Consider the following 52672-nt stretch of genomic DNA (forward strand, 5'->3'; position numbering starts at 1 on the left):
GTTGGAGGAGTGTCCAACTTTTGGGGTGCAGTTCAGTAACAGCGGGGGTTTCGGTTATTGCCTTAGGGTTGCTACGCAAAGCTGGCTGACTAATCCAGCACCGTCACCTCACCAGCGATAGCTCACTTTGGCACTGATTTCACGGCCTGGATTGTAGTAGTCAGCGGTACTGGAACCGACCACATGCTGCTCGTCGAGTAAGTTGCTAACATTGACGGCCAGATCGGCGTCTTGGGTTAATTGGTAGCTGAAGGCCGCGTCAAACAGCGTTGCTGCACTGCTCTTGGACGTATTGGCGACATCAAAGTAGTAAGAGCCAACGTAGCGGGCGCCGAGACCAACACTCATATCCTGGCTTGGCAAGGTATAGTAGCCCCACAGCGAAGCCGTATGTTTGGGTGCAGCAGTAAACTCATTGCCCTCTCTGGCGGCGTTGCTGTCGCGCACCACTTCTGACTCCATATAAGAGTAACCACCGGCCAAGCTGAAGCTATCGGTCAACTCAGCCTTCGCTTCCAGATCAAGGCCCCGCACCCGGGATTCACCCACGGTTTCCCGTTCGATAACGCCATTGTCCTGCACAACCGCGATAGTGACGTCATCCCGAGTCAGGTCATAGATAGCCGCCGAGAACAGCGCATTGGTACCAAAGGGGGCGTATTTCGCACCAATTTCGTACTGTTCGCCCCGTTCTGGCTCAACGCCAATCGTAGGCGGTGCGACCGACTCTACCATGCTGATATAGGTCGAAATTTCGTCGGTAACGCGATAGGTCAATGCACCGCGGAGGGAGTTCTCAGAGAAGTCATCGGAATCGGTGACGCCGGCCATGTTGGTGCTGGATACGTCCATCGAGTCGTTGCGCACGCCCGCGGTCACAATGAATCGATCATAGAAGGACAAATTCTGGGTCAGGAAGACCGACTCGGTGGTGAAGTCCTGCTCGTTGCTGCTATAGACGTTGAGGCTACTCGGCGCACCGCTATAGACGGGATTTGCGATATCAATTGAGGTCGCATCCCCGTAAAACGAACTGTCTTCGGTGGAAGCATCTCGATACTCGACACCCACGAGCGTGCTGCTATCAACCCAGTCAAAACGGGCGTCGTACTGCAGGATCGCGTTGCCGATCAGCTCCTGGGCTTCGTTGTCGGTGCCAAAGTAATCGCGATCCACCACGCTGCCTACTCGCGCTGCAGAGTCAGTGATATAGACGTAGCCGAAGTCGTCGGTCAGATCGCTGTAACGCAGGTTACCGCGCAACGTCAGGCCGTTATTGAAATCATGGGTAAGCTGCCCGGTGAGGCTGGTGCGCTCAACGTCGTGATAGTTGAAACCAGGCTCACCAAAGAAGTCGCTGCGATCATACTCCCGGTCGAGTGGGTAACCACCGCTATTGGGGGTATCGTCACGCTTCAGATAGTCGAAAATAACACTCGCTGAGGTGTACTCAGTTGGCTCCCAGGCTAGACCGCCCATCAAGAAGCCATTGTTGTCTTTGGAGTGATCGTATTCGCGATCGCTGTCACGGATAGTACCGGTGAACCGGTAGGCCACTGTCTCATCAGCGTTCAGCGTGTCACCCACATCAACACCGGCCTCTTTTGCGTCGAATGAACCGTAGGAGAGATAGCCCTCTCCAAAACGCTCAAACCTTGGTCGTTTGCTCACAAAGTTGACTGCGCCACCCGGATCCGCCGGGCCAAACAGAGTGGAGTTGGCGCCTCGCAACACCTCAACGCGCTCATAGGCGTAGGGCTCCTCACGGACACCGCGCATTGAGCCTAGCGTCAGCCCGTCACGGTAGGTGGTGGCCTCGAAACCGCGGATTTTGAAATAGTCGTTCCGGTCATCGGTGCCGTAATAATCGGTGAGAATCCCTGGGGTATATTGCAGCACTTCCTCGGTGGTGGAGGCGTTGCGCTGCTCAATCTCTTTCTCTGTGATCACCGACACGGAAGCAGGTGTATCGAGGATACTGGTGGCGACCTTGCCGCCCACCCACAGTTCTTGGGCAACTACCGAGTTAGCATCATCATCAGCGTAGGCCTGGGCGTTGACGATAATGGGGGCGAGGCGATATCCCTCATTGTCGTCACTGCCGTCGCCGGTTTCCTGTGCGTTCCCGAGCATGGGAACAGTCACCAGCGTCGTGCCGCACAGAATGGCGGTAGTGGTCTGCTGCCACCGTACCCGACTTGCGTTGCGCCGGACTGTGCTATTGCTATCAGTCATGTTGAAGATCCCTAGAAATGAATAAACCCAACCTGCCCGCCTTGTGATTTTCTTTTGAAAGGCCGGGAGAGTATCCGAAGCTAGCATCCCCGAGTCAAGAGTGATAATGTCAATCACAATCATTTAGTTAAACTTTTGGCAAGAATTGCAGTACACCATGCGCCATCCAGCCTACTCGTCATATATCCAGACACTGCATGCTTACTTAGCGGTGAGGATTGCTCGTTATCAACGTCTTTAGCTTTTGGAGAACGCTATGGCACTGTTCCATAGAAGTCTGGGCGTTTGTGTAGCGCTTATCGCTGCCTGCAGCCTCAGCGCGGCACCGGTCGGCGCGCAACAATATCCCCTTGAGATCGAGCACGCCCTGGGCATTACCGTGCTGCCCAAAAAGCCCGAACGGATCGCCACCGTGGCCTGGGCCAATCACGAAGTGCCGCTGGCGCTAGGCGTGGTGCCGGTGGGCTTTGCCGCCGCCAACTTTGGCGACGACAATGGCAACGGGCTACTGCCCTGGGTGGAAGCCCGGCTTGAAGAGCTTGGTGCTGCGCCTCCTGCCCTATTCGATGAAGGCGACGGAATCGATTTTGAGGCCGTGGCAGAACGTCAGCCCGACGTGATTCTTGCTGCCTATTCAGGGATTAGCCAGTCTGACTATGACACCTTGAGCCAGATTGCCCCGGTGGTCGCCTACACCGAAGGCCCTTGGGCAACCGGCTGGCGCGATATGATTCGAATTAACAGTGAAGGCATGGGCATGGCCGCAGAGGGCCAGGCGCTTATTGAACGACTTGAAGCGAAGATTGCAGACACCGCTGCAAACCACTCTGACCTTGCGGGTAAGACGGCTATGTTCGTCACCCACCTTGATCCCACCAACCTGGGGCGCATTTCGTTCTATACCGACAACGACGCACGGGTGCGGTTTTTCCATGACCTGGGGCTGACCTCACCCGAGGTAGTAAAACAGAACTCTACGCCCGGTAAATTTGCCGGCGAGATAAGTTCTGAACTGATCGATGAACTCGATGATGTGGATATTCTCGTCACCTACGGTGGCCAGCCGCTAATTGATCAGCTTTCAGCCCACCCGCTCACCTCCCGCCTGCCGGTGGTAGAAAACGGCGCCGTTGTTCTGCTCGGCAACAGCCCGTTGGGCACGGCGGCCAACCCTACCCCCATGTCGATTTCTTGGTTGCTGGACGATTATGCAGACCTGCTCTCCGAAGCCGCACGTAAGTCAGAGTAATAGCGTCACCGAGAATGAACTTAGCATCAGCAAGCTACGTAAAACATTGGCTCCTCGCTTTGCAGGCGGCTTACTACTGTTGGTTTTGCTTACCCTTGCGTTAATGCTTTCTGTCGCGTTCGGCACCCGCGAAGTAGGCTGGCCGGAAATAGCCGCCGCGCTAAGCGGCCAGGTTGAAACCATTGGGGATGCCGCCGTGGCTAGCCGCCTACCACGCACCCTGCTTGCCATTCTCGCCGGGGCCGCGCTCGGCATTTCCGGCGGCGTCATGCAGGGCCTGACCCGCAATCCCCTCGCTGATCCCGGTCTTTTAGGCGTCAACGCTGGGGCGGCGCTGGCGGTGGTGATTGGCATTGCCTGGTTCGGCATCGAAGAGACGACCCACTACATCTGGGCAGCGCTTTTTGGGGCCGGGTTTACCGCCGTCGCGGTTTACGCAATTGCCAACCTAGCTCGGGGCGGGGCCACTCCACTGAGGCTGGCGCTTGCAGGTGCTGCCACCACCGCAGCGCTAAGCTCGCTTGTCACCGCCGTGATCCTCCCACGCGGTGATATCGCCGGGCTGGTGCAATCCTGGCTAGTGGGCGGTGTAGGCGGCGCCACCTATGACCAAATCCTGCCCGTACTACCCTTTCTGCTTGCCGGGTTTGTTATCACGCTATTGGCGGCGCGTAAGCTCAACCTGCTAGCGCTAGGTGACGATACCGCTGCCGGGCTGGGTGAAAAGGTGGCTTTGGCCAGAGCTATGTCGGCGCTGGGGGCGGTACTGCTATGCGGGCCGATCACTGCAGTGTGCGGCCCGATTGGTTTCGTGGGGCTGGTGGTACCGCATGCCTGCCGCCTGCTGGTAGGTGGCGACTATCGCTGGCTGCTGCCCTTCTCCGCCCTGGGCGGCGCGGCACTGCTGACGTTTTCAGACGTTGCAGGGCGGCTGGTGGCCCATCCATCCGAGCTGGACGTGGGCATCGTGACAGCTTTTATCGGCGCGCCGGTGTTTATCTGGATTGTGCGCAACCGCAAAGTAGGTTCGCTATGAACCCGCCGCCCCTCAACGCGATCAGCCACTTTGGCCAAATACGCAGGGCGAATGCAAAGCGCCGCTTTCGTATGCTCACAGTACTAACCGCCTGCCTGCTCGCGGGCGTGACGTTAACCCTGATGCTGGGGCAGTCCTTTACGCCACTTTCCACAGTGCTACGGATACTTGGCGGCGCAGATGTACCGGGCGCTAGTTTTACTGTGCGTGAACTTCGCCTACCACGGGCAGTGGTTTCGGTGCTAGTGGGCGCATGCTTTGGTCTGGGCGGCATCGCCTTTCAAACCATGCTGCGCAACCCGCTGGCAAGCCCAGATATCATTGGCATTAGCACTGGCGCCAGCTCCGGCGCGGTATTTGCCATTGTGGTGCTCTCGCTAAGCGGCCCGGCGGTTTCAGTGGTGGCCATCGGCTCAGGGCTGGGCGTCGCCCTGCTGATCTACGCGCTCTCCTGGCGCCAGGGGGTAACTGGCGGGCGGCTGATTCTGATCGGCATCGGCATGGCCGCAATGCTGCAAAGCGTTACCGCCTACCTACTAATGCGCGCGCCCAGCTGGACGCTGCAAGAAGCTCTGCGCTGGATAACGGGTAGCGTCAACGGCGTTCAGTTAGGTCAGGCGCTGCCGCTGTTAGTCGCCCTCCTGCTATTCGGTGGGCTGCTGTTAAGCCGCCAGCGCGATCTTGAGACCCTGCGTATGGGCGACGATCTTGCCGCGGGGCTTGGTGTTCGCTTGGCCGTTACGCGAATCATCGTGGTGATCTCTGCAGTGGCCCTGGTGGCATTTGCGACGGCGGTTTCAGGCCCGGTGGCGTTCGTAGCGTTTCTTTCCGGCCCCATTGCCGCACGGCTGATGGGGCGTAACGGCTCGCTACTCATTCCCTCGGCGCTGGTGGGCGCCCTGCTCGTTCTACTGGGCGATTATGCGGGCCAGTTTTTGTTACCCGCCCGCTACCCGGTAGGCATCGTGACCGGCGTGCTGGGAGCACCCTATCTGATTTATCTGATTATTCGCGAAAATAAAAGCAGAGGCTCCCTATGAACGCTTCCTCGCTTCTCGCCCAAGGCCTGGTGGCAAGCTACGGGGATCGAACAGTCCTCAATGACGTTAACCTGACAGTCTCAGCGGGACATACCACCGCCATCGTTGGCGCCAACGCCTGTGGAAAATCGACACTGCTACGCGTGCTTTCGAGGCTGCTCGCGCCGGAGCAAGGAGAGGTGTTGCTGGACGGCAACGCCATTCACCGACTCAACACCCGACGCCTGGCGCAACAATTGGGTTTTCTTCCCCAATCGCCCATCGCGCCGGAAGGTATTAGCGTGCTTGAACTGGTTAGCCGCGGCCGTCACCCTCATCAAGGGTTGTTTAAACGCTGGAGCACCGCCGACGAAGCAGCCGTCGCCGAAGCACTGACCGCCACGCATATGACGGAACTGGCCGAGTGCGCGGTAGAAGAACTCTCCGGCGGGCAGCGCCAGCGCGCCTGGATCGCCATGGCCCTTACCCAGCAAACCAATGTGCTGCTGCTTGATGAGCCCACCACTTTTCTGGATATCAACCATCAGATTGAGGTGCTCGATCTTCTCACCGACCTCAACCGGCAGCGCGGAACCACGATAGTAATGGTGCTTCACGAACTCAACCTGGCCGCCCGCTACGCCGACCAACTGGTCGCCATGGCCAACGGCAAGGTTTACGCGGTAGGCCCGCCGGAAAACATTCTGACCGAACAGATGGTGCGCGACGTATTTGGCCTGGAAAGCCGCGTCATCAAAGACCCCGTCACCGGCAAGCCGATGATGATACCGCTAGGGCGGCATGGAGGGCCTAACTCAGCGAGCCCCGACAGCGGCACGTCCTTTGATGATTGAGCGGGCAAGCATCAGGTACGCCACCGAACCGCAGGCAGCCATGGCCAGGATAACCGCTCCTAGCGTATGCGGCAGCAAGGCAGACAGTGCACTCAAAACCCCGGCGATACCGAACTGGGCAGCGCCCAGAAGTGCTGCGGCAGTTCCACTGCTGGTGGGAAAGAACTCTAAAAAGCAGGCCTGTATATTCGGCGAGATCGCCCCTATCGAGCCGATGGTCAGCATCATGGCAAGCAGGAAAGCGTACAGCGGCCACTCCATGAAGGCAGCCATCACCAACAAGACGATGCCCACTGCCTGACAGCCCGTCGCCAACTGCAGGATGCGCAGCGACGACAACCTGGAAAGCAGGATTCGATTGAGAATATTGAAGATCAGCATCGCGACGATGTTTGCAGCAAACAGCAGCGAAAAGCTAGAAGGCGACTGACCGAAGTGCCCCTGATAGATAAAGGAGGCGTAGGTGATGAACATCATCAGGGTAGAAAAAGAAGCGGCCTGCCAAACGATGAACGGCAGGGCTGGCTTTGTCGACAGCACCAGTTTGTAACGCGCCAGCAGGCTCATCTGAGGGCTTTTCGTTCGCGACACCTTGCCCGTGCCGGTAAAGAGCACCCGCACCAGCAATGGCACCAGCAGCAGCGCGTATGCCGCCAAGGCAAAGAAAATAGTGTGCCAGGAACCCAGCAACAGAATCGCGCTACCTACGCTCGGCGCAATGCCTGGCGCCAACACCATGATAAAGCCCATCATTGAGAACAGTTTCGCAGCGTCGCGGCCCGCCACCCGGTCGCGCACTAATGCCGGTACTGATACCAGCGTCAAACCGGCACCAATGGCCTGAATTGCCCGCCCACCGAGTAGGGAGTTCAGGGAATCCGACATTCCAATGGCAATGCTTGAGAACGCAAAAATCACCAGCCCGCTCATCAGAACCCGCTGCCGTCCGTAGCGATCTGAAAGCGCACCGCCAATTAACTGACCCAACGCCAGCGCAAAGACATACACCGACACACTCAACGATACCGACTGCTGAGAAATCCCCAGCGATTCGCCGATGACCGGAAAGGCCGGTAGGTACGTATCCATGGAAAACGGGCCCAGCATCATGGTCAATGCCAAGCTTAGCACCACAATAAACGGCGTTTTAGATTGGGTCATAGAAGCTCGCGGTAACAGGACATAATGATGGACAACATCATTGATATGATAACGACGATACTCGCTGATTGAGTGGCGCTCTTAATCAACGTTTTTCAGTTACTCTCCGGCAACGTGATAGCACCTTTAAGATAAGGCGCCACGCGGCCTTTGATAATCACGCGCTCGCCTTCCAAGATGCAGCTAAGCGTGCCTTTGCGGGCACCGCCCTGGCGTGCGGTTAACGTTTGCTTGCCTAAACGTCTAGCCCAATACGGCGCAAGCGAGGTATGGGCCGAACCTGTAACGGGGTCTTCTTCCACGCCCACCTTAGGGCCAAACCAACGGGAAACGAAGTCCACATCATAGCCTTTAGCGGTGACTACCACACCCCGCCCCGGCAGCTGTTTAAGCTGCTGCATATCCGGCGCTAACGATTCGATCAACGACACATCATTGATCACCACCACGATATCGTCAGAGATTAGCATCTCCTCAATTTCAATGCCGCCGAGCGCTGCCGCTACCTCAGCGCGTATTGCCAAGGGTTCAAGCGTTTTAGCGGGGAAATCCATCGCCAGTTCGTCATCCTTACGCTTTACTAATAGCGGCCCGCTGCGGGTCTGAAATTGCAGTATTTCTGAGCTATCGCCTAATACATTAAAAATTACCCATGCTGCCGCCAACGTGGCATGACCACATAAATCCACTTCCACCGCAGGGGTAAACCAGCGCAGGTGGTAGCCTGTTTCAGTCGGCACAAAAAAGGCCGTTTCGGACAGGTTGTTCTCCGTGGCAATGGCCTGTAACAGCGCATCATCCAGCCACACTTCCAGCGGGCAAACTGCTGCAGGATTGCCTTCAAAGGGCTTAGAGGCAAATGCATCTACTTGGTAAAGATCAATGTTCATCACAGATAGCCTTTCTAACGTCAGAGGTCACTTCGGGCGCGGCGTTCAACACATCAACTGCCACAATTAACTTTCCTTCAGCAGTATAAAATGCTCAATCAACCGTATCATTAGCGTTTTCTGATCAGGCAAGCTTTCAGCCACTAACAACGCTAGCGCCACCAGGGTATTGTCGTTGATCAGTTGCTCGACGGGCCGGGCCAGCAAGGCCGCATTGCGGCGCAGGTACCATAGAAATAGAAACGAACCACAGCGCTTATTTCCATCGGCCAGTGGATGGTTTTTGATTACGAAGTAAAGCAAGTGCGCCGCACGGGTGGCCACGTTGGGGTAAAACAGCTCGTCGCCAAAGCCTTGCTCGATGGTGGCTAAAGCCGACGTCAAACCGTCGCCTCGCACCTGCCCAAACAGTTCGGTTGCCTCACCTTTGGCGATTAAGGTTTGCTTTAACTCACCAATAGCCTTCAAGGCTTCTTCCAACTCTAGCGAGTGCATACCGGGCTGCTTAATGTTTAGCTCAGCTAATTGCTGCTCATCGTAGCCTTGCAGCAAGCTCCAGGAACGAGCGTAATCGCTAATCACACGCGCTACGGCCTCGCCTTCTGTTGAAACCAAGCCTTGATTGGTCAAGGTACGGCTGAGCAAATTCACCGCCTGCTCAAACTCTATGCCACGCTCGGTTAAGCGCCGCTGGTTCAAGGTATAGCCGTGAACCAAGTGGTCTTTTAACACCTGAGTGGCCCACTTGCGGAATTGGGTGGCACGCTTGGAGCTAACTCGATAACCAACGGAAATAATAGCATCGAGGTTGTAGTGTTTGATGCGGCGTCGAACCTGGCGCTTGCCCTCTTGGCGAACTACTAAGAAATCCTTAGCAGTTGCCTGCTCGCTCAGCTCTTCATCTTTAAAAATATTCTGCAAGTGCATAAGAACGTTTTCGGATGTTGTCGCGAACAAGCTCCCCATCTGCGCTTGGCTCAACCAAGCGGTCTCCTGCTCCAGCGTCACCTCTAGGTGTGCTTGCCCATCTTCACTGGTAAATATCTGTATTTGCTGGTCATTCATAAGTGTTGCCTCCAGATTTACATCAAGCCTTATGCATCCCTAAAGCAAGCATCACTTAATGCAGCAACATGCACCTTCACCTACCAGAGCAAATACTCAAGCGCGCTTATCATTAGAGATTAAGTAAACCTTAGCACAAAAACTGTTTATTTATACAGATAAGACTTAATACCCCATCCCATTACACATGGGCCCCTTGAAGAGGACGTGGCTCTTAGTTCTGGGACATCTTGGACTCAACGCATAAATAGGAAAGCACCATCTCGACCGCATGGGCACGCCGCTCAAGAAGCCAGCCCGGATCAGCCAGATCCTGCTCGAAGATGATGGATAGCGTATCGCGTTGATTGATGTGGGTGATGGATAGCGACAAAATCGAAATGTAGAGCTGGGTGGGATCCACTGCCGGGCGGAACATCCCTGCCGCCTCACCCCGCTCGAGAGTGTCCCGGATCATGCCTACGAGCGGCGTCGTTTGCTGGACGACCTTGCTCGATTTACGCAGCATGCGCCCACCGAGCAGGTTTTCATTGCGTACCAGGCTGGTGAACTCGGGATGCTCGGCCATGTGATCAAACGTAAATTCCACCAACGCGCGCATACCCGCAACAGGCTCAAGATTGCCTAGGTTGAGTTCCTGTTCCTTGGCGCGCAACTCCTCATAAACCCGTTCGAGAACAGCCAGATAAAGACCTTCCTTGTCATTGAAGTAGTGATAAGCCATGCGCACATTACAATCGGCTGCACGCACGATACGCTCCATGCGAGCGCCATCGTAGCCGCGTTCGCAAAACTCTTGAGTCGCCGCTTGAAACAAGCGCTCGCGTGTTTCATGCGCATTACGGCGGTTTTTGCTCCCGGTACGGGCATTTTTTTTCACATCAAGCGCTTCGCTTTTCATCATGTACACATCCTTGTTCCTTTCGGTGCTATAGCCCTAATGCAATACCATCGCTGCGGGGGTCATGGGCCGCGTAAAAGCCTTTCGCCGGATCGATAACGACCGCGCCGGGGTGGCCTGCCAGGGCACTCTGTGCGGGTAGCGGGCTCACCTGATGGCCACGCCGGGTTAACTCAGTAAACACGGCCTTTCCCGCATCTTGCTCCAGCTTTAACGTGTCACGACCATCGGAAAAGGTACGCCCCAGTAGAAAGCGCGGTGCTTTCAGCGCACTGAGTGGATCCATGCCATAGTCTATCAAGCGGGTCAGCACGGCAGCGAGGGTTTGCGGTTGTCCATCAGCGCCTTGCGTACCGTAAAGTAAACGCGGCTTACCATCGACACGATACATACCCGGATTCAGGGTATGAAAAGGTCGCTTTCCGGGGGCAAGCGCATTCGGATGAGCAGGATCAAGGCTGAACGCCGCACCGCGGTTATGCCACAAAATCCCCGTATCACCGACGTTGACGCCGCTGCCCCAGTCGTAATAAATCGTCTGCAGCATCGAAACGGCATTACCGAAACGATCAGCCGCCGCCAGATAAACCGTATCACCATGCTGGTAAGTAAAGGGCCAATCCAGGGCGTTCCCCGCGTCTATCTTGGCCGCCTCCGCGTCGAGATGCGCTGGAGACAGCAACCTGCCAAAAGGTATTGATGCAAAGTCGGGGTCGGCCAGGTAGGTATTGCGATCCAGAAAAGCGCGTTTTACCGCTTCGACCAATAGGTGGTAATAGTCAGCGCTGCCCTCCTCGATGTTGGAGAGATCGAAACGCGCCAGAATGCCCATGATTTCCAGCGTGGTCATCCCCTGGGTGGGCGGCCGATGGGCCAGCAGCTCGCCACCCCGGTAGGGCACCGACAGCGGCGTTTCTATTCGTGCTCGGGTAGCCGCCAAATCAGTGGCCGTGAGTGGAGACCCTGCCGCTGCCAGCCCGGCGGCAATTTTCGCCCCTAACTGCCCTTCATAGAAATCCCGGTAGCTGCGGGTCGCAATGGACTGCAGTGAAGCAGCCAGCTGTGGCTGGCACAGTTTTTCGCCCTCATGAAGCATCTTCCCGCCTGGCATGAAGAGCTCTCGCACGCCCGGCATCATTGTTATTTCATCGCGACGAAAATCAAGCCAGAAGCGCTGCGATGGCGTCACCGGGAAGCCCTCTCGCGCTAGCTGTATCGCAGGCTCCAACAGCGCTGCCCAGCCCATTTGGCCGCCACAGCTCTGACGGGAAATCTCATGCGCCTGCCCCCAGGTATCGACCGTGGCAGCCGTGGTTAACATGGAACCAGGCCCCCGCGCGGGCAATTGGCCAGACACTTCCAACTTGGCCTGTGGCGCCTGGCCAATGCCTGACAGGGTTTGCACACCCCCCTTTGCATCCGCAATGATCATGAAGGCATCTCCGCCAAGGCCGGTGAAATGCGGATAGGTCACCGACAGGCAGGCCCCCATGGTGATCGCCGCTTCAACCGCGTTGCCCCCTTGACGAAGTACCTTAAGACCCGCTTCTGTTGCCAGCGTATGGGGACTGGTCACCACCCCTTCATGGGAATGCGCCAACGCTGATGACGTTATGCTAATAGCCATTGCTACCCTCCTTATTTGGGCTGTTTAGCCGCCATACACCATATTGGGTAACCACATACTGATCGCAGGAATATAGGTCAGCAGTATCAAGGCAAACAGAGCAATGCCAATAAAGGGCAAGGCACCACGTACCGCCTGGACGTAATCGACGCCGCTGATAGTGCCTGCCACAAATAAGTTGAGACCAAACGGCGGCGTGAACATGCCAATCGCCCCGTTCACGGTCAGCACTGCTCCCAGATGGACAGGGTCAATACCAACGCGCAGGCCCACCGTGTAAAACAGGGGAGCAAGAATCACCATAATGGAGGAAGCATCAAGGAACATGCCGGCAATCAGTACCGTCACATTGATCAGCAGGAAGATATGGTACGGATTTTCGGATAACGACAGGATAGCGTTGGCCAACATCGCCGCTAACCCATTACTGGAAAGAAACCACGCCAGCACCGAGGCAGCAGCGAGAATAATCATTACCTGAGCCGTTGTGGTCGCCGCCTCAATCATGCTTTGGAATAACTCTGCAAAGCTCTTCTCACGATAAATCAGGGCTGAGACCAACAAGGCATATATCACTGATACCGCAGCGGCTTCAGTGGGCGTAAAGATACCCAGGTAAATCCCGCCCAAAACGACGAGAGGAACCCCTAACCCCCACGAAGCATCTTTGAATCCCAGCAACACTTCGCCCCAACTTGGCGGCTTCATGGGGGTGACACCGTCTTTCTTGGCGCGGTACCAACAGTAAGGCAACAAACAGGCGGCGTATAATAAACCGGCTCCCACTCCCGCCATAAACAGCGCACCCACTGATACCCCAGTGACAGCCGCGTAGACGATCATTACGACCGAAGGCGGAATGATGATGCCCAGTGAACCGGCAGACACCAGCACGCCAATCGAAAATTGACCGGAATACCCCTCCTTGCGCATGGCCGGATAGAGCAATGAGCCCACCGACACCACCGTGGCCGGGCTCGATCCGGAAATAGCACCAAAAAACATACTTGCTGATACCGCCGTCATGCCCATGCCACCGGTAAAACGCCCCACCAACAAGTTAGCCAAGCGGATGATCCGCTGCGATAGCCCACCCGCACTCATCAAACTACCGGTGAGAATAAAAAAGGGAATCGCCATCAATGGAAACTTATCCAACCCGGCAAACAAGCGCTCTGCCACGATGGCCAAAGGAATATGGCTAAAACTCCCCATCGCCACCGTGACGGAACCCGCCAATGCAATAAAGATGGGCGTTCCCACTAACATCAACACAGCTAATAGAACCAGAAATGTAATAACCATGCTTTTATCCAACTTGATCAAGGTGGGCAGAGGCTTGCTCTCGACCCAGCAACGTCCGGAAGAAATGCTGGGTAAATCGAATGCCCATTAAGAGAGCGCCCACTGGAATGGCCAACTGAACGATCCACATGGGCGCTTGCAGAGCAGAGCTCACCTGACCAAACCGATGGGTTTGCTCCGTTAACTGGAAACCGTAAAACACCAGGAAGAGGCAAAAAGCGATAGAAACCGCATGAACGAGCAACGCTATCCATTTCGCCAACAGTGGAGGGCTAAACCTGTGCAGAATATCGATGCCAATATGGATCCCTTGCCGCGCAGCAACACTAGCGCCAAGCAGCACCATCCATACAATTTGGTAACGAACCAACTCCTCCGCCCATGAAAAGCCATCGTTGAACACATAGCGTGCAATGACGTTGGCGAAAAGAATGAAAGAGGCAGATAAAATCAGCAGGCCAATCAAAACCTCCTCGGCACGCGATATTAAGCGATCAAGTTTGCGCATAGCGGACTCCACCAGCGATAAAAACAAGGGAGAAAAAAGGGCCAAAGGGATAACCGATCAGCCCTTTAATGGGTGACGCGCGACTATTGGATATCAGCGATAGCTTGTTCAAACTCCGCCATTAGCTCTGTGCCAATGTCACTGGCAAACGCCTCGTGTACCGGCGCCGTTGCTTCTCTGAAAGCGCTCAGTCGGGCATCATCCAATGTGCTGACGTTAGTGCCACTGGCTTCGATAGTGGCAATGTAATCTGCCTCACGGCGGGCGGTTTCTTCACGCTGGAATGCGGTGGTTTCACGGGCAACCTCCGTCAATAGCGCTTGGTTTTCAGGGCTTAGGCTATCGAACCAACGCTGGCTAAACAGGAATGCATAGGCCAGATAAGCGTGGTTGCTGATGATCACATCGGACTGCACTTCATAAAATTTCATTTGTGTAATCGATACCAGCGGATTTTCCTGGCAGTCGACAATGCGTTGTTGCAGCGCGTTGTAGGTTTCGCCGAAGGCAATCGGCACTGGGTTAGCGCCCATCGCCTTAAACTGCTCCATGATGATAGGGCTTTGCATCACGCGTACCTTTTGGCCCGCGAAATCCTCCGGGCCATTAACGGGTTGGTCACAGGTAAATTGCTTAAAACCACTTTCCCAGAACGTCACCCCCTTCAGTCCCACCTGCTCTACCGTTGCCAATAGATCATCACCGGCCTGCCCGTCGAGAACGGTGTGGGCGACCTCGGGAGAAGGGAACAAGAAAGGCAGGTCGACGATCTGCATAGCCGGAACAAAGCCCGATAGCTTGGCGGTCGGAATAATGGCGGCTTCCACAGCCCCCATCTGCAACTGCTGGGTGACTTCGACATCATCACCGAGGGTGTTGTTGGGGAAAATTTCGACTGAAATCTCACCGCCGCTTCGCTCCGCCACAATGTCCCTGAAGCGCTCAGCCGCCAGGTGTTGTGCACTATCTTCAGGCAAATCATGGTGAAACTTGATATTAATATCGGCGCTTGCCATACCAGTATGTGCCAAAGCGCCCAACGCGAAACTACACGCGAGAGCCTTCAACTTCATGTTCTTAAATTGCTTTTTCATGGTGTGATCCTTGCCATTGCGCCCACTAAGAAAGTGCTTCTTCATGGAGCGAATTAAGTAACTGTTTACTTACTTAATTCACTAAGCAATTATCGTGCCATGTCAAAAAATCAGTGATTCTGCCGCTTACAGAGCGTCTCTAGGCATCAATTCGCACCAAATGTGTGCCAAAAGACTCAATATGGTGCGAATTGATCTAGTGCCATTACAGCGACGGACAGCGATTGGTAAGAACGTGCAGGCATACCCAGGGACTCTTCGTCGCTCAATCACCCGTATTCAATCGCTGACCTCGCCTCTTCTTAGCAGCGATCACGGCCAATATCGCGACGCAGATGCCAACTGCAACGCTAACAAGCGCAAAATGAGGAAGGTTGCTCAGTCGTGCAAAAAGCGCCTCTATCGTCTGCCCGAAAACGTAACCCAGCGTGACCCATACCGTCGCCCAGACCAACGCCGAAACGGCATTGAGCAAGATGAATCGCGGCCAAGGAAAGTCGGTCGTGCCGATGGTGACCGCGCTGGCAATGCGCAGGCCATAGATGAATCGAAATGAGAACACGAAAACGTTCGGGTGAGCGTTGAACGTCGTCAGTACATGCCCTCCCGCTACGCTACTATGGATCGAACGGACGTAAGCGCTGTTGCGCCACCAATGACCAAGCAGGAAGAACACTTGATCCGCGAGGAAGGAGCCCAAAGCGAGAGAACCTACAGCGGACCAAAAGCCGACCAGATGCTGATGCGCGATGATACCGCCAAGCATCGCGATGGCTTCGCCCTCCAGGCTTGCACCCAAGAACAGGCCGAAGCTTCCATAATCTGCCACGAGATGTTCAAACGTCATCGGCGTTCATCCATAAAGTTGCGCTCTGCCATAAAGCAGCTCAGAGTGTGGGCGCTACAGTGACCGCGACCTGCCACTCATTTACTGGTCAGCACTAACCAACGTCAACGCTTATATAAGTAGTTCGACGTGGGTTTCGCCATCACTCTGCCCTGTTGACCGCGGTCGAGCACAGCCAGCTTTCAGACAGAGCTGTGTGACTCTCCGGGCCTGTTGATTCGCTACCGGCAGGCATTTAGATGCCTGAGGCTCCCTTCGCTGTTCGCACCTACTCGACATGCGCCTCTTTAGAAGGAACGAGGTGCAGCACCCCCACCACCACCGAACCCACCACAAAGCCAATCACCGCAGAGCACAGCGTATTGAAGCTCCAACCCAGTATGCCGCCCAAGGCACCGGTCGCCTCGCTAATGCCATGTTCAATATGGTGTACCCAATCATAGGGCGCGTTGTACCAACCCGTCCCATCGGCACCCAGATTGGCCATCAGGATATGCCCACCCACCCAAAGCATGGCGATGGTGCCCACGACCGAGATGGTCGCTAGTACCTTGGGCATGGCCGTCACCAGGCCACGGCCCAGTGCCTGTATTGCCGAGTTATCTCGCTGGGCAAGCGTCAGGCCGATATCGTCCATTTTGACCAACAGCGCTACCACGCCATACACCAAAATTGTGATAACCAACGCCACCACCACCAGGCTCGCCAACTGTGACCAGAATCCTTGATGGGAGACCGTGGCAAGTGCGATCACCATGATTTCGGCAGACAGAATCAGGTCAGTTCGAACGGCGCCACTCACGATCTTTTTCTCGGCTTCCGGCCCCTTCTCTACCGCTGGCTTTTCGTCATCATGCCCGCCGGAGAGCTTATGCCAGACCTTCTCTGCGCCCTCAAAGGCCAGATAGGTACCGCCCACCATTAATATGATCGGCAAGAGAGAAGGCAAAAAGTGATTCAGCAGCAGCGCCACCGGCAGGATAAAAATCAGCTTGTTGCGGATCGACCCCAGCGCGATCTTTTTCACAATCGCCAGTTCACGCTCCGCTGTTACCCCCTGCAAATATTGCGGCGTCACCGCCGTATCATCGACCACCACCCCGGCCGCCTTCGCCGTCGCCCGCCCAGCGGCGGCACTGATATCATCCAGTGATGCTGCGGACAACTTCGCCAATGCGGCAATGTCATCCAGTAATCCTATCAAGCCGCCTATGGCCATGGTTGCTTCCTCCGTGAATAACAGGTGCAGATAGTAGAGCACAAAGAGGCTGGGTAAGAGCACCAATAAGAGTAGTTATCGGGCACGATAGCCCAGCAATGCTGCTTCGATATTGGCAACTATCGATATGCTCTAGAAGCATTGTGATGGTAGGTAAGACTCCAACCGATAAAGTGCAGGTAAGTTTATGAATACGTCTTTTCATCTCAACCTCGACCACGAGCATTTAAAGTGCCCTATGGGTTCTTTAAGGTTTATAAATGATTTATCAGCTTGGCACATTACCAAAGCTCGCTCATAATGAGCAGTTAAAAGCTCACAGAGATCCTTAAGGGTCTTAAAGTACTCAAAAAATGGTGCGGCAATGAAACGGGCACGCAGCTACTCTCGCGTCACAAAACAGGCGCTCTCGATCCTCGGCAAGCTGATCAAGGCTGGCCGTTTGGAGCGCAAACTTACGGCTACCGAACTGTCGGAACGCGCAGGCATCACCCGAAGAACCCTCCGCAATATCGAAAATGGCGAAGCCGGTTCTGAGATCGGCACCGTCTTCGAGGTTGCCGCACTCGTCGGCGTCCGTTTGTTCGATGTTGACAAACGGACACTCGCGATGAACAACGCCCATCTAGAAGAAAAACTAACGCTGCTACCTAAGAGCGTCCGCCATAGTAAGCAGGAGGTCGATGATGATTTCTAAGCTTACTGACCACAAAGAGGCCTATGTCTGGATTTGGCTGCCTGGAGAAACGCACCCCGTCGTGGCCGGCCGCATCACACAGAACGGGAACAACTATGGCTTCAACTATGGCTTCAACTATGGCGCCAGCTATTTGGAGCGTGATGCCGCGATACCCATCTATGACTCAGAGCTTCCGCTCCGCCGCGGCCTGATCGAACCGGCCGCTGGCTTGGCAATGGCCAGTTGCCTTCGTGATGGCTCGCCAGATGCTTGGGGCCGCAGGGTTATCATCAACCGTCTGATGGGTGCCAAGGCAACCGAGACCGAAACCAGCGATATTAACGAACTCACCTACTTGCTTGAGTCGGGATCGGATCGAATCGGTGCACTCGATTTTCAGCATTCCGCCACGGAATACGTTCCCCGCCTCAAGGCAGAAGCGTCCTATGAGGAATTGCTGGAAGCGGCCGAACGGATCGAGCAAGGCGCCCCACTGACACCCGCGCTCGATCAGGCGTTGAACCACGGCACATCGATCGGCGGCGCCCGCCCCAAAGCCCTGATCGATAACGGCAAGCACAAAACAATCGCCAAGTTCTCTTCAAGCACGGACATTTACAGCGTCGTGAAGGCGGAATTTATCGCCATGAAGCTCGCGGCTTTGTGTAACCTCAATGTTGCCCCTGTCTCGATGATCTCGGCGGCTGGCAAAGACGTGCTGCTCATAGAACGCTTTGACCGCCTCAAATCAGAGGCCGGCTGGCAGCGCAGAGCAATGGTGTCGACTCTGACGATGCTTGGCCTTGACGAAATGATGGCGCGCTATGCGTCTTATGAAGATCTTGCCGAGATCATCCGTCACCGCTTCACCAAGCCAAAGGAAACGCTGAAAGAGCTGTACGGACGGATCGTTTTTAATATCCTATGCGGCAATACGGACGACCATGCTCGCAACCATGCCGCATTCTGGGACGGCGAGATGCTTACCTTGACCCCTGCCTATGATATCTGCCCACAAGGGAGAACCGGCAACGAGGCGACACAGGCAATGCTGATCAAGGGTGAAAACCGTATGAGTACGCTGCATAGCTGTCTCATGGCCGCGCCTGATTTCTTGCTCAATGAAAAAGAAGCCAAGAGCATCATCGATAACCAACTCGCAACGATTGCCAGTGAATGGAAGGAGCTCTGCGAGGAAGCCAAGCTAACCGAGACCGACCGGAAGCTCTTTGTCGGTCGGCAGTTTTTGAACAGCTATTGCATTGAAGGCCTGGGGGCCGAACATAGCGCGCTACGTGAAGGCTTTGAGTCTGCGCGGGCACAGTTGCTCTGTTAAAAAAGTTGCTCGGTTAAAAAGGCAACCAGTTGCGCTGTTCCGAAATACAGATGAGCCGATTGCCTATCTATTCAAATCATATTATGAGCCGATTAAGATTTTTATTCGGCTCATAGGCCAGTGAGGTGGATTCTTAGAATAGAGAGGGCAGTCACTTAGACTGCCCTTTCGTTTCATGCGTGAAGCGGGAATACGGAAATGAAATCAGTGTCAGCGCTTACCTTCAATGCGTAGCGTCGCCACTTCATCTAGCGCCAAGCCTGCCGCTTCAACGATGGCCAGAGCATCGAAGATGGCGAAACTCCAGCAACCCAGATTCAATGCCCAACAACCTGGGTTTCTCCATTTCGGCGGCCCGGTTTGAAAGCATGTGAACTAGCCGCGCAAGCGATGATAAAGGCGGCGCCAAGCAAGACCACCAGAGCCCAGGGGAAAGCACCGACACCCCATGAATTAAGAAGCATACCGCCAGCTACTCCACCGCCAGCAATCGCAGCGTTCCATGTCACCACATTCATGGAAAGCGCCACATCGGCGCCACTTCCAGCAGTATCGGCCAACGCGGTTTGCAGCAGTGTGGCAGCACCGCCGAAGGTGACGCCCCAAACCGCAACGCCGGTGTAGACGACAACAGGATTTTGAGTATTCAAACCAAAGATGAAGGCGGTTATCGCGAAGGCGGCAAGGCTTGCGAGTACCGTGACCCGCAAATGTCTGTCCACGAGTTTTCCCGCAATCCAGATACCGACAAGCGACGCTGCACCAAAGGTTAATAGCACCAGATCAATCCGTTCGCCGAGTCCCGCCGCCCCCACAAACGGCGCAATATAGGTGTAGAGAATATTGTGGGCCAACATCCACGTTAAGACCACGGCAAGCACTGGCCGCACGCCAGGGGTGGTAAAGACTTTTCGCAATGGCATACCCTCGCTGGCGGACTGTCCGGGATAGTCTGGAACCTTGGCAATGACCCATACAATCAACATAAGCGTCAAAGCGGACATGACCCAGAAAGCGGTACGCCAGCCTGCGACCGACCCCATGTAAGTTCCAAGAGGCACCCCTAGCGATAACGCAATGGGGATTCCGACCATCGCTACGGCCATTGCACGCCCTTGTTGATGCGGAGCAACCATACGTCTCGCATAACCAGCGAGAAGACTCCAAGCCAACCCGGCGGCAACACCCGCAAAGAAGCGGGCAACTAACGTTAGGCCATAGGTACTGGATAGCGCCGTGACCGAGTTAAAAACGAAGAACCCGATAATGGTGAGTAGCAAGACGTTACGTCGCCGCCAACCACGCGTAGCAATCGTCAACGGAATCGCCGCTAACAACGACCCCAGCGCATACGCCGTCACCATTTGACCTGCCAACGCTTGGCTGATCCCGAGACCTTCACTGATTTGAGGTAACAAGCCCGCAGGCAGCGTTTCTGTCACGATGCAAATAAAGCCCGTCATGGCCAAGGCCAACAGTGCGGACATGGGAAGCTTATCGGTCGCAGCCGATTCCGCCTGAATAGATGAGTAGTCCACAAAAAATACCCTTTCGAAGATAAAGTTTAGCGCTGGGCAGCAGGCACCCAGAGCATTGCGCGAAACATATGTATCGATCGGTATAAATATGCGACGCCAGACAGATTATTGTCAATAAGTTTTGTATCGAGTAGTATATAAGTCACATGTATTTAGTGACGTAATGGAGTAATAAATGGCACAGATGGGGCGTCCCAGAGCGTTTGATCGGCAGCAAGCCATCGAGCAAGCGATGCACCTTTTCTGGGAACAGGGTTATGAGACAACGTCGCTAAGCCAGCTCAAAACTCAGATCGGCGGCGGCATCTCTGCACCAAGCTTTTATGCGGCTTTCGGATCCAAGGAAGCCTTGTTCAAAGAGGCTGTTCAATGCTACCTGGAGAGCTATGCCCGCGTGACAGACGCCCTATGGGACGATGAAATAGCTCCCAGAGAAGCGGTCGAACTTACGCTACGTCGTTCGACGAAAATGCAGTGCGAATCGGGACACCCAAAAGGCTGCATGGTGGCCTTAGGAACCATGAGTGCGCCAAAACATGAGCATGCGCATGTCACAAAGCCGTTGGCCGTTTCACGTGCGCGTACTCATGCCGGGTTTGTACGATGCGTTGAGCGTGGCATTGCTATGGGCGAGCTCGCCGAGAAAGCCGATGCTCAGGCCATGGGGACGGCATTCAGTAGTTTTCTGCTGGGTGTGTCGATATCAGCGAGAGACGGCGTCAAGATATCGGTCTTCAATGCATCTATTACCGAGCTCATGAAATTGTGGGACGCCGCAAGCAATGAGCGGTAGGGATTTTCTCAAATAAAACGTCTCCCGCCCTTTAGCAATTCCCCAAGACACCCAGCCGCTATTCGATCATCGCCGCCATTCGGCGATGATACTGAGAATGGTGAGAAGTAGCTGATTGATTCACGACGCAGGAACGCGCGTCACTCCCGCAACAGATCAATAAAGGCCCGCAGGCTGGGCGGTACATGCCGGTTGTTAGGATAGTAAAGATATAGGCCGGGTATATGGGAGCACCAATCCTCAAGCACCGTCACTAGCCTCCCCTCGCGAATGAACGCGTGAGCATAGGGTTCCGGCACATAGGCAATACCCAACCCATCCGCTGCCGCCTCTACCATTAACTGGCTGCTATCCATTGTCATAACGCCGGGTACGTCAACCGACACATCCTGACCATGCTGGTGGAATTCCCAGCGGTAACGTTTCCCGCTGGGCAAGCGCTGCTTTATGCATTGATGCATGGCGAGTTGGTCAGGTGTTTCGGGGATCGGTTTACCATTTAAATAATCAGGAGAGGCAACGGCGAGGAAGCGCATTTCATCCCCGACGGGAATAGCGATCATATCTTTGGGGACGGCTTCTCTTAGCCTCACCCCCGCATCGAAACCCTGCTCAACAATATCGACCAACCGCCCCTCCGCCACCAGATCAAGCTCAACGCCGTCGTAAAGCGTTAGAAATCGCGGCACAACACGCTGCAGCAACAGGCGAATTGCCCCTTCGCTACCGTTAATGCGTAATCTGCCGGTTATCTTGCCTTCCAGTCTCGAGGCCTCTTCCAGAATGCTATCCAGCTCGCCCAGTAGCGGCCCCAAACGCTGAAGTAACCGCTCACCACTTTCGGTCAACGAGACACTGCGCGTGGTGCGGTGTAAAAGACGCGTGCCGAGTCGGCGCTCAAGGGTTCGCAGAGTATGGCTCAGCGACGAACGGCTGACGCCCATCAAGTCCGCCGCACGGCGAAAGCTGCGATGTTCGGCCACCGCTTTAAAGGCATTAAGATCAGTTAACGTTGGTTTGCTCATTGGTGAATAGCTTTCACTACTTCATCTCAATTGTTGAGTATTCAGTTAACAGTATTACTGGCCTAACGTATCTCCTGCAACGCCCAATCAACCCACAGGAGATAAAGCATGGCTAACACCTGGCTAATTACAGGCACCTCTACCGGCCTTGGCCGCCTGCTCACCGAACGCCTGCTAGAACGCGGCGACCGCGTGGTGGCTACGCTACGCCGTCACGGTGCGCTGGATGACCTGCTGGCCCAGCACGGAGAGCGCCTTTACGTGGTGAACTTCGACGTGACCGATACGCAGGCAATGAGACAGGGCGTAGCGCACGCCTTTGCCGCTTTCGGCCGCATCGATGTGGTAGTCAGCAACGCAGGCTACGGCGTGTTCGGCGCCGCCGAAGAAGCCACAGACGAACAGATTGAACGACAGATCGCGACCAATCTCACCGGTTCGATTCAATTGATTCGGGCGGCGCTACCCCACCTGCGCGAGCAAGGTGGTGGGCGTATCGTGCAGGTGTCGTCGGAGGGCGGCCAGATCGCCTACCCCTGCTTTAGCCTTTACCACGCCAGCAAATGGGGTATCGAGGGGTTTGTCGAGTCGGTCGCTCAGGAAGTAGCGCCCTGGGGTATCGATTTCATTATTGCCGAACCCGGCCCCACTGCCACCCAGTTTGCGGATGCACTGGATCGCACACAGCCGATGCCCCTATATGAAGAGACGCCAGCGGGCGAGCTTCGTCGTGGATTAGCCTCTGGCGCTTTCACTATCAAAGGCGATGCGGCAAAAACCGTTAACCTCATCATCGAAACAGCTGATATGCCCACTCCCCCGCTGCGCCTGGCATTAGGCAGCACGGCCTACCACTCCATTCATAATGCGCTCATGCAGCGGATGAGCGAACTTGAGGCAAACAAGCAGTTAACACTGGCGGCCGATAGCGACGCGTTCATCGAATAACCTGTCCAAGCCCAAAAGATACCAATGAGCCGATTACGGCGCCCTTTCGGCTCAGATGATGAGCTGAATAAGATTCGTATTCGGCTCACATAGGGGGCGTTCGGTTGAGTATATGAATCTTGCGGAGATAAGCGATGAGTCAACTAGCGGGTGGATCAGCGACTGAGAGCGCAGTATTAATACTATTAAAATAAAGACTCTCAATGTAATTACTTAGGCCAAAGCCGCGTCAACACTTGCTCTAAATGAAGCCTATCTGCCCGGCGCTTATCCTCAGAACGCCGAGCCAAATTCTGCAACTTGCGTTTAACACCCGGCAGGTTGCGAGCCTGAGACAGCCCAATCAGATCAAAGTCCGGCTGCTCATCTTCAACGGAAAGCAGAAACTCTCGCGAAGGCTCGTCCATCCACCCACCAAGACGTACCAATAGCCGTTCCCGAATCGAGGGAGGCCGTACTAGAACAGGTTAATCGCCGTTCCGCCCTTCAATGCAAAACGTGGCTCCAGTGACAGTATCGGGAGAATATCTACCAGCAGTTGTACACGATCGGTGTAGCGTTTATCCCAAGTGCTCATCCAAGTCCCTCGGTAGCGTGATCTGATAAGTCGGGTGTAAACGACCACCGGGCATCAGAACGCGTTTACCGCTGCCGAGATCCACCCCATCTAGCGATATTCGTTTGAACCATGCATGCTGGTACCGATCCGCCAAGGCAAGAAATAATCGCTTCGCTTTGATGCTATTGCAGTGGCGTAACAACCCCGTCACGCGCCTTGGGCTCAGTGTTGCCAAACTCTGCATAAGCGTATCGGCTTCGTAGGCCAGCACCGCGCTGGCGGGGCCATCGCAAAGTTCCAGTATCGCGCGCTCTGGTGTAGAACAAACGATGGTTCCCGCCCCAGAAAGCACCTCTTGCCGCTTAAGGCCCTGCTCAAGTAGCTGATCCTTCTGCGTATCCGCAGTGAAATCCGGCAACGGGCAGTCAAAGGGAGGCTTGCCGCAGAACTCAAATCGATCAGGCATAGCCAACTGGCTAAGCCAACCAGACGGTCGAGTAGACCCGTAAAGCGTTATCGTGGCAGCTTCGCCGAGCCGCAGGTAGTGTTCATACCCTTGCATTGCCAACGCGAAGCGCCCGCCAACATATAACGCCAAGCTCTCCCGCTCTTGTAGGCTTCGCACTACGCCCTGCCACTGCAGCCGCCCGCCCTTTCTCAGATAGACACCACGCGCCGGAGACACCAGCCAACCGCTGGCGACATAGCGCGCCACAAGGCTTCTCGAATAGCCATGCGCCTGCAGCCAGCGGCTGGAGACTAAATCAGAGTCTCCCAGGCTGGCTAGCAAGTGGTTTAATTTTGATGTTTTTTGTTCACTTATAGTGAACATAATACGGCTTTCAAAAACCTTGTCCAGTGAATTCAAGGTTTACCAAAAAGCTTTTATGATCACTATGGGTGAGCCTATTGGCTATATCCTGAACTCGCCCCCAAGAGTTGCTTACCCAAGGGATTAAGAGGCTGCCGTTTAGGCCAAAAGGCAATCAGGTTCCGGCCACACCAGCTTGTTTGAAGCGCGCATTAATGATTCACGTCAAACAGCTGTTCACTACTGAATATGAACCATTGCATCAAGTTCTTTCATGGCATGGGAAATGTCTGCCATCATCAGCGCCCAAAAACAGAAAGGGCAGCCACTCGGACTGCCCTTTCATTCTATGTGCGAATCGGGAATACGGGAGTAAAAGCAGATCAGCGCTTACCTTCAATGCGCAGCTTAGCCACTTCATCCAGCGTCAGGCCTGTCGCTTCAGCAATCTGCTCGTCACTAAGCACCTTCAGCTTGAGCAGATTACGGGCTGTTTTCTCAACACCCAGCTTCTCGCCTTTCTCAATACCTAGCTTTTCGCCTTCTTGAATGCCCACTTGACGCTCTTGCTGTGCCCAATTTTCCAAATTTTCTGCCAACATGTCTTTATCCTCCACCAAACTGTTGAGCTGATTGAGGTCGACCTCAGCCCCGAGCCGCTGCAAGTGGCGTTTAAGCCAGCGGGTAATAATCTTGTCGATACGTTCTTTATCGGGATCGGCCTGAATAATCGCCACAATCCGATCAACGGCTTGCTGCAGCCCCTGGCGGTTTGTGGAGGCCTTCTCAATACTGAACACCCCGCTTAGCGGCGACTGTACCAAGCCTAACTGTTCATCAGTATAGCGCCCTTCATCGACCAAATAATAACGCATCCGTGGCTGGTAGACCTGTAGGAGACCCGGCGGTTCCGGGGTGATCATGTCATAGAGGTCTAACGATGCCGTCCAACGCTCCGAGCCGTTATACAGCACCACCGGAAACACCGGCGGCAAGCCCTGGCTGGGCGTGATGACCTTCTGCTTGAATAACTCACTGTAGAAGCAAGCGGCGTAGTGCAACAGCCGAACCGGCATGGTGCGGTCAACCGAAGACTGAAACTCCAACAAGATGTACAGGTACACCTCTTGAGTTACACCCTGCCAATTGATGTTGACTGACCACACCACGTCCTCAATTTTTTCTTCGAACAGCGGCGTAATGTAGTTGCCTCTATGGCTTTTCAAGGTAGAAAAATCCATTAACTGGGCAATCTCAGCAGGCGCAAAGCCTTCGATAAGTTGCTGAACAAACTCAGGATAGCTGAATAGCTCTTTGTATCCGGTATCGTGATGGTTATTGACCATGGAGACCTCTGCCAATCGTTACGAGACAGATTACCATGCTCATCTTCCCGTAATACATCTACAAGATATGATTAAGAGTCCGTTACGCTTTGCACTCACTTAGTAATTGCTGACCAACCGGATTAAGCGCCTGTCGTTTAGGCCAAAAGGCAATCAAGTTCCGGTCACGTCGAGGAGATAACGGCAGCGTCACCACGTTAGCCGTTGGCTTATTGCTTAACGCCAAGGTAGGCACCAAGCTCACACCGACATCGCCAGCGACCATCTGCAATAGCGTTCGCGTATCGCGTACCCAGAAATCCACCTGGAAGGTATCGACCTCTTCCAACGAGTGGGCAAATATCTGCTGGATAAGCGCTTCACAACCGCCTGACGACATAATAAGCGGGTGCTCAGCCAGTTCCGCCACCGTCACGCTGGCTTGTTTGCTGAGGGGATGGCTTGCGGGCAATACAGCAACAATCTCATCCTTCTTTAATAGCTGCCAATCAAAGTGCTCACGCCAGTAAGTGAGATTCAGCTGGGAGACATCGGTTGTGATCCCCATATTGACCACGCCGCTTTCCACCCACTCCTTTATCTCTTCCTCCATGCCTTCCAGAACCAGGCTGATGGCATCCGGGTAGCGGTTCGCAAAGCTCGCAAGCAGAGGCGATAACCAGCCAGATAAAGCACTAGGAATAACGCCTATCTTCAGCGCTTCATCCGCCTCGTTATGAAACTGCCCTACCTGCTGGCTTAATACCTGTAGCTCACCTACCACCTTTCTGGCGCTAGTAAGTACTAACTCTCCCAGCAGAGTGGGCACCAGCCCTTCTGGGCTTTTTATGATCAGCGGGCCACCTGCCAGCTGCTCCAGTGCCTGCATGGAATGACTCACCCCCGACTGGCTAACGCCAAGGCGCTCCGCCGCGCGGGTATAAGACTGCGCTTCCGCCACGGCAAGCAGCGCGCGAAGTTGGGCAATAGAGATATCCGCCCCTCTGATCATCACAACTCCTCATGGCGACCATGACCTAATCGAGTTTCTAGCCGCAGGTTAGCGGCTTCTATGCTGGCCCCTCTCTTATCATCAAGACCAGGAGCCCGCATGTCTATCGCCCTTGCCCTAAGCGCCATGGTGCTGCTCGGCAGTACACACTTTATCAATGGCGTGCTCGCCCGTTTTTACCCGCCGCTCAATATTACGTGTTACACCCACCTGGGCGGCGCGCTTGTCGGTTTTGCAGGCGCTCTGCTCTTTTCTCACTGGGAGCCAACCGTATGGATATGGGGCGCGCTGACGGGCATCGGCTCCGCTCTTGGGGCCTGGCTACTTTATCAAGGGTTAGCGCGAGCGCCCTTCGCCATCGTGGTGCCTGCAAGTGCACCACACTAGTCCACGTGACACCATAAAGCGCACTACGTCTCGGCGTGCAGGGGCGCTCACCACTTTTTTCTCAGCGCCTCGCGAGTGACCTCCATCTCCAGTAGCGACTCAGCGAGCAGCTTTTTCAAGCGTCCATTTTCGGCTTCGAGCTCTTTGGGTCGCTTGGCATCGGGCACGCTCATGCCGCCAAACTTGCTGCGCCATAGATAATAACTAGCTTCTGAGAAACCGTGCCGACGGCATAGCTCCTTGATGGGCAGCCCCGCTTCTGCTTCGCCCAGGAAGCCAATGATCTGTTCTTCACTGAAACGCTTCTTCATGTCCAATCTCCTTACGCATAGGATCGGACTCTAAAGTGTAGCGCTACTCAAGAAGGGGGTGACGTCGAGTTTCACGAGCTGCTGCGGCAACATTTATGCGATCAGCGAGTGCTAACGCATCTTGACGGTAGGCATCGGAGTAACGGGTATAGGATTTTTCTTCATCGATATCGTTGATCTTACCATGGCCACCTCATCGTAGCGTATTACATTCTAGAGGTGTCCACTATTAATGGGCGGGATCAGAAATGTTTAGGCACAAAAACACGCCACCTCAAGTGAGTAGAACTAAAACATTAGCAAACATTTTTTCTCACCTCATACACTTCACTGAGAAGAAGGCAATGCAAGCAGTGCAAAACCAAATCCAATTAACACAATTCCTGTCGTCCTTTCCATCCACTCTAAAGCTTTTGGCTTAGCCAATATCTTTTTTGCCTTCCGAGCCAGCCCAGAATACATATGCAGCGTAGCAATTGATATGCATATAAAAATCCCAGTCAACACAGTAAACTGAGGAAACACAGGCTGATCAAAATTTATAAACTGTGGGAATAATGCTCCAAAAAAAAGTATAGGCTTAGGGTTAATTATAGCCAGCAGAAAAGCCTCCCGAAAATATTCCCAATATGACCTCTCTAGATTCTCTTCATATTCTGAGAAAGCCTTACCAGCCTTACTTTTTCCTCTATTCTGCAATAAATACCGTCCCCCTAGATAGATCAAATAGATTGCTCCGGCCACCTTTGTTACAGAAAACAACATAGATGAACTTGCCAAAATGGCGCTCAGTCCCATTATAGATGCGGAGGAAAGAATCAGTAGAGCTAGTGCATTTCCCAATATACCAAACGATGCGCACACATAGTTGCTAGTTATACCATTCTTTATTGCCAGAACAATTGCAGGCCCCGGACTGGCTATAGACATGGCTGAAACAACTGAAAATGCAGCTATTACACTACCATCCATCTTCATCTCCAAATAGAAAACAACCTCGTTACATATAATGAATTATTGATGGACTGGTTACATTCCAACAATTTCTCTTTTTACCTCAAGCAAACAGCTCTCTAGGTGATCTGTATTCGAGTTCAAAGGAGGCATGACCTTTATGACGCGAGGATCTCCTCCACATGCCTCAACAAGAATTTTTTTCCTGAATAGGAAATTTCGCACGGCGTCTGACGATTCCCTATCGGCCATATGAACTCCGCATATCATACCTCTCCCCGTCACTGCAAGCCCTTCGGAACGTAAACAATCAGAAAAATCACTCATAACATTTTCATTATTATTCTTTATTTCTTTAAATTCTTTTGATGAAAAGAGATCCAGCATAAAGCATGCTGACTTAACTGCTAGTGTGTTCCCACGGAAGGTTCCACTGTTCTCTCCAGGATCCAAAACATCTAGTTCTTTTTTTACCAAAACAAGAGACATTGGTATGCCAAACCCTGAAAGGCTTTTAGCCAAACAAATAACATCTGGATATTTATCTGATAAATTGGAAAAACTAAAGAACCCTCCTGCTCTACCGCAACCTACTTGTATATCGTCGACGATTGAGACCACTCCCAACTCTTCACACATTCCAATAACATCGTTATACCATGACGAAGAACAACAGTTCATACCTCCTTCGGCCTGTATCGTTTCTAACACAAGAGCAGCCGGGATAGAATACCCGCCACTGCAGTCATTAATAATCTTATTATAAATATTTATATATTTTTCATTCGCAACATCATCATAATACCCCTCATATGGAAGGCGCATTACTGATTGCAAGTCAACGTAGGAGCCATTTCTTTTGTATCTATTCCCAGTAATAGATAAAGAGTTATAGCTTAGCCCATGAAAGGAGTTAGTAAAACATGCAACCTCCCTTCTACCAGTATATTTTCTTGCATATTTAATTGCTGCCTCTATTGCCAGAGTTCCCGAAGGAGGAGAGAAATAGTACCTATACTTCCCTCTGATCTCTCGAGGTAGGATATAAGATTCGAACTTTTCAATGAATTCTAATTTTGCTTGTGTATAAAAATCCAACGAATGGACAGCACCATTATCATTGATATACTCCATTATTCGACTTTTCATAAAATCATTATTATGCCCAAAGTTTGACACTCCCGCAGACGAGAACATATCAAAATACTTACACCCATTTGAATCAATAAAATACTCATCTTTAGCGTGGGCCACGGTTATATTGAACTGCGAACCATATGAGTTAACTAACGACTCCATATCTACATCCCCCCCTATTTCTGTACAAGCCTATTATACAAGTCTCCAATGGCAGAACGCTGTCGAGAGCCACTATAAAATAATCCATAGCTATAGTTGGATGAATACGTACCATCAACTTCACTTAGGCTTCTATCTGCAATTTTGCTATATTTCCAATGCAGTCTCGGATATTTGTGATGGAGAAGGTGATACGAATCTGTTAGCGGACTAACTAACATTCGAACAAAATAACCTGCCACAGGAGCATATAGAGTTCTCTGAGTTACTACAGAATCGTGAACAGATTTGCTATTCCCTGCATCGTAATCAATAAACCATCTATGCTCGGCCAGCAAAGACCACCATGAAAACAGTGGGTATATAAACACCAAAGAAATAGTATAAATAAAAACCCCTCCCACTCCACCTAAATAATATACAAGAGAGACAACAAGAATGTTAACAATAAGTCTTTCGGCGGCCTGTATTTTTCCTCCACCAAAGAATGCGCTCCACATTATAGAAGCTGTTTCAATTATCCCCTTAAAGGAAAAAGAGTGAAATACAATATGTAAGAATTTTCTCATTGATATTCCATGTGAAAGGCCCACACTTCTCAACCGCGGAACATTAGGGTCACTATCTGTATTTGCATTAGGGTGGTGCTCCACACAGTGACTTATGAACCTTCTATTCGAGTCAGACTTAAAAATCAAATAATTCCCTAACACATCTGCCATTTTATATTGTATGTATTTATTTCTTCCGAAGCCCATATGAATAGCAGTATGGCCAATTTCTTGCAATGCCCGAAACCGTCCTCCTACAAAAATAGCGACAACGGCTCCTACAACGTAATAATCAAAATTATTATATAAAGTTATTAGAATTAGTATTTCAGACCAAACAGCTAAAAAGGATGCTAACTCAAACCAATAGTCACTATCTCTCACACAATTGGGGCGTTTTCTAGCCTGTATCATCTCGTATACTAGTTTATGGTCTCGATATCTAAGAGATTCAGATATTCGACAAATTAGCCAAATCGCGACTAAGTATTTCATGCGGTCACCTCATCATCCAGCGTCTTCAAAAGGCGATTAACTCCTTTCATATTTCTGCTCATTGAGTCTGAACTTTTGGAAAAGCTTACAGACAAGTCATGCTTGCTAAAAACACTCTCATACATACCAAAGTCGTGCTTCAAAAAACTATCCTTTGCTGCCATTATTGATTCTTTTAGGAACACACGCTCATCATCACTTCCGTATCTTATGAGGTCTCTAACTGCTTCAATAAATATCAAAGAGTGCACAGCTTCATCTTTATTATGCTTGTCAACAAGAGTTCTATTGCAGACCCTAATTTCTAATGACCTTGAGAGAACTTCAAGAAAAGCGTTTATACTCACCTCTGCAACAGCAGCATAAGCTACCGTCACAATATTTCGTTTCCATTCCTCTGTTTCTCCTGATAACTTTTCCTTCATTTCTCGAACAGTAACTGAAGGTATGCTGTCAATTTCTTTATTATATCTTTCTTTAGCTTCATTCACAGCTAAAGTGTGACAATAAGTATGGAACTTTTCATCTACTGACGTTTGCAGAAGGCCCTCTTTTACTTCTTTCCTGATATACGGAAAATCACATAATATACTAATAGCGGGTACCGCAATCTGTTCTTCAGCCTGGATTGTCCTCCAGTTATAGTGGATCCAAAGCCCAGTAGCTATAGAGCGCTTTTCTCTTTCATACCCCTCATTATCATCTACTTCAAACTCAGGAAGTGAGGACAAAGGATAATCGTATAAACAAGGATCTTCCTCAAAACATGGAAACCAGCTGCGTACGGAGGCATTGTTTGCCCAATTATCCGTTACTTTATCAAGCTTACTCACAATGAGTACTCCTTAATTATGGAGAGAAATTCATCAACAGAAACAGGATTTCTGGGAGAAGGAGGGAAGACATTTGCTTTACATAAGCCGATTAATTTAGTAATACAGTCTTCAATCAGAAGATTATTGTATTTATCTTTAACGTCTGAGCGGTCTATTGTCGCTGTAGGGGGAAAGAAAATAGATTCCTTCTCTGCCTTTACAACAGCGTCCCATATATTCAGGGACTGCCCCCCTAAAAAGGCCCTTCCAGAAAATATTGAGTACGGTACTACATTTTTTTTAACTGCAATCTCTGTCAACACACTATTTGCTATCTCTGTCAGCCTTTCAAGAATTACAAACCTTGCTCCAAGATTGGCTGCCACATCTAAAACATTTTCTAGTTCTTTTATTTCCTCAACAGACCCCCCGTATACTCTATTATCGTTTTTCTGCGGGGTATATCCTATATGGACGGCCCAATATTTTGGAGATATATCAATTTCCTTCAAAGGCCATAAATCGGATATCGTTTCCGCCTCTATCTTTATGATATCAGCGCCATTTTTCAAATATTCATTTACGATCTTCAATAGCTCACTACTACTTATACCATCAGGTATGTCGGCCATTAGAAGTGGAGGAGAGACGTTTTCTATTTCATTACTATCAATTGCAACTCTGACTTCCTTTATCAAGGATGGCAAAATATTAATCGCTTCATTAGTCAATTCTTTATTCAATCTTGTGGATGGCAGACCCATGTGTGTCATAAAATATGAGTCCCCTACCATTACTGACTCTATATTTTCTATAGAATTTTTTCTCAATGACGAAGCGAGTGAGATGTACTCATAGTCATAGTACAAATTAATTTTCATCCCTGGGTTATTAGGAAACTTCTTTCTTTTCTCCAAAATTTCATTTACCCTATCATTCATAAAACATATCCTTTTAAGTCATTAGGCCAATTAAATTTCTATAACAAGAAGCCAACCTATCTGGGCTTTCAGATGTAAAACAAAGCCTTGCAAAATCATTGTAACCACTGCCAAAAAGTTCGCCACTCACCATACCTATACCATGTTCAAGCAACACGCTTTTATCAATATCTTTTGGTATTTTGATAAATGCAAAGAACCCTCCTTCTGGTAGAACACAAATTTCATTAAGACACTCTCTTGTTATCATTAGATTTTCATAAAAAAGCTTTCTCCTAGCATTAATTAATTCATTATTCCTGAGGTAGTGATACACTATCGATTGAGAAAAGCTATTTGGTGCATAATTCGTTCCTCGATATTGCTCTTCTATTTTTTCCGCCCTATATTCTGATGACTGAACAAACCCGATTCTAGCACCAGGGATTCCCATCAATTTACTGAATGTAAAAACATTGTATATATTGTCATCTTGTAATTCATATGGGATTTTAGGTATTTCTTTACACAAATGGTGCTCTATCGAAAATGAATAATATGCATGATCTACCACTAGGGGAATTTTATAAAACCGACATACTTCATTCAATTCAGATAAAAAACTTAATGAGAAACAATTCCCCACTGGATTGGCTGGGTTCGCTACATATACTAGCCCTGACTTATCGCTCAAACTGATTCTTATCGATTCCAATATCTCCTTCTCTGATATCAAGTTCCCACTTTGATCTAGAGAAGAATGCTCCTTAATGACTCCTTTAGCGGAAGAAACAACGCAAGGAAGGTATAGCCAATAAGGGGATATTACATGTACATTCCGTCTCTCTGAGCAGATGCTACTTTGCAACACCAAACTCAAACCATTAGTTCCACCATTACAGATAGATATTTCATTAAACCTAATTTCTTTGCCAAGAAAGGCTTCAGAAATTTTCTTTCTTAGACTTAGCTGCCCTCCTTTATCAGAGTGAATCTCAGGCTCAATTAAAATCTCGTCTATATCCGAGATTACCTCTCTGAGCTTGGGATTTACATATAACTTTCCCTGATGAACAGAATAACTATCACTTGATCTTGATAGAGCTTCCCTTAAATCAGAAAAAACATCCATAACATAATCCTTTCTTCGATTTATTTTTTAATGCTAGTAGATTGTTGTTTTTTTAAAAGCTAAAAAACTACTCGGCTTGTATTCTAAATTCAACCAATAACTGCAGCGACTGCAGTTTTAGGGCTCGGAGTTCGTCAACGTAGTTTTTGCGTAGACCCTTCATTATTAATTCGAAGTCTTCCCCATAGAGGTATAATACTCTGATCATGCATCTTGCTTAACAAGGTGAGCGACTTCATGGAGCATTCATGAAACTACTATAATAATATAAAACGATTCGTATCGTTTCATTAAATCTTAGTATTCAAATTGATGTAAATCAATACAAATTTTAAAAAAATTATAAGTTAAACTATCTGCATGAATTTATTTAATTTTTCGGATGAGATGGCTTGGTCATGTATTCAATAAAATCGAGAGTTGACGTGTAACAGCCGCCATCAGGTACGAGGTTTTGGTACAATGACGAGCAGGGGCGCATGCTGTTCGGTAAATTAATTCTCACTCAGCCCAATGGAATGCTGATGGATGAGCCGACCAACCACCTGGATATGGAATCTATCGAGGCGTTGAACCTGGCCCTGGAGAATTACCCCGGTACGTTGCTGTTTGTGAGCCACGACCGCGAGTACGTCTCGTCAATTAGCCACGCGTATTATTGATATGCAGCCGGAAGGCATTTTCGATGTCAGCGGCAGCTATGATGACTATTTACGCAGCCAGGGCGTCGTGTAAATGGCTAGAGCCACTTTGCGATAATCCCCTGCAATGCTGGGGATTACTCAGTTCTCAGTGTTGGTTTTCTTAACCCTCGGGCGACCGCAATTTTTCTTACGCCCGGGCCTTCAGGTAGGGGCTCAGTACCTCTTCCACGAGCTTATCGATAAAGGATTCATCTATTTCGCTGAATGACACAGTCAAATGATAATAAACGGCACCGTATATGAGATCCAAGGTGAGTTCTGGATCGATTTCTGGCAGGAGCTCACCTCGTGCGATAGCCCCTTCGATAGCCTCACGCCCCATACGGCGCCTGGGCATAATCCAGCGCTCCACGAAAGCTTCACGCAGGTCTGGGTCAGCCTGTGCAGCCCCCAGCAACTCCCGAAGTAACTGCCCACGCGGACCTTTTAACGCTACCACCAATGCCCCGGCGCTGTGGCAAAAATTTTCGTCGATGGGCAGTCGAACGTCATAAGCGATCGTCGGCCCTACTTCCTCGAAAAACGCATCCATAACAATTGCAGCAGCATTCGGCCAGCGCCGATATATGGTTGATTTGGCCACCCCAGACACAGTAGAAATACGCTCGACGGTAGCATGCTGAATACCACCTTCGAATGCTAGATCTAGTGCTGCTCGCATGACCTTGGGAGCAGCCGAAGTGCTCCGTGGCCGACCTGGCCGTGGAGAAGAAACAGAAACCATGGATGGCACCCTTGCCGAAACCTACTCAATAGGATTAGGATAAATACCAATACGGATCGGTTCGTATCAGTAAGTGCTTCTAAGTTTTTAATTATAACATGACGCGCGTTGCAGCAGCCATTACACGCTTTAACTTGGCGAACAACGTTAATCGTTACCCCAGAGACCGCTTACCATGCAGTGCTACGATGTCGTTATCATTGGAGCTGGCCCCGCAGGCTTAGCTGCCGCGCAGAGGCTTTCTTACCAAGGGCGCCGAATCATTCTTATTGATCAAGGCAACGAAATCGCCGAGCGAATAAGAGCAGTAGAAAAGGAGTTAACGCAAGGCCATGGAGGGGCTGGGCTATATTCGGATGGAAAGTTTTCATTTTTCCCTGCCGCGAGTCATCTATGGCGTTTACCCAAGCGTGAAGCGTTACATGATGCTTATGCCTGGACATGTAAGCTGCTCAACAATCATGGCCTGGACACTCCATCCTTCCCGGCAGTTACCAATACGTATTCTTCAGATGTCGGTGACTGGGTACTCAAGAGTTACCCTTCAGACTACCTTTCACTACAAGCGCGTATGGAACTGGTGTTTGGCTTAGTCAGCAGCTTAGATGCTGATATTGCCTCCCAGACGCGTATGACGAACTGCCGCTATGATGAGTCAACAAAACGGCATCATCTAGAGCTGAAAAATACACAGAGGTGTTACGAAATCACTGCCAAAACGCTGATTTGGGCGACTGGTCGTTTTGGCGCGCTTGATATCAAAGAAGACATTAAGAAAACCTTTCGCCGACTAGAGGTAGGATTTCGTATCGAACAACCCAGCGAACTTGCATTCTTTCAGTCCCTTTCCAACCTGGATCCTAAGCTAACATTACGTGTTGCTTCTGACCCCACCGAGTGGAGGACTTTCTGCGCTTGTCGCAACGGCAGAACCGTTCTCACTCAGACTCAAGGATTGTGGACGGTATCCGGACATTCCGATGGCCCGCCCTCGCAGCGTTCTAATGTCGGCTTCAACACTCGCATCTTTGACGAAACCTTAGCAAAACGAACCATTGATACAATTAAAGCAGCACTGCGTGAGCAGGGCACTTATTTCGAGATTCCGCTTATGGCATGGCTTGAAAGAGAACAGGCCACTACCTCAAGAATGGATGCTATTTACGGAAAAGAAGTCGCCAATGCCATGTTACTAGGTTTAAGAAAACTCATTAACCGTTTTCCTTCCATTGAACATAATGAAACGAGACTGATCGGCCCTACCCTGGAGGGAATAGGCTGGTATCCAGAGGTCGATGGTACATTACGCCTCCCCAATCGACCCACTTGGGTCGTCGGCGATGCCTGTGGTTTATTCCGTGGTATCGTGGCGGCATTTATCAGTGGCCACTACGCAGCTAGCGCCGTACTTGCAACGCTTGAGGAATATGCCTGATGTCTGATTCAAATTCGTCCCGCGTCGGTGTCGGCGTCATTATTACCCGTGCTGATGGTGATATGCTGTTTGGCTATCGTATCAAGGCTGGAGAAACACCCAGTTGGTGCCTGCCTGGCGGGCATGTCGAGCCAGGAGAAACCTTCGAGGTTGCAGCATTGCGGGAACTTCAGGAAGAAACGGGCATCATCACTCAACAGCGCGCCAGTATCTTTGCGATTATGCAACAACTGACGGCTAACCGAACAGCCGTCACTGCTGCAGCTAGGGTTTCTCTTGCTGATAATCTCGCGGTCGCACAGGTGACCGAACCGGATGTTTTCTTAGAATGGGCTTGGTTTCCACCTTCAGAACTTCCAACTCCTCTATTCCCTGCAAGCGAAGCGATGATCAGCTTATGGAAGGGTAGTCAATGCCCAGATGGGTGGTGCGCTTACACTGTTGATATGGAGATTTGACTGATCAAGAATAGCCCTATCGCTGGATTCCTTCTCATTGAGTATAGATCAAGAGTACTAGCCGGTAATCGTCAGTTAACATGTATACCTCTAATTTGCACTAACAAGACACAACAATATGACACTACCATCAGAGTTCGATAGTTTAAGTAGCGCAGCAGCCGGCATCTATCGACAAAATGCATTTTACATTCGGATGTCGAGTCTTTTTGATTTGGATCCACAAGAGAATGACCCACTGCCAGCCGCAGTAGCAATGCATGCTCACGAATACGTCCACTTCCTGCACAACGCGTCGACTACAGCCGGGCAAGCATACTTACATTCCAATCTTATACTATTAAGAGTAATGGCCGGTGGTTGCAATGAACAAGGCCATTTTCTTGGCCTCGACACAATGTCAGAAGATGGGCGTAATTCTCTGTGCTACGTAGCCACTATAATGAACGCTCAGCTTGGAACAACATCAGCTAAATCTCTAAGCGGTTGCAAAGAAATTTTGCAATGGGAATATGATTTCCCAAGAATATTAACGAGTCAGAATGTATCCAAAGCCATTTCTACTTTCAAGACACATGAGGAAAATGGCGACATAACAAGCCAAGACATCACGATTGGCCTAAGCTTTATTACTGAGGGAGTTGCCTATGAAGTTGAGCGCGAAATGCGACGCCTTAGCGGAATTCCAGATAATGATTTGGATCTTCATGTTCCTATTTTCCCTTACCTCGCTTATCGCAAAGCCATACGAAACTGGTCAGGGAGAGACTTGCAGGCACACGATCTCATAGCAATTGGCATCACTGCACTCTCTCATATATTCTCCGGATTCTGGCTGTACACTATTTGTGTCTCGCTAAGAAACACAAATGAATCGGTGACTAGTGTTCTTGAAAAAGCAAGGGCTAGCTGCAGCAATGACTCGGAACATGTCCTTTTCGCGCTTCGCGAACAGCGAGATGATCTAAGCAAAGGAGACGTGATATGGACGGCTATCGGGGAATACATGAAAATGGCAGAATTGGGAGTGTAGTTACGTCAACAAAATTGGGCTCCTGAATTTTCATTAATTTCCAAACCCCTGACACCTCAAGAATTCAGAGGATTCATTGGTAATATGCTTGATTGTCTTGTTATTCAAGTCAAGCCGAATGAAGCGCTAGATATGTATTGGATAGGCCCAGGACTAATTGCGAGAGATGATAACATTGCCAGTTGCCTTGGCGCCCTTCAATCGGCACTGCACTTTAATCAACTGCACCTGAAAATCGACGCCTCTGCTGTTTCGACTAAAGAGTTAAAAAGTAAACCAACACCATGCCCTTTCTCCGGTGGATGCCAGCAAGAGCGTAATGATCAATACCCTGAAGCTTGCAAATCGACTCCGTGGATGCGCTTTTCTACCTCAAGTCCAGGTGAACAAGTCTGTTGGTATGCTGCAGGTGTCAAAGCGCTCAGTAATCCGGCAAACAGAAACATTTAGCCTACTAGCGTTCTCAACAACGAGCACGATCCGTGGTGAAATCTAAGGTTACACAGCGCCTTTATAGTTTACAATCGCAGACCTGCAGGGCTTAAGAACCTAACGTCAGAGGCAGCATAAATATAGTCATAGACGACAACTTACTTGACGATTACCGATCCCCAGCAAAGGAAAAATCACCAACATCTCGGGCACGGTCAGCCTCAGAAAGCGGAGGTGGAGCGGGGAAAGTGCCGTTGTCCAGTGCCCACTGGTTGGTGGTTTTCGCCAGGGCCAGTAACCTCGCTTCCAGGTAGCGCACGTTGGCTTTATTCAAGCCTTCGTTGGTGCTGGTAAACGCCACTGTCCGCGTCCAAAACTCCTTACTCGATACATGCTGCTTGATATGATCTCCAAGCGCACCAGCCTCACCAAAATAAAATTTAGTCGTGCCATCCACCGTTAACCAGGTAAGACATAGACAACTGGCTGTGCCATTTCGCTTCTTCCCTGCACACGCTCAAGCTGAGAGCAGTTAACCACCCTGCCCTAGCCGTCCAATTGAATATCTCCACGATCCGCCAGCCCTCGGTTATGCCATCGGCGAGAAAATAAGAATGGAGGAAGGGCGGGCTTAGATGTCATTTTGACTACCTAGTTACTAAAAAATTAGCTATAAAAATTCAAAGATACCTTTTCAATAGCTAAATCTTATCTAAAAAACAGATGAAAAACAACTCATTAAAATTAAAACCAGCATTAAAATATAAAATATATCATTAATCTTCAGGATCAATTCTTGTGGATAAATATGAAACCAAGCTCAATATATTCAAACAGTCTAGTTCCGAGAACGTACTGGGGCAAACGCTGTCAATTGGGGCATGATTAATGGGATTCCTAAAGCCTTGCATTAGCCCTCTAGTTAAATGCATTTGCCCCATTTGAATATTTCTGCCAGTATCAGTAGTTAAATCTGCAACTTCAATCTGCGAATTATCTACATTAAAAACATTAGCCAAGTTCGAGCCATCTTCACTAGACCCACTTTTTTCTCTTACGATTTCCGCATATATTTTGACTCCTTGATCAGCAGCAAAAGCATACTGCTCATTGGCGTAATAAGTTTTAATCCTATCTTTTACCTTAGGGTGCAAATGCCTCCAATGCAACATAGGGTATTCCGGAACTAAAGAATGAAGACTCTGCATTACGACACCAAAATTATCCGAAATACCTTCTTCGTCTTCTAAAGTTTTAACTATTTTATCGACCTTTTTTCTGACTTCTTTAGGCAAAGTAGCAAGCCATTTCTCTCTATCAACACCCGTTTTCTCTTTAATAGAGTTATCTTTCTTATCACGCCTCTTTTTCCTCCAATCATTTCCAACAAATGATACAGCTGTGGAAAGCACATCTCTAAAATGAATCATCTCCTCATTATCCCAGTTTAAATACTGTCGATTTGTCGAAATAACGTCCTCTGGAAGGAGATCAATAAAATCTGCAATTATCCACCCCGTCAAATATTGATAAAAATGACTTGACGTACTTGATGAAAAGAAATCAGGTAAGTTAACCAATTTTCCTCGTGAAAATATTGTTACTCCTCTAAGACCAGAATTAGGGGGAATAGGTGTTTTAGAGGTAAGAAGCTTACCACTAATTTTATCCTTATAAACACTATCGCTTGGTAAAACATCATTCAAGTCCCACTGAAATTCTACATCAAAATTCTGATAACGCCTTTCATTTGAAACTACAACCGACTTACCATTGGTAGTTTTTAAAATGATCTTAAAATTCTCGTCTACGATAAATATTTTAGACAGGCTATCAGCTATTGCTTCTATATTAAAAGGGGTTTTTCTTTTAAGGCGCTCTAACTTAATAAATGTGCCGCTTTCTTTCAAATCGGAAAACTCATCTACCTTTTCTGTAACTGGATTATATGTACCTTCAGCAGAAAGTAGGTCATTCCAATTTAAGGAAAATCGGTTTCTTAAATTATTCTTAGTTGTATCAACTGTTACACGCTCTGCAAGACCAAATAAAGCCAATTTACCTAAACCCTTCTTACCTGTAGGCAATCGCTTATATGTAGGAGAGGGCTTGTCTCCATCAGATTGGCGTCTATTTCTACCTATTACTAGAAATTTATTTTGAATATCGTCCGAAGTCATCCCATAACCATTATCGATAACAGTTATGGATTTTTCTCTAGCACCTCGCTCATGAAATTGTATTATAATCTTACTCGCATCAGCATCATAAGCATTAGAAATAAGCTCAGCAAGCGCAGGAGGAAGCGTTGAATACATTCTAACGCCTAAGTGCTCTATTGTTTTTGGATCAAACTTAAGCTCAAAACTATTCGGCATAACCTTTCTCCTTGCTCGCAATAAGGTGATTAAAAAAATTAACTGCATGACACTTAATAAATGTAGGAGGTAAAGCATTGCCTATCATTAAAGCTACAGCCTCTTTTCCTTTATTTAAATCAAACTTGTATTTCCGAGGAAACGTCTGCAACAATGCAGCTTCTCTAAGGGTAATAGCTCTATCTTCAGCAGGGTGTAAAAATCTACCTTTTGATGGATTATGACATCCCCCTGTTATTGTAGGTGAAACCTTATCCCACGACATTCTTCCATATACATCCCTGTATGAATTTGGGCGATTCACATGGCATGGCAACCAATATTCTTTAGGTATATCAGCCCTTGACCCTCCATCTTTGGGTATCATTCTTATTATATTTAAGGTTTTTTCTGATCTAACCTCTCCTAAATCATGCAATGGATCACCACTACTACCAGCAGCTGGAAGAAAACCGATAGCTTGCTTTACGGTTTTCCTTTTCTTTACTGGTTTAGCATCGTCAATAAAGCCCAGCCTAGACACCTGTAATATCAACCTTTTTCTTCTTTGTGGAACTCCAAAATCGGCAGCATCTTCTATCTTTAACGAGTGTTCAGAAAACAAATATCCTAATCTTTTCAATTCCTTAACAAACAGTGTCAATCTGTTGTCTTTCATTAAGCCTGGAACATTCTCAAGCATAATAGACTTTGGGTTAAAAGCTTTAACATAGTCTAAAAATCTAAATATCAAATCATTTCTTTTATCTTCGATAAAAACCAGTCTATTCCTTGTTCTATGAGAAGAAAACCCCTGACATGGAGGACAACCTGCCATAAGGTCTAGCTCACCAAAGCCAATATTCAAATCTCTCATAACAAATACAGGATCTAAAATATTCACATCCTCATTAAACATTGATACATTTTTATGATTCATGCGATAAGTTTTAGCAGCTGACTCACTTAGTTCAATACCAGCTATAACTTTGAACCCTGCTTTTTTCAACCCTACAGTAAGCCCACCTGCACCACAGAAGATATCAATTGCTGTAGGAATTTCATGCTGTGCCATTTCAAAAGTGACCATAATTAAAATTAAAAAAACAGTTATACTTAATAGCAAACACCATACTAAATTGCAATAAAAAACCCCGCGCTCTGCGGGGTTTATACTCTACAAAACACTCCTCACTCCCACTCAATAGTAGCAGGCGGCTTACTACTAACATCATAAGTCACCCGCGAAACCCCCGCCAACTCATTGATAATCCGGTTGGAAACCTTCTCCAGTAGCTCATAAGGCAGATGCGCCCAGCGGGCGGTCATGAAGTCGATGGTTTCTACCGCGCGTAGCGCGATGACCCATTCGTAGCGGCGGCCGTCGCCTACTACGCCGACTGATTTCACCGGCAGGAATACGGCGAAGGCTTGGCTAGTTTTTTCGTACCAGCCAGAGGCGCGAAGCTCTTCGATGAAGATGGCGTCGGCATCGCGGAGGATATCGGCGTACTCTTTTTTGACTTCACCCAGGATACGCACGCCCAGGCCGGGGCCAGGGAAGGGGTGGCGGTAGACCATGTCGTAGGGCAAGCCGAGTTCCAGGCCGAGTTTGCGCACTTCGTCTTTAAACAGTTCGCGCAGCGGCTCGACCAGCTTGAGCTTCATGGTTTCCGGCAGGCCACCCACGTTGTGGTGGGATTTGATCACGTGCGCTTTGCCGGTTTTGGAGGCGGCGGATTCGATCACGTCCGGGTAGATGGTGCCCTGGGCCAGGAAGTCGACGCCGTCGATTTTGCTGGCTTCTTCATCGAACACGTCGATAAAGGTGTTGCCGATGATTTTGCGCTTCAGCTCCGGGTCTTTCTCGCCCGCCAGCTTGCCGAGGAACAGCTCTTCGGCGTCTACGCGGATCACCTTCACGCCCATGTGCTTGGCGAAGGTTTCCATTACCTGGTCGCCTTCCGCTTTACGCAATAGGCCGTTGTCGACGAATACGCAGGTCAGCTGGGTGCCAATCGCTTTGTGCAGCAGTGCCGCCACAACAGAGGAATCCACACCGCCGGAGAGGCCGAGCAGTACGTGGCGGTCGCCCACTTGCTCGCGTACGCGCTGTACTTGGTCTTCGATGATTTGCGCGGGCGTCCAGAGTTTTTCGGCTTTACAGATATTCAGCACGAAGTGCTCGAGAATGCGCTGGCCTTGCAGCGTGTGGGTCACTTCCGGGTGGAACTGTACCCCGTAGAACTGCTTCTCTTCCCAGGCCATGGCGGCAATCGGGCAGCTGGGGGTGGAGGCGGTCACGGTGAAGGTATCCGGCGCTTGGGCCACCTTGTCGCCGTGGCTCATCCATACGTCCAGCAGGGCCTTGCCGGAGGCGGCGTCTACGTGGTCTTTAATGCCGTTGAACAGCGCGTTATCGACGTCAATCTGGATCTGCGCGTAACCGAACTCGCTCTGGTTAGAGCCTTCTACCTTACCGCCCAACTGCTCGGCCATGGTCTGCATGCCGTAGCAGATACCAAACACTGGCAGGCCCATTTTAAACACGCACTGGGGCGCCCGCGGGGAGTCCAGTTCGGTCACGGATTCCGGCCCACCGGCGAGGATAATGCCGTTGGGGTTGTACTCGCGGATCTCTTCCTCAGTGATATCGAAGGCGCGCACTTCAGAAAATACGCCGATCTCACGAACGCGGCGGGCGATTAGCTGGGTGTACTGGGAGCCGAAATCGAGAATCAGAATCTTATGGGCGTGAATGTCACTCATGGCGGGGTCTCGGTTAAGCGGTGTGGGTGCCGCTGGTAAGGCCAAAAAGCAAGCGGCGAGCTGTTGTGCCCGCCGCCGTTTTAACTAAATACGTTGGTTAGCTCACCCGGTAGTTGGGCGCTTCTTTGGTGATCTGCACGTTGTGAACGTGGGATTCGTTAAAGCCAGCGCTGGTAATTTGTACGAACTCGGGCTTGGTGCGCATTTCCAGAATGTCGCGGCAGCCGGTGTAGCCCATGGAGGCGCGCAGCCCGCCCATCAGCTGGTGGACGATCGCTGCCATCATGCCTTTATAGGGTACGCGGCCTTCAATGCCTTCCGGCACCAGCTTCTCGGCGCCTTCGCTCTTATCCTGGAAGTAGCGGTCGGCGCTGCCCTGGTTCTGCGACATGGCACCCATGGAGCCCATACCGCGGTAGGCTTTGTAGGTACGGCCCTGGTAAAGCTCAACTTCGCCCGGGGCTTCTTCGGTACCGGCCAGCAGGCCACCGACCATCACGGCGCTGGCGCCAGCGGCAATCGCCTTGGCCAGGTCACCGGAGTAGCGGATGCCGCCGTCGGCAATCAGCGGAATGTCGAACTCTTTGAGCGCTTCGGCCACGTTGGAAACCGCGGTGATTTGCGGTACGCCAACGCCGGCCACAATACGCGTGGTGCAGATTGAGCCAGGGCCGATACCTACTTTGACGGCATCCGCGCCCGCTTCAGCCAGCGCACGGGCCGCACCGGCGGTGGCAATGTTGCCGCCAATTACCTGAATGGCCGGGAAATTCTCTTTAATCCAGCGTACGCGATCAATAACGCCTTTGGAGTGGCCGTGGGCGGTATCGACGATAATCACGTCTACACCGGCTTCGGCCAGCGCTGCAACGCGATCCGGGGTTTCCGGGCCGGTGCCTACCGCTGCGCCGACCAACAAACGGCCGTCACTGTCTTTAGCGGCCATCGGGTAGGTGCGGGCTTTTTCGATATCCTGGAAGGTGACCAGGCCGCGCAGGTGGAACTCGTCATCGACAATCAGCATTTTCTCGATGCGATGTTCGCGCATCTTGGCTTTGCTGGTTTCGAGATCGGTGCCTTCCTTAACGGTAATCAGTCGCTCGCGGGGTGTCATGATGTCCGCTACGCTGTCGCCGTGATTGGGCTGGAAGCGCATGTCGCGCTCGGTCACAATACCCACCAGGGTTTCGCCTTCCACCACCGGGAAACCGGAGAAGCCGTATTCCCGCGCCATGGCCAGCAGGTCTTCCAGCTTGGCTTTGGGGCTAACAGTGACCGGGTCTTTGACAATCACGCTTTCGTGCTTTTTGACTTTGCGCACTTCAGCGGCTTGCTGGGTCATGGCCATGCTTTTATGGATAATGCCGATGCCGCCTTCCTGGGCCATCGCAATCGCTAGACGCGCTTCGGTAACGGTGTCCATCGCAGCAGAGAGGAGCGGTATATTGAGCGAAAGATTGCGGGTCAGGCGGGTTTTGAGGCTGACATCCTTGGGAAGAACATCGGAGAAGCCGGGAACGAGGAGAACGTCATCGAACGTTAGTGCTTCTTGGGCCATACGTAGCATAGCGGCAACACCCTGATTGAGAGGAAGTGGGGCGTGAAAGGTTAATCCCCCATTATAGCTTTTTGAGGGCCTTCCCAGCAATGCAGTCAGGCTGTTGTGCTTATACCAATTGCTAATGACGTATGCTGTTAGGCTGATGGCTGGCCATTTTTACTGTTCAAGGAGGCGTTTTGTCTCAGCAGATTATTGTCTACACCGATTACGTTTGCCCCTTCTGCCTGCTGGCGGAAGAAGCGATTGCCCAGGCTACCGAAGGCCTGAACGTGGAAATTCGCTGGCGCCCCTTTGAGCTGCGCCCTGCCCCGGTGCCCACGCTAAAGGTGGAAGACCCCTACTTGCCGAAGATTTGGCAGGATTCAGTTTACCCCATGGCCAAAAAGCTCGGCGTGCCCATTACGCTGCCCAATATTTCGCCGCAGCCACGTACCGACAAAGCCTTTGAAGTATTCGCCATGGCCGAAGAGCAGGGTTTGGGCCATGACTACTCCATGGCGGCGCTGAAAGCCTTCTTCCAGCAGGAGCGCGATCTCGGCGACCCCGACGTGCTGGCAGATATTGGCGAGTCGGTGGGCCTTGAGCGCCAAGCGGTACTCGATGCCCTGGCCCAAGGCAGCTACCGCGATCAGCATCAAACGGCACAGCGGCATGCGGTGGAAGAAGCGCTTATTCAGTCGGTGCCTACCTTGGTCATCGACGGTGAAATGATTCAGGGCGTGCCCGACCCTGACGCTCTCAAACGTTTTCTGATCGAGCGCGGGTAATTTTATGGCCTCCCCTACTCCGCAAGCGCTCTCCGTCAGCCAACTCAACCAGCGCGCCAAGCAGACTCTTGAGCGCGATGTGGGCGAGGTGTGGGTGGAAGGCGAGCTCTCCAACGTCTCCCGCCCCGCTTCCGGGCATGTCTATTTCACGTTGAAGGATGATCGTGCGCAGATTCGCTGTGCGCTGTTTCGTCAGCGGGCGCGGTTTGTCTCGGCGCCGATGCGCGACGGGGATCAGGTCAAACTGCGCGGGCGGGTGTCACTGTTTGAGCCACGCGGCGATTACCAATTGATTGCTGAGGCCGTTCAGGCCGCGGGCCTGGGCGAGCTGCTGGCGGCCTTTGAGCGCTTAAAAGCCCAATTGGAAGGCGAAGGCGTGTTTGCCAATGCCCGGCCGCTGCCCTTCCCGCCCCGCAAATTGCTGATTTTAAGCTCTGCTACAGGCGCGGCCATTCGTGATGTGCTGGCGGTGCTCGAAGCCCGCTGGCCGCTGGCGGACGTGACGCTGATTCCAGTGCCGGTGCAAGGCGCCGAAGCCGCCCCGGCGATGATCTCGGCGCTAGCATTGCTTAACCGCCAAGCGCGACTAGATCCAGAGCGGGATGTGATCTTGATCACCCGCGGCGGCGGCAGCCTGGAGGATCTGTGGGCGTTTAATAACGAGCACCTGGCGCGGGCGATTTTTCACTCCCGGCTGCCGGTGATGTCGGCGGTGGGCCATGAGGTGGATGTCACCCTGGCGGATTTTGCCGCCGATATGCGCGCGCCCACACCCTCAGCCGCCGCCGAACGGCTGGTGCCGGATCAAACCACCCTTAAGCGCCAGCTTGAGCATCAGCACAGCCGCCTACAGCGGGCTATGCAGGCGCGGCTAGAGCGGGATAGCCAGCGGCTGGATACCCTGCGCGCCAAGCTGCGCCACCCCGGCGAACAGCTCAACCGTCAGCGCCAGCACTTAAGCGCCCTCAATCAGCGCTTGAATCGTGCCATGCAGCACGCCCTCACCCAGCAAAAAGCCCAGGTGGCGCAGTTGAACAGGCGTTTGGCCAGCCAGGATATGGGGCGGTTGCATCGTGCGGAAAGTGAACGCGTGAGCCAGCTACAGCGCCGTTTGGCCTCTGCCATGCAGCGCCAGCTAGAGACTCGCCAAACACGCTTAACTAGCGCCGCCCGTGAGCTAAACGCAGTCAGCCCGCTAGCGGTGCTGGGTCGGGGCTATGCGATTGCCCAGGATGAGCAGGGCCAGGTCATTCGCCGCGCGGAAGATACCCAGCCAGGCCAGAAGCTTAAATTAAAGCTAGGTGAAGGCAGGCTAAGCGTGGAGGTTAAGCGGCGTCTAAAGTCCGGGGGTTAAAGTCCTAAGTTAAATGGCCGATATTTTCTAACAATGAGGAGAGGATACCGCCATGAAGATAGGATTTTCGTCATTCACGTTGATTAACCAGCGCCAGGATAAGCCGCAGTTTTTAGCCTCCACCCGGGTTGAACCGCAAAAGAGAGAGCCTATCGCAGCGCCTGCGGAAGACGACCCGTTCACAAAACGCCTTAAAAAGCAGCGGGAAGCGTTGGAGAGCTTGGCGTCGTTACCCACGCCCAAGGAAGCCTCTCAGCAGCAGGCCACTCAGAAAGTGGGCTTTTTGCGCCAGCGGATTGAAATGCTCAAAGCGATGATGGCCTTCGCCTCACCTGAGCAGCTTAAAAACATGGCCAAAGAGCTCAAGAGCATCGCCCGTGAGCTGGCCGGTGCGGCAAAGCTATTGAATAGCCAAGGTGGCGGCGGCGGTGCTGGCATTACCGCGATCCCCTCAGTGGTTTCAACGCCAGCAGTGTCATCGAATGCAGCTGCACCGACAGCAGAGCCTTCGACAGCAGCTCAACCGGCGGTGGCGCAGGCCAACGGGGCCGAATCAGTCGCGGCACAGGCGGGTGGTGATGAGAGCACCCAGGCAACTGTTTCAAGTGACGCGCAGCAAGCCGAAGCCAGTGCGCAAACAGCCGAGGAAGAGGCTGAGAAGGCTGCTGAGCAAGAGGCCGAGAAAGCAGCGGGCGAGCCTGAAGGCGATGAATCTACCGAGCTCGGCTTATTACCTAGCCTACCCAGCCTGATTCAAAATGAAGACAACCGCTCAAAAAATAGCGGCCCCAGCGCTAGTGAACACGCACTACGCGGCGTACTGACTGATGCCCAAAAAGAGCTGCGCGAAGCCGTTAATGAACTCAAGATTCGGCTGAGAGAAGAAGATAAAGAAGCCCGTCGCGAGCTTAGGAAAGCCGAAGAAGCCATGGAAAAGACGGATCAAGCGATTGCATCATCAACCTCTGAGGCGCTCTACTCCTCATTGGGGCAGCTACTGCCTACCTCGCTCAGTGAGGTTTCCGTATCAACGGTTTCAATCAATATAGAGGTTTAGTGCCAATTGAAAAGGCGCTACCCGAAGTAGCGCCTTTTCTGTTTAGACTTGCTCTAAACACTGCTGCATAAGCATTATTGCTTGGAGTCTCTGCCTGACTTTTTATCGTCATCGGACTCTGGATTCACATGATGGGTATCCGGCATCGGATTGGCCTCATCGTGATGGTCATCCTGCTCTTTAGGAGCTTTTTTGTCTTTCTCGGGTACTTGAGTCATCGCTTACTCCTTACCGTAGGTGGTGGCCTTGGTTTCTTCAGCCCCGGGGCTAAGCGGCCAAATAGGCGACTTAGGGCGTGCGGTTAGTGCCCGACCCTTGCGTGTTGCCAGAGGGCGTACTCGAACCCGCCAGGCCTGGGCTGTGCCTTTCAGGGCTGTTTTGCTCAGGGCGCTTGTCCCCAGCACGATTGTTCTCAGAACCGGGCTGCTCTGACCCTGGGCGGCCACCAAAAGGCGTGGGTGAGTCTTTTAGCCCCGTTTCCCTATCCTGCGGTGCGTTTACGTTAGCGCCGCTGACGTTAGGGCCGCTTGCCTGCGTGTCTTTATCCTGCTGCGACTCACCCTTATACGACTCGGCTTTTTCGTGAATAGAGTGCTGCGCTTTATCCATTTGCTCTTGCCCTGTTTCCGCGGCCTTATGCAGAACGCGGTCACGATACTCGCCCATATACTCGTCTTCTTTCTTGGTCGCGGGGAAAATGCCGCCCAAGGCGGCGCCCAGCGCGAACCCTAGCGCGCCAACCACTAGCGGATGCTCTTGAATAAAATCGGAAGCCTGGCCCTCGGCACGGCGAGCTCGCTGCCCCATGTTGTGCAAATTGTCGTGAGTACCATGCTGTAGATGAGACTTGGAATCTCGCATGTTATCCCCCAGATGGTGGGCCTTATCGCCCCACTGCTGCGCCGTTTGCTTGGCTTTCTGCCCCAGGTGTTGAGCGGAGTCTTTGGCTTTATGGCTCATCTCGCTCATACGGCCTTGGCCATCGCTTGAATGTTCAGTTCCACCGGCTCCAGCTGGCTGGGCATACATAGCTTCATTTGGGTGGGTGCCCTCATGAATGGGTATACCCGGCGAACCGTGGGCGCCACTTGTGTTCGATGAAGGCTGCCCGCCTGTATAAAAGCGCTGGTCAGTCGCCGAAGCGAACTGATGCTGGCCTCGATTAGGCTGACGCTGTGACAGCATCATCCAGCCCAACCCCGCCGTGGTGACCAGAAATGGCAGCGGGTTCTGCTTAATCGTGGTGCCCAGATTAGCCATAAATTCGTTGGCACCGCCATGGCGCAGATACTCGTAGGACGTATTCAGCAACTGCTGAGGAGAGAAGCGCTCTTCGATCTCGTTCAGCGTGGAATCGAGGCGATCACGGGATTGACTGATATCCTTCTCAATCTCTTCTGGGCTTCGCTGGTTGTTATGATCCGTCATTTCAACTCCTCCTTGACCTTGTGCTGATGCTTCTGGGCAACCGCCTTATCACTCTGCAAACTATTCAGCGTACGCGTCGGCATCAAGCTGCGCGCCTGGAGTTTCTTTTGGCCCGCGTTAAGCATAATGATGCCAATCACCGTCACCACGCCTCCCACAATCAGCGCCGACAGCCAGGGAGTGGTGTCGGGCGGCAGTATTTCATTGAGCAGAAACACCGCTGCGGCAAGCAAGGTTAAAAAACCGCCTAACAGCACCGCACCGGCAATGGCGATAGCAGCGATGCCCGCCATAGCCTCGTGGGTTTTTTCTGACATTTCTGTCTTGGCAAGCTCAGCTTCGTTGCGCACCAGTGAGCTAATTTCTTGCATCACTGTTGAAAGTAGCGACCCGACCGATGAACTTTGCGCCGTGGGTTTGTTATCCGAATCCATTATTTGCCTCCCTGCTCTCAATTTAGAGCGATTCACTACCCGGAGTTGAACGTCTAACCGTGCTTCCCGCAGCGGTACTAGTTAAATGACTGGCGTGGTTATCAGCACCTGGTGTTTGCTGATCAGCGCTATACTGGTTCGAACTGTACTGGCCGCTGGTGCTGTGTTTATCAGAGCTGTGTTGACCAGAGCTGCGCAGAAAACGAGAAACCAGGAAGCCAGCGGCAATCACGCCCCCGATAAACAAAGCAGGTTCGCGGCGACTGAAACTCTGCGCTTCATCGCAAACACTGCGTAAATCTTTATCACGCAAGTTATCCGAAAAGCGCTCGGTCGTATCAGCAAACTTTCTCGCTTGTTTTGAGAAAAATGGCTGCTGCTGGTTATCAAACTCATCGGCCATTTTTTGTAGAACGCCGGTTAGTTTATGGGACTGTTCCGCAGCATTATCGCGCTGTTGGTTAAAATAGCCTTCAGCTTGGTGTTGGGCCGCCTCTCCTACCTCGTGGGCGGTGTCGCGTCCTTGCTGCTTGAGCGTCTCTGTTGAAGGGCTCGGCTGGTCAGAGGCACCTGGGTTAGTCTGCTTTCCTTGATCGATCATCTGTCACTTCCTCCTTGTCGTCTCACTTGTCAGCATCCGTGGTGAAACAAAATCAACGTCAGCGCACATCTACTAGGAGTAATTAATCAGCACAATTATAAACTTAAATAAAACAAGCACTAATACTTAGCTAATTACGCCGTTTATTTAATAGACATGCCACACATAAAACATAGCGGTCATTCTTTTATTGTCAATTTATGGGCATTTATTTTTTCTATAGTTAATTATCTTATTAACATAGGTTAATAAGATAAACTTTAAATCCAATTAAATAACACTGGTTATAGAAAATATATTCGTTGCCGTTAGGTTTGCTTGTTTCTACGTCCTTGGTCTACGTTGAAGAGTGACGTTGGGCCGAGGAACGGAGCCGCGCCGGATGCGCAGTGACCATCCGTTTTTAAGCCGCAGCTTTTTATTATGCCAATAATTTCTGCGCCAACGATTTCTGTGTAACCAGCTCTATGCAAACAGTTCTGTGCCAACTATTTCTGTGCCAACTATTTCTGTGCAAACAAAGGAGTGACCGCACATGAGTGATCAACAGCAACCACCCCAGCACCAAGATAAGCAGCCAGGCGATGAACATGCCATGCACCCAGAGCCCGAATACATCCGTGCAAGCTACCGGGGCGCCGATAAGTTACTGGACAAAGTCGCGATTATTACCGGTGGCGACAGCGGCATTGGTCGTTCAGTGGCGGTTCACTACGCCCGCGAAGGTGCCGACAGTGTGATCGTCCACCTCAAAGAAACCCAAGATGCGGAAGAGACCAAACGGCTGGTAGAAGCGGAAGGTCGCCGCTGTTTGGTATTGAAAGGCGATGTGGCAGCGCCCGCATTTTGTCGTGAGATCGTTAAGCGCACCCTCGACCACTTCGGCAAGATCAATATTGTGATCAACAACGCCGCCGAGCAGTACGACTGGGACGACATCACCGATATCCCCGACGATCAACTGCTACGCACCTTCCAGACCAACATCTTCAGCCACTTTTATCTGACTAAATCCGCCCTGCCGCATCTCAGCAAGGGCGACACTATCATTGCCACCTCTTCGATCAATGCCTTTAAGGGCAATGATACGCTGATCGATTACAGCGCCACCAAGGGGGCTATTCAGGGGCTGGTACGTTCGCTGGCGATGTCTTTGATGGATCGTGGTATTCGCGTGAACGCAGTGGCGCCGGGGCCGGTATGGACGCCGCTGATTCCGGCCAGTTTTGATGAGGACAAAGTTGCCTCATTTGGTGATCAGGTTCCCATGAAGCGTGCCGGGCAACCTAGCGAAATGGGCCCTGCCTATGTCTATTTGGCCTGCGAAGAGTCCTCCTATATGAGCGGCCAAACACTACATCTGAATGGCGGGGTTATCTTAAATACCTAATACCTAATACTTAACATCTAAGGGATTCTTATTAAGATAGTGCGCACACTAACGGGGCGGCCTTGGGCCGCCTTTTTGTCAGAATGCGTTTGCTCCAAAATATTCCCGCTCGGGAATATTTAATCCTAATAAGGCGAAGAGGCGACTGATTATTACCGCTCGGTAATAATCGAAGGATTTACCTGACAATGAGGCTGGATCAACAAATTTCGCCTCTCACTGCCGCCTGGGGATAGCGGTCGAATAGGCGCGCGCTCAATAACTAAGT

Annotated in this window: 50 protein-coding genes and 2 pseudogenes; 18 read left to right on the forward strand and 34 right to left on the reverse strand. The window is 51.4% G+C overall.

The annotated features are described in order from the left end of the window. Positions 1 to 108: 108 nt before the first annotated feature. A complete protein-coding gene (locus A6R74_RS01095) occupies positions 109 to 2235 on the reverse strand; it encodes a TonB-dependent siderophore receptor (RefSeq protein WP_064232524.1) in 2127 nt (708 codons plus the stop codon). Between the two features lie 256 nt (positions 2236 to 2491). Between A6R74_RS01095 and A6R74_RS01100 the strand changes: the two genes are divergently transcribed. The 4 genes from A6R74_RS01100 (at position 2492) to A6R74_RS01115 (ending at position 6393) form a co-directional block, all read left to right on the forward strand. Beyond that, complete coding sequence (locus A6R74_RS01100; RefSeq protein ID WP_064232525.1) at positions 2492 to 3484, forward strand: iron-siderophore ABC transporter substrate-binding protein; 993 nt, start codon at positions 2492 to 2494, stop codon at positions 3482 to 3484. Further along, positions 3444 to 4520 (forward strand): FecCD family ABC transporter permease, encoded by a 1077-nt coding sequence (locus A6R74_RS01105; RefSeq protein ID WP_064232526.1) that lies wholly within the window; start codon positions 3444 to 3446, stop codon positions 4518 to 4520. The genes A6R74_RS01100 and A6R74_RS01105 overlap by 41 nt, the downstream gene beginning before the upstream one ends. A gap of 71 nt (positions 4521 to 4591) precedes the next feature. Then, the gene (locus tag A6R74_RS01110) at positions 4592 to 5560 is read left to right on the forward strand and encodes a FecCD family ABC transporter permease (RefSeq protein WP_240488131.1); all 969 of its coding nucleotides are present in this window, start codon (positions 4592 to 4594) and stop codon (positions 5558 to 5560) included. Next, positions 5557 to 6393, forward strand: a complete 837-nt coding sequence (locus A6R74_RS01115; protein WP_064232528.1) for an ABC transporter ATP-binding protein — start codon at positions 5557 to 5559, stop codon at positions 6391 to 6393. Before A6R74_RS01110 ends, A6R74_RS01115 begins: the two co-directional genes overlap by 4 nt. Here A6R74_RS01115 and A6R74_RS01120 read toward each other — a convergent pair. From A6R74_RS01120 to A6R74_RS01165, 10 genes are all read right to left on the reverse strand, one after another. Then, positions 6355 to 7554, reverse strand: coding sequence for a Bcr/CflA family efflux MFS transporter (locus A6R74_RS01120; RefSeq protein WP_064232529.1), 1200 nt, complete (start codon positions 7552 to 7554; stop codon positions 6355 to 6357). The genes A6R74_RS01115 and A6R74_RS01120 overlap by 39 nt on opposite strands. Before the next feature lie 95 nt (positions 7555 to 7649). Further along, a complete protein-coding gene (locus A6R74_RS01125; RefSeq protein WP_064232530.1) occupies positions 7650 to 8444 on the reverse strand; it encodes a PhzF family phenazine biosynthesis protein in 795 nt (264 codons plus the stop codon). Between the two features lie 66 nt (positions 8445 to 8510). Next, on the reverse strand, positions 8511 to 9509 hold the full coding sequence (gene rhuM / locus A6R74_RS01130; RefSeq protein ID WP_064232531.1) for a virulence protein RhuM/Fic/DOC family protein: 999 nt from the start codon (positions 9507 to 9509) through the stop codon (positions 8511 to 8513). Between the two features lie 214 nt (positions 9510 to 9723). Further along, positions 9724 to 10413: a TetR/AcrR family transcriptional regulator gene (locus A6R74_RS01135; RefSeq protein ID WP_064232532.1), complete on the reverse strand. Its 690-nt coding sequence runs from the start codon at positions 10411 to 10413 to the stop codon at positions 9724 to 9726. A 25-nt stretch (positions 10414 to 10438) separates the two neighbouring features. Beyond that, positions 10439 to 12037 carry a gamma-glutamyltransferase gene (gene ggt / locus A6R74_RS01140; protein WP_064232533.1) on the reverse strand — a complete coding sequence of 533 codons (1599 nt, stop codon included), beginning with the start codon at positions 12035 to 12037 and terminating at the stop codon, positions 10439 to 10441. A 24-nt stretch (positions 12038 to 12061) separates the two neighbouring features. Beyond that, a complete protein-coding gene (locus A6R74_RS01145) occupies positions 12062 to 13342 on the reverse strand; it encodes a TRAP transporter large permease (protein ID WP_064232534.1) in 1281 nt (426 codons plus the stop codon). Positions 13343 to 13346: 4 nt separating this feature from the next. After that, positions 13347 to 13850, reverse strand: a complete 504-nt coding sequence (locus A6R74_RS01150; protein WP_064232535.1) for a TRAP transporter small permease — start codon at positions 13848 to 13850, stop codon at positions 13347 to 13349. Between the two features lie 83 nt (positions 13851 to 13933). Then, entirely contained in the window at positions 13934 to 14944 is a 1011-nt protein-coding gene (locus tag A6R74_RS01155; protein ID WP_082906542.1) for a TRAP transporter substrate-binding protein, read from the reverse strand. A 265-nt stretch (positions 14945 to 15209) separates the two neighbouring features. Continuing rightward, entirely contained in the window at positions 15210 to 15791 is a 582-nt protein-coding gene (locus A6R74_RS01160; RefSeq protein ID WP_064232536.1) for a DedA family protein, read from the reverse strand. A 268-nt stretch (positions 15792 to 16059) separates the two neighbouring features. Next, complete coding sequence (locus A6R74_RS01165; protein ID WP_064232537.1) at positions 16060 to 17010, reverse strand: DUF808 domain-containing protein; 951 nt, start codon at positions 17008 to 17010, stop codon at positions 16060 to 16062. A gap of 364 nt (positions 17011 to 17374) precedes the next feature. Between A6R74_RS01165 and A6R74_RS01170 the strand changes: the two genes are divergently transcribed. Further along, the gene (locus tag A6R74_RS01170; RefSeq protein WP_064232538.1) at positions 17375 to 17707 is read left to right on the forward strand and encodes a helix-turn-helix transcriptional regulator; all 333 of its coding nucleotides are present in this window, start codon (positions 17375 to 17377) and stop codon (positions 17705 to 17707) included. Next, a complete protein-coding gene (locus A6R74_RS01175) occupies positions 17694 to 19025 on the forward strand; it encodes a type II toxin-antitoxin system HipA family toxin (protein WP_240488132.1) in 1332 nt (443 codons plus the stop codon). Before A6R74_RS01170 ends, A6R74_RS01175 begins: the two co-directional genes overlap by 14 nt. 317 nt (positions 19026 to 19342) lie before the next feature. Here the strand turns inward: A6R74_RS01175 and A6R74_RS01180 are convergent, their stop codons facing one another. After that, entirely contained in the window at positions 19343 to 20563 is a 1221-nt protein-coding gene (locus tag A6R74_RS01180) for an MFS transporter (RefSeq protein WP_205634125.1), read from the reverse strand. 175 nt (positions 20564 to 20738) lie between these two features. Between A6R74_RS01180 and A6R74_RS01185 the strand changes: the two genes are divergently transcribed. Then, positions 20739 to 21356: a TetR/AcrR family transcriptional regulator gene (locus tag A6R74_RS01185; RefSeq protein ID WP_064232540.1), complete on the forward strand. Its 618-nt coding sequence runs from the start codon at positions 20739 to 20741 to the stop codon at positions 21354 to 21356. Positions 21357 to 21496: 140 nt separating this feature from the next. Here A6R74_RS01185 and A6R74_RS01190 read toward each other — a convergent pair whose 3' ends face one another. Next, positions 21497 to 22381, reverse strand: a complete 885-nt coding sequence (locus A6R74_RS01190) for a LysR family transcriptional regulator (protein WP_064232541.1) — start codon at positions 22379 to 22381, stop codon at positions 21497 to 21499. 108 nt (positions 22382 to 22489) lie between these two features. On the opposite strand from A6R74_RS01190, the gene A6R74_RS01195 reads away from it, so the two are divergent. Then, positions 22490 to 23329, forward strand: a complete 840-nt coding sequence (locus A6R74_RS01195) for an SDR family oxidoreductase (RefSeq protein ID WP_064232542.1) — start codon at positions 22490 to 22492, stop codon at positions 23327 to 23329. A gap of 209 nt (positions 23330 to 23538) precedes the next feature. Here the strand turns inward: A6R74_RS01195 and A6R74_RS22875 are convergent, their stop codons facing one another. The 4 genes from A6R74_RS22875 to A6R74_RS01215 form a co-directional block, all read right to left on the reverse strand. Then, entirely contained in the window at positions 23539 to 23736 is a 198-nt protein-coding gene (locus A6R74_RS22875; protein ID WP_064232543.1) for a hypothetical protein, read from the reverse strand. 153 nt (positions 23737 to 23889) lie between these two features. Beyond that, entirely contained in the window at positions 23890 to 24720 is an 831-nt protein-coding gene (locus tag A6R74_RS01205; protein WP_082906543.1) for a type IV toxin-antitoxin system AbiEi family antitoxin domain-containing protein, read from the reverse strand. A 362-nt stretch (positions 24721 to 25082) separates the two neighbouring features. Next, on the reverse strand, positions 25083 to 26045 hold the full coding sequence (locus tag A6R74_RS01210; RefSeq protein WP_064232544.1) for an Rpn family recombination-promoting nuclease/putative transposase: 963 nt from the start codon (positions 26043 to 26045) through the stop codon (positions 25083 to 25085). 82 nt (positions 26046 to 26127) lie between these two features. Then, a complete protein-coding gene (locus A6R74_RS01215; protein WP_240488133.1) occupies positions 26128 to 27036 on the reverse strand; it encodes a LysR family transcriptional regulator in 909 nt (302 codons plus the stop codon). Between the two features lie 99 nt (positions 27037 to 27135). On the opposite strand from A6R74_RS01215, the gene A6R74_RS01220 reads away from it, so the two are divergent. After that, positions 27136 to 27423, forward strand: coding sequence for a hypothetical protein (locus A6R74_RS01220; RefSeq protein WP_240488134.1), 288 nt, complete (start codon positions 27136 to 27138; stop codon positions 27421 to 27423). Here the strand turns inward: A6R74_RS01220 and A6R74_RS01225 are convergent. From A6R74_RS01225 to A6R74_RS01250, 7 genes and pseudogenes are all read right to left on the reverse strand, one after another. Then, positions 27424 to 27734 (reverse strand): annotated as a pseudogene (locus tag A6R74_RS01225) (transposase); the annotation flags it as partial. Positions 27735 to 28061: 327 nt separating this feature from the next. Beyond that, positions 28062 to 28706 (reverse strand): LysE family translocator, encoded by a 645-nt coding sequence (locus A6R74_RS01230; protein WP_064232547.1) that lies wholly within the window; start codon positions 28704 to 28706, stop codon positions 28062 to 28064. A 57-nt stretch (positions 28707 to 28763) separates the two neighbouring features. Then, the gene (locus A6R74_RS01235; protein WP_064232548.1) at positions 28764 to 29987 is read right to left on the reverse strand and encodes an aminotransferase class III-fold pyridoxal phosphate-dependent enzyme; all 1224 of its coding nucleotides are present in this window, start codon (positions 29985 to 29987) and stop codon (positions 28764 to 28766) included. A 14-nt stretch (positions 29988 to 30001) separates the two neighbouring features. Further along, a complete protein-coding gene (locus A6R74_RS22095) occupies positions 30002 to 31033 on the reverse strand; it encodes a fatty acid desaturase (protein WP_082906545.1) in 1032 nt (343 codons plus the stop codon). After that, a complete protein-coding gene (locus A6R74_RS01240; protein ID WP_064232549.1) occupies positions 31030 to 31866 on the reverse strand; it encodes a diiron oxygenase in 837 nt (278 codons plus the stop codon). Before A6R74_RS01240 ends, A6R74_RS22095 begins: the two co-directional genes overlap by 4 nt. Further along, positions 31863 to 32789, reverse strand: coding sequence for a hypothetical protein (locus A6R74_RS01245; RefSeq protein ID WP_064232550.1), 927 nt, complete (start codon positions 32787 to 32789; stop codon positions 31863 to 31865). The genes A6R74_RS01240 and A6R74_RS01245 overlap by 4 nt, the downstream gene beginning before the upstream one ends. A 13-nt stretch (positions 32790 to 32802) precedes the next feature. Continuing rightward, a complete protein-coding gene (locus A6R74_RS01250) occupies positions 32803 to 33900 on the reverse strand; it encodes a pyridoxal phosphate-dependent aminotransferase (protein WP_064232551.1) in 1098 nt (365 codons plus the stop codon). Between the two features lie 467 nt (positions 33901 to 34367). On the opposite strand from A6R74_RS01250, the pseudogene A6R74_RS01255 reads away from it, so the two are divergent. Next, a pseudogene (locus tag A6R74_RS01255) lies at positions 34368 to 34635 on the forward strand (ABC-F family ATPase); the annotation flags it as partial. A gap of 96 nt (positions 34636 to 34731) precedes the next feature. Here the strand turns inward: A6R74_RS01255 and A6R74_RS01260 are convergent. After that, positions 34732 to 35265 (reverse strand): TetR/AcrR family transcriptional regulator, encoded by a 534-nt coding sequence (locus A6R74_RS01260; RefSeq protein WP_064232553.1) that lies wholly within the window; start codon positions 35263 to 35265, stop codon positions 34732 to 34734. A 238-nt stretch (positions 35266 to 35503) separates the two neighbouring features. Between A6R74_RS01260 and A6R74_RS01265 the strand changes: the two genes are divergently transcribed. The 4 genes from A6R74_RS01265 (at position 35504) to A6R74_RS22600 (ending at position 38704) form a co-directional block, all read left to right on the forward strand. Continuing rightward, the gene (locus A6R74_RS01265) at positions 35504 to 36763 is read left to right on the forward strand and encodes an FAD-dependent oxidoreductase (protein ID WP_064232554.1); all 1260 of its coding nucleotides are present in this window, start codon (positions 35504 to 35506) and stop codon (positions 36761 to 36763) included. After that, complete coding sequence (locus tag A6R74_RS01270) at positions 36763 to 37221, forward strand: nucleotide triphosphate diphosphatase NUDT15 (RefSeq protein WP_064232555.1); 459 nt, start codon at positions 36763 to 36765, stop codon at positions 37219 to 37221. The genes A6R74_RS01265 and A6R74_RS01270 overlap by 1 nt, the downstream gene beginning before the upstream one ends. Positions 37222 to 37339: 118 nt before the next feature. Then, positions 37340 to 38254: a hypothetical protein gene (locus tag A6R74_RS01275; protein WP_064232556.1), complete on the forward strand. Its 915-nt coding sequence runs from the start codon at positions 37340 to 37342 to the stop codon at positions 38252 to 38254. A gap of 84 nt (positions 38255 to 38338) precedes the next feature. Continuing rightward, positions 38339 to 38704: a hypothetical protein gene (locus A6R74_RS22600; RefSeq protein ID WP_125410273.1), complete on the forward strand. Its 366-nt coding sequence runs from the start codon at positions 38339 to 38341 to the stop codon at positions 38702 to 38704. A gap of 151 nt (positions 38705 to 38855) precedes the next feature. On the opposite strand, the gene A6R74_RS22880 is transcribed toward A6R74_RS22600, so the two are convergent. The 5 genes from A6R74_RS22880 to guaB all read right to left on the reverse strand — a co-directional run bounded on the left by A6R74_RS22880 (position 38856) and on the right by guaB (position 45379). After that, positions 38856 to 39047 (reverse strand): hypothetical protein, encoded by a 192-nt coding sequence (locus A6R74_RS22880; protein WP_064232557.1) that lies wholly within the window; start codon positions 39045 to 39047, stop codon positions 38856 to 38858. A 415-nt stretch (positions 39048 to 39462) separates the two neighbouring features. Beyond that, on the reverse strand, positions 39463 to 41064 hold the full coding sequence (locus A6R74_RS22480) for a TIGR02391 family protein (protein ID WP_064232558.1): 1602 nt from the start codon (positions 41062 to 41064) through the stop codon (positions 39463 to 39465). Then, positions 41054 to 42118: a DNA cytosine methyltransferase gene (locus tag A6R74_RS22485; protein WP_064232559.1), complete on the reverse strand. Its 1065-nt coding sequence runs from the start codon at positions 42116 to 42118 to the stop codon at positions 41054 to 41056. The genes A6R74_RS22480 and A6R74_RS22485 overlap by 11 nt, the downstream gene beginning before the upstream one ends. 116 nt (positions 42119 to 42234) lie before the next feature. Continuing rightward, the gene (guaA, locus tag A6R74_RS01295) at positions 42235 to 43812 is read right to left on the reverse strand and encodes a glutamine-hydrolyzing GMP synthase (RefSeq protein WP_064232560.1); all 1578 of its coding nucleotides are present in this window, start codon (positions 43810 to 43812) and stop codon (positions 42235 to 42237) included. A 97-nt stretch (positions 43813 to 43909) separates the two neighbouring features. After that, positions 43910 to 45379, reverse strand: a complete 1470-nt coding sequence (gene guaB / locus A6R74_RS01300) for an IMP dehydrogenase (protein ID WP_064232561.1) — start codon at positions 45377 to 45379, stop codon at positions 43910 to 43912. Between the two features lie 170 nt (positions 45380 to 45549). On the opposite strand from guaB, the gene A6R74_RS01305 reads away from it, so the two are divergent. Genes A6R74_RS01305 through A6R74_RS01315 form a run of 3 tightly spaced genes read left to right on the forward strand, consistent with a single transcriptional unit; the run spans position 45550 to position 48551 of the window. Continuing rightward, the gene (locus A6R74_RS01305) at positions 45550 to 46140 is read left to right on the forward strand and encodes a DsbA family oxidoreductase (protein ID WP_064232562.1); all 591 of its coding nucleotides are present in this window, start codon (positions 45550 to 45552) and stop codon (positions 46138 to 46140) included. Positions 46141 to 46144: 4 nt separating this feature from the next. Beyond that, complete coding sequence (gene xseA / locus A6R74_RS01310; RefSeq protein ID WP_064232563.1) at positions 46145 to 47494, forward strand: exodeoxyribonuclease VII large subunit; 1350 nt, start codon at positions 46145 to 46147, stop codon at positions 47492 to 47494. A gap of 52 nt (positions 47495 to 47546) precedes the next feature. After that, positions 47547 to 48551 carry a hypothetical protein gene (locus A6R74_RS01315; protein ID WP_064232564.1) on the forward strand — a complete coding sequence of 335 codons (1005 nt, stop codon included), beginning with the start codon at positions 47547 to 47549 and terminating at the stop codon, positions 48549 to 48551. A 74-nt stretch (positions 48552 to 48625) separates the two neighbouring features. On the opposite strand, the gene A6R74_RS22680 is transcribed toward A6R74_RS01315, so the two are convergent. The 4 genes from A6R74_RS22680 to A6R74_RS01330 all read right to left on the reverse strand — a co-directional run bounded on the left by A6R74_RS22680 (position 48626) and on the right by A6R74_RS01330 (position 51014). Then, positions 48626 to 48769 carry a hypothetical protein gene (locus A6R74_RS22680; protein WP_165603337.1) on the reverse strand — a complete coding sequence of 48 codons (144 nt, stop codon included), beginning with the start codon at positions 48767 to 48769 and terminating at the stop codon, positions 48626 to 48628. Positions 48770 to 48839: 70 nt separating this feature from the next. Then, positions 48840 to 49979, reverse strand: a complete 1140-nt coding sequence (locus A6R74_RS01320; RefSeq protein WP_064232566.1) for a DUF3618 domain-containing protein — start codon at positions 49977 to 49979, stop codon at positions 48840 to 48842. Continuing rightward, on the reverse strand, positions 49976 to 50413 hold the full coding sequence (locus A6R74_RS01325; RefSeq protein WP_064232568.1) for a phage holin family protein: 438 nt from the start codon (positions 50411 to 50413) through the stop codon (positions 49976 to 49978). The genes A6R74_RS01320 and A6R74_RS01325 overlap by 4 nt, the downstream gene beginning before the upstream one ends. Before the next feature lie 22 nt (positions 50414 to 50435). Next, a complete protein-coding gene (locus A6R74_RS01330) occupies positions 50436 to 51014 on the reverse strand; it encodes a hypothetical protein (RefSeq protein ID WP_064232570.1) in 579 nt (192 codons plus the stop codon). 535 nt (positions 51015 to 51549) lie between these two features. On the opposite strand from A6R74_RS01330, the gene A6R74_RS01335 reads away from it, so the two are divergent. Continuing rightward, positions 51550 to 52404 carry an SDR family oxidoreductase gene (locus A6R74_RS01335; protein WP_064232572.1) on the forward strand — a complete coding sequence of 285 codons (855 nt, stop codon included), beginning with the start codon at positions 51550 to 51552 and terminating at the stop codon, positions 52402 to 52404. Positions 52405 to 52672: the final 268 nt, after the last annotated feature.

The organism is Halomonas sp. ALS9, from assembly GCF_001651035.1.
In the GTDB taxonomy this organism is placed as follows: domain Bacteria; phylum Pseudomonadota; class Gammaproteobacteria; order Pseudomonadales; family Halomonadaceae; genus Vreelandella.

Excerpts from the sequence above, each read along its gene's own strand:
- A6R74_RS01185 (WP_064232540.1), top strand. The coding sequence starts at position 20,739 with ATGGCACAGATGGGGCGTCCCAGAGCGTTTGATCGGCAGCAAGCCATC.
- A6R74_RS01125 (WP_064232530.1), bottom strand. The coding sequence starts at position 8,444 with ATGAACATTGATCTTTACCAAGTAGATGCATTTGCCTCTAAGCCCTTT.
- A6R74_RS01335 (WP_064232572.1), top strand. The coding sequence starts at position 51,550 with ATGAGTGATCAACAGCAACCACCCCAGCACCAAGATAAGCAGCCAGGC.
- A6R74_RS01160 (WP_064232536.1), bottom strand. The coding sequence starts at position 15,791 with ATGACGTTTGAACATCTCGTGGCAGATTATGGAAGCTTCGGCCTGTTC.
- A6R74_RS22875 (WP_064232543.1), bottom strand. The coding sequence starts at position 23,736 with ATGGACGAGCCTTCGCGAGAGTTTCTGCTTTCCGTTGAAGATGAGCAG.
- A6R74_RS01105 (WP_064232526.1), top strand. The coding sequence starts at position 3,444 with ATGCAGACCTGCTCTCCGAAGCCGCACGTAAGTCAGAGTAATAGCGTC.
- A6R74_RS01150 (WP_064232535.1), bottom strand. The coding sequence starts at position 13,850 with ATGCGCAAACTTGATCGCTTAATATCGCGTGCCGAGGAGGTTTTGATT.
- A6R74_RS01135 (WP_064232532.1), bottom strand. The coding sequence starts at position 10,413 with ATGATGAAAAGCGAAGCGCTTGATGTGAAAAAAAATGCCCGTACCGGG.
- A6R74_RS01165 (WP_064232537.1), bottom strand. The coding sequence starts at position 17,010 with ATGGCCATAGGCGGCTTGATAGGATTACTGGATGACATTGCCGCATTG.
- A6R74_RS01145 (WP_064232534.1), bottom strand. The coding sequence starts at position 13,342 with ATGGTTATTACATTTCTGGTTCTATTAGCTGTGTTGATGTTAGTGGGA.
- A6R74_RS22485 (WP_064232559.1), bottom strand. The coding sequence starts at position 42,118 with ATGGCACAGCATGAAATTCCTACAGCAATTGATATCTTCTGTGGTGCA.
- guaA (WP_064232560.1), bottom strand. The coding sequence starts at position 43,812 with ATGAGTGACATTCACGCCCATAAGATTCTGATTCTCGATTTCGGCTCC.
- A6R74_RS01320 (WP_064232566.1), bottom strand. The coding sequence starts at position 49,979 with ATGACGGATCATAACAACCAGCGAAGCCCAGAAGAGATTGAGAAGGAT.
- A6R74_RS01230 (WP_064232547.1), bottom strand. The coding sequence starts at position 28,706 with ATGGATGGTAGTGTAATAGCTGCATTTTCAGTTGTTTCAGCCATGTCT.
- A6R74_RS01120 (WP_064232529.1), bottom strand. The coding sequence starts at position 7,554 with ATGACCCAATCTAAAACGCCGTTTATTGTGGTGCTAAGCTTGGCATTG.
- A6R74_RS01265 (WP_064232554.1), top strand. The coding sequence starts at position 35,504 with ATGCAGTGCTACGATGTCGTTATCATTGGAGCTGGCCCCGCAGGCTTA.
- guaB (WP_064232561.1), bottom strand. The coding sequence starts at position 45,379 with ATGCTACGTATGGCCCAAGAAGCACTAACGTTCGATGACGTTCTCCTC.
- A6R74_RS01245 (WP_064232550.1), bottom strand. The coding sequence starts at position 32,789 with ATGAATGATAGGGTAAATGAAATTTTGGAGAAAAGAAAGAAGTTTCCT.
- A6R74_RS01175 (WP_240488132.1), top strand. The coding sequence starts at position 17,694 with ATGATGATTTCTAAGCTTACTGACCACAAAGAGGCCTATGTCTGGATT.
- A6R74_RS01220 (WP_240488134.1), top strand. The coding sequence starts at position 27,136 with ATGTCTATCGCCCTTGCCCTAAGCGCCATGGTGCTGCTCGGCAGTACA.
- A6R74_RS01170 (WP_064232538.1), top strand. The coding sequence starts at position 17,375 with ATGAAACGGGCACGCAGCTACTCTCGCGTCACAAAACAGGCGCTCTCG.
- A6R74_RS01260 (WP_064232553.1), bottom strand. The coding sequence starts at position 35,265 with ATGCGAGCAGCACTAGATCTAGCATTCGAAGGTGGTATTCAGCATGCT.
- A6R74_RS22480 (WP_064232558.1), bottom strand. The coding sequence starts at position 41,064 with ATGCCGAATAGTTTTGAGCTTAAGTTTGATCCAAAAACAATAGAGCAC.
- A6R74_RS01235 (WP_064232548.1), bottom strand. The coding sequence starts at position 29,987 with ATGGAGTCGTTAGTTAACTCATATGGTTCGCAGTTCAATATAACCGTG.
- A6R74_RS01195 (WP_064232542.1), top strand. The coding sequence starts at position 22,490 with ATGGCTAACACCTGGCTAATTACAGGCACCTCTACCGGCCTTGGCCGC.
- A6R74_RS01325 (WP_064232568.1), bottom strand. The coding sequence starts at position 50,413 with ATGGATTCGGATAACAAACCCACGGCGCAAAGTTCATCGGTCGGGTCG.
- xseA (WP_064232563.1), top strand. The coding sequence starts at position 46,145 with ATGGCCTCCCCTACTCCGCAAGCGCTCTCCGTCAGCCAACTCAACCAG.
- A6R74_RS01155 (WP_082906542.1), bottom strand. The coding sequence starts at position 14,944 with ATGAAAAAGCAATTTAAGAACATGAAGTTGAAGGCTCTCGCGTGTAGT.
- A6R74_RS01210 (WP_064232544.1), bottom strand. The coding sequence starts at position 26,045 with ATGGTCAATAACCATCACGATACCGGATACAAAGAGCTATTCAGCTAT.
- A6R74_RS22680 (WP_165603337.1), bottom strand. The coding sequence starts at position 48,769 with ATGACTCAAGTACCCGAGAAAGACAAAAAAGCTCCTAAAGAGCAGGAT.
- A6R74_RS01315 (WP_064232564.1), top strand. The coding sequence starts at position 47,547 with ATGAAGATAGGATTTTCGTCATTCACGTTGATTAACCAGCGCCAGGAT.
- A6R74_RS01250 (WP_064232551.1), bottom strand. The coding sequence starts at position 33,900 with ATGGATGTTTTTTCTGATTTAAGGGAAGCTCTATCAAGATCAAGTGAT.
- ggt (WP_064232533.1), bottom strand. The coding sequence starts at position 12,037 with ATGGCTATTAGCATAACGTCATCAGCGTTGGCGCATTCCCATGAAGGG.
- A6R74_RS22095 (WP_082906545.1), bottom strand. The coding sequence starts at position 31,033 with ATGAAATACTTAGTCGCGATTTGGCTAATTTGTCGAATATCTGAATCT.
- A6R74_RS01275 (WP_064232556.1), top strand. The coding sequence starts at position 37,340 with ATGACACTACCATCAGAGTTCGATAGTTTAAGTAGCGCAGCAGCCGGC.
- A6R74_RS01100 (WP_064232525.1), top strand. The coding sequence starts at position 2,492 with ATGGCACTGTTCCATAGAAGTCTGGGCGTTTGTGTAGCGCTTATCGCT.
- A6R74_RS01270 (WP_064232555.1), top strand. The coding sequence starts at position 36,763 with ATGTCTGATTCAAATTCGTCCCGCGTCGGTGTCGGCGTCATTATTACC.
- A6R74_RS01190 (WP_064232541.1), bottom strand. The coding sequence starts at position 22,381 with ATGAGCAAACCAACGTTAACTGATCTTAATGCCTTTAAAGCGGTGGCC.
- A6R74_RS01095 (WP_064232524.1), bottom strand. The coding sequence starts at position 2,235 with ATGACTGATAGCAATAGCACAGTCCGGCGCAACGCAAGTCGGGTACGG.
- A6R74_RS01205 (WP_082906543.1), bottom strand. The coding sequence starts at position 24,720 with ATGTTCACTATAAGTGAACAAAAAACATCAAAATTAAACCACTTGCTA.
- A6R74_RS01215 (WP_240488133.1), bottom strand. The coding sequence starts at position 27,036 with ATGATCAGAGGGGCGGATATCTCTATTGCCCAACTTCGCGCGCTGCTT.
- rhuM (WP_064232531.1), bottom strand. The coding sequence starts at position 9,509 with ATGAATGACCAGCAAATACAGATATTTACCAGTGAAGATGGGCAAGCA.
- A6R74_RS01330 (WP_064232570.1), bottom strand. The coding sequence starts at position 51,014 with ATGATCGATCAAGGAAAGCAGACTAACCCAGGTGCCTCTGACCAGCCG.
- A6R74_RS22600 (WP_125410273.1), top strand. The coding sequence starts at position 38,339 with ATGCTTGATTGTCTTGTTATTCAAGTCAAGCCGAATGAAGCGCTAGAT.
- A6R74_RS01115 (WP_064232528.1), top strand. The coding sequence starts at position 5,557 with ATGAACGCTTCCTCGCTTCTCGCCCAAGGCCTGGTGGCAAGCTACGGG.
- A6R74_RS01110 (WP_240488131.1), top strand. The coding sequence starts at position 4,592 with ATGCTCACAGTACTAACCGCCTGCCTGCTCGCGGGCGTGACGTTAACC.